The organism is Streptomyces sp. NPDC048643 (genome assembly GCF_040650615.1).
GTDB lineage: Bacteria > Actinomycetota > Actinomycetes > Streptomycetales > Streptomycetaceae > Streptomyces.
Genome location: NZ_JBEZHO010000035.1, coordinates 1 through 56,658, shown reverse-complemented (window position 1 = coordinate 56,658; position 56,658 = coordinate 1). Strand labels below are relative to the sequence as shown.

Annotated in this window: 50 protein-coding genes (1 of these 50 only partly in view); 24 read left to right on the top strand and 26 right to left on the bottom strand. The window is 72.5% G+C overall.

Going from position 1 to position 56,658, the window contains the following annotated elements; all coding sequences use genetic code 11:
• A protein-coding gene (locus AB0C62_RS28755) for an ATP-binding cassette domain-containing protein (protein ID WP_362977985.1) crosses the window boundary here: on the bottom strand, window positions 1–715 show its 5' portion. It extends 242 nt beyond the left edge of the window; only the first 715 of its 957 coding nucleotides appear in the window; the start codon lies at window positions 713–715; the stop codon falls past the left edge of the window.
• A gap of 63 nt (window positions 716–778) precedes the next feature.
• Between AB0C62_RS28755 and AB0C62_RS28750 the strand changes: the two genes are divergently transcribed.
• Window positions 779–1,492: a TetR/AcrR family transcriptional regulator gene (locus tag AB0C62_RS28750; RefSeq protein WP_362977983.1), complete on the top strand. Its 714-nt coding sequence runs from the start codon at window positions 779–781 to the stop codon at window positions 1,490–1,492.
• Window positions 1,493–1,553: 61 nt separating this feature from the next.
• Here AB0C62_RS28750 and AB0C62_RS28745 read toward each other — a convergent pair whose 3' ends face one another.
• Genes AB0C62_RS28745 through hmgA form a run of 3 tightly spaced genes read right to left on the bottom strand, consistent with a single transcriptional unit; the run spans window position 1,554 to window position 4,952 of the window.
• The gene (locus tag AB0C62_RS28745; protein ID WP_362977981.1) at window positions 1,554–2,771 is read right to left on the bottom strand and encodes a type ISP restriction/modification enzyme; all 1,218 of its coding nucleotides are present in this window, start codon (window positions 2,769–2,771) and stop codon (window positions 1,554–1,556) included.
• Between the two features lie 41 nt (window positions 2,772–2,812).
• Window positions 2,813–3,562 (bottom strand): GntR family transcriptional regulator, encoded by a 750-nt coding sequence (locus tag AB0C62_RS28740; RefSeq protein WP_362977979.1) that lies wholly within the window; start codon window positions 3,560–3,562, stop codon window positions 2,813–2,815.
• Between the two features lie 49 nt (window positions 3,563–3,611).
• A complete protein-coding gene (hmgA, locus tag AB0C62_RS28735; RefSeq protein WP_362977977.1) occupies window positions 3,612–4,952 on the bottom strand; it encodes a homogentisate 1,2-dioxygenase in 1,341 nt (446 codons plus the stop codon).
• Window positions 4,953–5,176: 224 nt separating this feature from the next.
• Here hmgA and AB0C62_RS28730 point away from each other — a divergent pair, with 224 nt between their 5' ends.
• From AB0C62_RS28730 to AB0C62_RS28695, 8 genes are all read left to right on the top strand, one after another.
• Entirely contained in the window at window positions 5,177–5,782 is a 606-nt protein-coding gene (locus AB0C62_RS28730) for a hypothetical protein (protein ID WP_362977975.1), read from the top strand.
• 68 nt (window positions 5,783–5,850) lie between these two features.
• A complete protein-coding gene (locus AB0C62_RS28725; protein WP_362977973.1) occupies window positions 5,851–6,468 on the top strand; it encodes a TetR/AcrR family transcriptional regulator in 618 nt (205 codons plus the stop codon).
• A gap of 89 nt (window positions 6,469–6,557) precedes the next feature.
• Window positions 6,558–8,822 carry a molybdopterin oxidoreductase family protein gene (locus tag AB0C62_RS28720; RefSeq protein WP_362977971.1) on the top strand — a complete coding sequence of 755 codons (2,265 nt, stop codon included), beginning with the start codon at window positions 6,558–6,560 and terminating at the stop codon, window positions 8,820–8,822.
• A gap of 122 nt (window positions 8,823–8,944) precedes the next feature.
• Window positions 8,945–10,435, top strand: a complete 1,491-nt coding sequence (locus AB0C62_RS28715; protein WP_362977969.1) for a citrate:proton symporter — start codon at window positions 8,945–8,947, stop codon at window positions 10,433–10,435.
• Between the two features lie 58 nt (window positions 10,436–10,493).
• The gene (locus AB0C62_RS28710; protein WP_362977967.1) at window positions 10,494–11,723 is read left to right on the top strand and encodes an MFS transporter; all 1,230 of its coding nucleotides are present in this window, start codon (window positions 10,494–10,496) and stop codon (window positions 11,721–11,723) included.
• A 350-nt stretch (window positions 11,724–12,073) separates the two neighbouring features.
• Window positions 12,074–13,423, top strand: a complete 1,350-nt coding sequence (locus AB0C62_RS28705) for an ABC transporter ATP-binding protein (RefSeq protein WP_362977965.1) — start codon at window positions 12,074–12,076, stop codon at window positions 13,421–13,423.
• A 199-nt stretch (window positions 13,424–13,622) separates the two neighbouring features.
• Window positions 13,623–15,011, top strand: a complete 1,389-nt coding sequence (locus AB0C62_RS28700; RefSeq protein WP_362977963.1) for an aldehyde dehydrogenase family protein — start codon at window positions 13,623–13,625, stop codon at window positions 15,009–15,011.
• Window positions 15,012–15,021: 10 nt separating this feature from the next.
• The gene (locus AB0C62_RS28695) at window positions 15,022–16,104 is read left to right on the top strand and encodes a Zn-dependent alcohol dehydrogenase (protein ID WP_362977961.1); all 1,083 of its coding nucleotides are present in this window, start codon (window positions 15,022–15,024) and stop codon (window positions 16,102–16,104) included.
• 144 nt (window positions 16,105–16,248) lie between these two features.
• Here the strand turns inward: AB0C62_RS28695 and AB0C62_RS28690 are convergent, their stop codons facing one another.
• The 3 genes from AB0C62_RS28690 to AB0C62_RS28680 all read right to left on the bottom strand — a co-directional run bounded on the left by AB0C62_RS28690 (window position 16,249) and on the right by AB0C62_RS28680 (window position 18,856).
• Window positions 16,249–17,256, bottom strand: coding sequence for a DMT family transporter (locus AB0C62_RS28690; RefSeq protein ID WP_362977959.1), 1,008 nt, complete (start codon window positions 17,254–17,256; stop codon window positions 16,249–16,251).
• A 120-nt stretch (window positions 17,257–17,376) separates the two neighbouring features.
• The gene (locus AB0C62_RS28685) at window positions 17,377–18,102 is read right to left on the bottom strand and encodes a winged helix-turn-helix domain-containing protein (protein ID WP_362977957.1); all 726 of its coding nucleotides are present in this window, start codon (window positions 18,100–18,102) and stop codon (window positions 17,377–17,379) included.
• Between the two features lie 112 nt (window positions 18,103–18,214).
• Window positions 18,215–18,856: a TetR/AcrR family transcriptional regulator gene (locus tag AB0C62_RS28680; protein ID WP_362977955.1), complete on the bottom strand. Its 642-nt coding sequence runs from the start codon at window positions 18,854–18,856 to the stop codon at window positions 18,215–18,217.
• A gap of 89 nt (window positions 18,857–18,945) precedes the next feature.
• On the opposite strand from AB0C62_RS28680, the gene AB0C62_RS28675 reads away from it, so the two are divergent.
• The 3 genes from AB0C62_RS28675 to AB0C62_RS28665 all read left to right on the top strand — a co-directional run bounded on the left by AB0C62_RS28675 (window position 18,946) and on the right by AB0C62_RS28665 (window position 21,189).
• On the top strand, window positions 18,946–20,097 hold the full coding sequence (locus AB0C62_RS28675; RefSeq protein WP_362977953.1) for an acyl-CoA dehydrogenase family protein: 1,152 nt from the start codon (window positions 18,946–18,948) through the stop codon (window positions 20,095–20,097).
• Window positions 20,098–20,214: 117 nt separating this feature from the next.
• Complete coding sequence (locus AB0C62_RS28670) at window positions 20,215–20,469, top strand: YiaA/YiaB family inner membrane protein (protein ID WP_164372530.1); 255 nt, start codon at window positions 20,215–20,217, stop codon at window positions 20,467–20,469.
• A gap of 93 nt (window positions 20,470–20,562) precedes the next feature.
• Window positions 20,563–21,189 carry a TetR/AcrR family transcriptional regulator gene (locus AB0C62_RS28665; protein WP_362977951.1) on the top strand — a complete coding sequence of 209 codons (627 nt, stop codon included), beginning with the start codon at window positions 20,563–20,565 and terminating at the stop codon, window positions 21,187–21,189.
• Window positions 21,190–21,318: 129 nt separating this feature from the next.
• Here AB0C62_RS28665 and AB0C62_RS28660 read toward each other — a convergent pair whose 3' ends face one another.
• A complete protein-coding gene (locus AB0C62_RS28660; protein ID WP_362977949.1) occupies window positions 21,319–21,780 on the bottom strand; it encodes a MaoC family dehydratase in 462 nt (153 codons plus the stop codon).
• A 106-nt stretch (window positions 21,781–21,886) separates the two neighbouring features.
• On the opposite strand from AB0C62_RS28660, the gene soxR reads away from it, so the two are divergent.
• Complete coding sequence (gene soxR, locus AB0C62_RS28655; protein ID WP_362977947.1) at window positions 21,887–22,429, top strand: redox-sensitive transcriptional activator SoxR; 543 nt, start codon at window positions 21,887–21,889, stop codon at window positions 22,427–22,429.
• Between the two features lie 28 nt (window positions 22,430–22,457).
• On the opposite strand, the gene AB0C62_RS28650 is transcribed toward soxR, so the two are convergent.
• From AB0C62_RS28650 to AB0C62_RS28640, 3 genes are all read right to left on the bottom strand, one after another.
• The gene (locus AB0C62_RS28650; RefSeq protein ID WP_362977945.1) at window positions 22,458–23,525 is read right to left on the bottom strand and encodes an RNA ligase (ATP); all 1,068 of its coding nucleotides are present in this window, start codon (window positions 23,523–23,525) and stop codon (window positions 22,458–22,460) included.
• A 198-nt stretch (window positions 23,526–23,723) separates the two neighbouring features.
• Window positions 23,724–24,449, bottom strand: coding sequence for a 3-keto-5-aminohexanoate cleavage protein (locus tag AB0C62_RS28645; RefSeq protein ID WP_362977943.1), 726 nt, complete (start codon window positions 24,447–24,449; stop codon window positions 23,724–23,726).
• Window positions 24,450–24,835: 386 nt separating this feature from the next.
• On the bottom strand, window positions 24,836–25,438 hold the full coding sequence (locus tag AB0C62_RS28640) for a hypothetical protein (RefSeq protein ID WP_362977941.1): 603 nt from the start codon (window positions 25,436–25,438) through the stop codon (window positions 24,836–24,838).
• 285 nt (window positions 25,439–25,723) lie between these two features.
• Between AB0C62_RS28640 and AB0C62_RS28635 the strand changes: the two genes are divergently transcribed.
• Entirely contained in the window at window positions 25,724–28,510 is a 2,787-nt protein-coding gene (locus AB0C62_RS28635) for a penicillin acylase family protein (RefSeq protein WP_362977939.1), read from the top strand.
• A 150-nt stretch (window positions 28,511–28,660) separates the two neighbouring features.
• Here AB0C62_RS28635 and AB0C62_RS28630 read toward each other — a convergent pair whose 3' ends face one another.
• Window positions 28,661–29,905 carry a DUF1343 domain-containing protein gene (locus tag AB0C62_RS28630; protein WP_362977937.1) on the bottom strand — a complete coding sequence of 415 codons (1,245 nt, stop codon included), beginning with the start codon at window positions 29,903–29,905 and terminating at the stop codon, window positions 28,661–28,663.
• A gap of 197 nt (window positions 29,906–30,102) precedes the next feature.
• On the opposite strand from AB0C62_RS28630, the gene AB0C62_RS28625 reads away from it, so the two are divergent.
• The 3 genes from AB0C62_RS28625 (at window position 30,103) to AB0C62_RS28615 (ending at window position 33,217) form a co-directional block, all read left to right on the top strand.
• Window positions 30,103–30,867: an SDR family oxidoreductase gene (locus AB0C62_RS28625; RefSeq protein WP_362977935.1), complete on the top strand. Its 765-nt coding sequence runs from the start codon at window positions 30,103–30,105 to the stop codon at window positions 30,865–30,867.
• On the top strand, window positions 30,864–32,525 hold the full coding sequence (locus tag AB0C62_RS28620) for an AMP-binding protein (protein WP_362977933.1): 1,662 nt from the start codon (window positions 30,864–30,866) through the stop codon (window positions 32,523–32,525). The genes AB0C62_RS28625 and AB0C62_RS28620 overlap by 4 nt, the downstream gene beginning before the upstream one ends.
• A gap of 98 nt (window positions 32,526–32,623) precedes the next feature.
• On the top strand, window positions 32,624–33,217 hold the full coding sequence (locus AB0C62_RS28615) for a TetR/AcrR family transcriptional regulator (protein WP_355874398.1): 594 nt from the start codon (window positions 32,624–32,626) through the stop codon (window positions 33,215–33,217).
• Between the two features lie 133 nt (window positions 33,218–33,350).
• On the opposite strand, the gene AB0C62_RS28610 is transcribed toward AB0C62_RS28615, so the two are convergent.
• The 5 genes from AB0C62_RS28610 to AB0C62_RS28590 form a co-directional block, all read right to left on the bottom strand.
• Window positions 33,351–34,565, bottom strand: a complete 1,215-nt coding sequence (locus AB0C62_RS28610) for an acyl-CoA dehydrogenase family protein (RefSeq protein WP_362977931.1) — start codon at window positions 34,563–34,565, stop codon at window positions 33,351–33,353.
• Between the two features lie 6 nt (window positions 34,566–34,571).
• Window positions 34,572–35,594, bottom strand: coding sequence for a phosphotransferase family protein (locus AB0C62_RS28605; protein ID WP_362977929.1), 1,023 nt, complete (start codon window positions 35,592–35,594; stop codon window positions 34,572–34,574).
• Between the two features lie 138 nt (window positions 35,595–35,732).
• A complete protein-coding gene (locus AB0C62_RS28600; protein ID WP_362977927.1) occupies window positions 35,733–36,029 on the bottom strand; it encodes a hypothetical protein in 297 nt (98 codons plus the stop codon).
• Window positions 36,030–36,271: 242 nt separating this feature from the next.
• A complete protein-coding gene (locus AB0C62_RS28595) occupies window positions 36,272–36,601 on the bottom strand; it encodes a DUF202 domain-containing protein (protein WP_362977925.1) in 330 nt (109 codons plus the stop codon).
• Window positions 36,598–36,990 (bottom strand): DUF202 domain-containing protein, encoded by a 393-nt coding sequence (locus AB0C62_RS28590; protein ID WP_081224047.1) that lies wholly within the window; start codon window positions 36,988–36,990, stop codon window positions 36,598–36,600. Before AB0C62_RS28590 ends, AB0C62_RS28595 begins: the two co-directional genes overlap by 4 nt.
• Before the next feature lie 65 nt (window positions 36,991–37,055).
• Here AB0C62_RS28590 and AB0C62_RS28585 point away from each other — a divergent pair, with 65 nt between their 5' ends.
• Complete coding sequence (locus tag AB0C62_RS28585; protein ID WP_362977923.1) at window positions 37,056–37,865, top strand: hypothetical protein; 810 nt, start codon at window positions 37,056–37,058, stop codon at window positions 37,863–37,865.
• On the opposite strand, the gene AB0C62_RS28580 is transcribed toward AB0C62_RS28585, so the two are convergent.
• Entirely contained in the window at window positions 37,840–38,355 is a 516-nt protein-coding gene (locus AB0C62_RS28580; protein ID WP_362977921.1) for an NUDIX domain-containing protein, read from the bottom strand. The genes AB0C62_RS28585 and AB0C62_RS28580 overlap by 26 nt on opposite strands.
• Window positions 38,356–38,436: 81 nt before the next feature.
• Window positions 38,437–39,330, bottom strand: a complete 894-nt coding sequence (locus AB0C62_RS28575) for a DMT family transporter (RefSeq protein ID WP_266854607.1) — start codon at window positions 39,328–39,330, stop codon at window positions 38,437–38,439.
• A 298-nt stretch (window positions 39,331–39,628) separates the two neighbouring features.
• Between AB0C62_RS28575 and AB0C62_RS28570 the strand changes: the two genes are divergently transcribed.
• The 5 genes from AB0C62_RS28570 (at window position 39,629) to AB0C62_RS28550 (ending at window position 45,661) form a co-directional block, all read left to right on the top strand.
• On the top strand, window positions 39,629–41,284 hold the full coding sequence (locus tag AB0C62_RS28570; protein ID WP_362977919.1) for an FAD-binding dehydrogenase: 1,656 nt from the start codon (window positions 39,629–39,631) through the stop codon (window positions 41,282–41,284).
• 300 nt (window positions 41,285–41,584) lie between these two features.
• Complete coding sequence (locus AB0C62_RS28565; protein ID WP_362977917.1) at window positions 41,585–42,535, top strand: hypothetical protein; 951 nt, start codon at window positions 41,585–41,587, stop codon at window positions 42,533–42,535.
• Window positions 42,536–42,576: 41 nt separating this feature from the next.
• A complete protein-coding gene (locus AB0C62_RS28560; protein ID WP_362977915.1) occupies window positions 42,577–44,142 on the top strand; it encodes an APC family permease in 1,566 nt (521 codons plus the stop codon).
• A 123-nt stretch (window positions 44,143–44,265) separates the two neighbouring features.
• Window positions 44,266–45,033, top strand: coding sequence for a molybdopterin-dependent oxidoreductase (locus AB0C62_RS28555; RefSeq protein ID WP_362977913.1), 768 nt, complete (start codon window positions 44,266–44,268; stop codon window positions 45,031–45,033).
• A complete protein-coding gene (locus AB0C62_RS28550; RefSeq protein ID WP_362977911.1) occupies window positions 45,017–45,661 on the top strand; it encodes a cytochrome b/b6 domain-containing protein in 645 nt (214 codons plus the stop codon). Before AB0C62_RS28555 ends, AB0C62_RS28550 begins: the two co-directional genes overlap by 17 nt.
• Before the next feature lie 103 nt (window positions 45,662–45,764).
• Here the strand turns inward: AB0C62_RS28550 and AB0C62_RS28545 are convergent, their stop codons facing one another.
• The 4 genes from AB0C62_RS28545 to AB0C62_RS28530 all read right to left on the bottom strand — a co-directional run bounded on the left by AB0C62_RS28545 (window position 45,765) and on the right by AB0C62_RS28530 (window position 49,715).
• On the bottom strand, window positions 45,765–46,790 hold the full coding sequence (locus AB0C62_RS28545) for an L-idonate 5-dehydrogenase (RefSeq protein ID WP_362978040.1): 1,026 nt from the start codon (window positions 46,788–46,790) through the stop codon (window positions 45,765–45,767).
• Window positions 46,791–46,807: 17 nt separating this feature from the next.
• A complete protein-coding gene (locus tag AB0C62_RS28540; RefSeq protein WP_362977909.1) occupies window positions 46,808–47,566 on the bottom strand; it encodes an SDR family oxidoreductase in 759 nt (252 codons plus the stop codon).
• Window positions 47,567–47,648: 82 nt separating this feature from the next.
• Complete coding sequence (locus AB0C62_RS28535) at window positions 47,649–49,046, bottom strand: gluconate:H+ symporter (protein WP_362977907.1); 1,398 nt, start codon at window positions 49,044–49,046, stop codon at window positions 47,649–47,651.
• Window positions 49,047–49,190: 144 nt separating this feature from the next.
• Window positions 49,191–49,715: a gluconokinase gene (locus tag AB0C62_RS28530; RefSeq protein ID WP_362977905.1), complete on the bottom strand. Its 525-nt coding sequence runs from the start codon at window positions 49,713–49,715 to the stop codon at window positions 49,191–49,193.
• Window positions 49,716–49,845: 130 nt separating this feature from the next.
• Here AB0C62_RS28530 and AB0C62_RS28525 point away from each other — a divergent pair, with 130 nt between their 5' ends.
• Window positions 49,846–50,547 (top strand): FadR/GntR family transcriptional regulator, encoded by a 702-nt coding sequence (locus tag AB0C62_RS28525; RefSeq protein WP_362977903.1) that lies wholly within the window; start codon window positions 49,846–49,848, stop codon window positions 50,545–50,547.
• Between the two features lie 17 nt (window positions 50,548–50,564).
• Here the strand turns inward: AB0C62_RS28525 and AB0C62_RS28520 are convergent, their stop codons facing one another.
• The 3 genes from AB0C62_RS28520 to AB0C62_RS28510 all read right to left on the bottom strand — a co-directional run bounded on the left by AB0C62_RS28520 (window position 50,565) and on the right by AB0C62_RS28510 (window position 56,287).
• On the bottom strand, window positions 50,565–50,939 hold the full coding sequence (locus AB0C62_RS28520; protein WP_362977901.1) for a YchJ family metal-binding protein: 375 nt from the start codon (window positions 50,937–50,939) through the stop codon (window positions 50,565–50,567).
• Between the two features lie 4 nt (window positions 50,940–50,943).
• Window positions 50,944–52,338, bottom strand: a complete 1,395-nt coding sequence (locus AB0C62_RS28515; RefSeq protein WP_362977899.1) for a M1 family metallopeptidase — start codon at window positions 52,336–52,338, stop codon at window positions 50,944–50,946.
• A gap of 73 nt (window positions 52,339–52,411) precedes the next feature.
• Complete coding sequence (locus AB0C62_RS28510) at window positions 52,412–56,287, bottom strand: Pls/PosA family non-ribosomal peptide synthetase (protein ID WP_362977897.1); 3,876 nt, start codon at window positions 56,285–56,287, stop codon at window positions 52,412–52,414.
• Between the last annotated feature and the right edge of the window lie 371 nt (window positions 56,288–56,658).

Sequence of the window (56,658 nt, the reverse complement as noted above, 5' to 3'; positions counted from 1 at the left end):
CCTCGGGGCGGGCGACCACGACCTCCGCGTACGCGCCGATCAGTGCCTTGAGTCCGGCGGGCGAGCCGGTGTGCGCGACCCTGCCCCGGTCCACCAACGCGATGTCGTCGGCCAGTTGGTCGGCCTCCTCCAGATACTGCGTGGTCAGCAGAACCGTCGTGCCCTCCTCTTTGAGGGCGCGCACGGTCTCCCAGACGCGGGTGCGGCTCATCGGGTCGAGCCCGGTGGTGGGTTCGTCGAGGAACAGCACGGCGGGCCGGCGGACCAGGCTCGCGGCGAGGTCGAGTCGCCGCCGCATCCCGCCCGAATAGGTCGCGGCCGCACGGTCGGCGGCCTCCGTGAGTCCGAGACGGTCGAGGAGCTCGGCGGCCCGGGCGCCGGCGTCCCGTATCCGGTGCAACCGGGCGAACAGCCGTAGGTTCTGCCGCCCGGTGAGGTCGCCGTCCACCGACGCGTACTGCCCCGTCACGCCGATGCTCCGGCGGACCGCCGCGGCCTCCCGGACCACGTCGTGCCCGGCGACGCGCGCGGACCCGGAGTCGGGGCGAAGCAGCGTGGCGAGCAGCCGGACGGCCGTGGTCTTGCCCGCGCCGTTCGGTCCGAGCACCCCGCAGACCGTGCCCTGAGGCACCGCCAGGTCCAGCCCGCGCAGGGCGTGGACATCTCCGAACCGCTTGACCAGACCTTCACTAAGTACGCCGTACGTAGTAGCCATGAGGTGACCATAGCGCACTACGTACGGTGTACGTAACTAGGATGGTCACGAGGTGATCGACCAATGGCAGGGCGCAACGCCGTACCCGAAGTGATCTGGGCCCGACCCGAGCGAACGGGCCGGGGTCCGCGGCCCGCGTTCCGTCGGGCCGACGTCGCGGCCGCCGCCGTGCGGATCGCGGACGCCGAGGGGCTGGACGCGGTCTCGATGCGGCATGTGGCGGCCGAGCTGGGCTGCGGCACCATGTCGCTCTACAACTACGTGCCGCGCAAGGAGGATCTCCACGAGCTGATGGTCGACGCCGTCAGCGGCGAGCACGCCATCCAGGAGCCCTCCGGTGACTGGCGCGCCGACATGCTGCGGGTCGCCCACCAGACTCGCGCCCTCATGCACCGTCATCCCTGGCTGCCTCGGCTGATGTCCCCCGTCTACGGATTCAGTCCCAACGCCCTGCGGTATCTGGAGCACTGCCTGGTGTGCCTCGACCCGCTCGACGCGCCGTACGGCACCAAGATGGAGCTGGTCGCGATGCTCAACGGGGTGGTCACGACGTACGTCGGCAACGAGCTGGCCACCGTCGAGCGGACCCGCGCGCTGCCCTGGACCGAAGAGCAGGAGACCGCCGCCCGGATCGCCTATCTGGGCGGCCAGGTGGCGTCCGGCGCCTACCCGCGGATGGCCGCCGCCTTCATGGAGGACGCCGGTCCGATCGACCTGGAGGCGGTGTTCGAGCGGGCGCTGGGCCGGGTGCTTGACGCCTTCGAGCCGAAGGCATGAGGGGGCGATCCGTCGGCGTGCCCGGCGGATCGCCGTGATGCAGAGCCGGGTCGGCATGCCCCTAGAGCAGCGCGAACTGCCCCTCCGGGCCCTCCTCGTGGTGGTCCAGGACGGAGGCGGGGCGGCGGGCCGTGGCCGGGGGCGGCAGGACGCCCGCCGCGTTGAGCTCGGTCCGGGTGATCGGGGAGTGGAGACGCAGCTCCGCCTGCCGGGGGCGCAGGTCGGCGAGCAGGGCGAGCACCGTGACGAGTTCGAGGAGTTCGGACGTCCAGCTCTGCGGCCAGGCGGTGGGGCCGATCGCCTCCAGAGTGCCCGGCTCGGACGCTCCGGTCCTGGCCGTGAACCACTGCTCCAGCACGCGGACCCCGCCCACCTCGAAGTCCCAGGCCTCGGGCGGCACGGGGGAGATCCTGCCCTCGCCGAGAAGCAGGGCCTCCTCGTCGCGGTCGTAGCGCGGGTCGAGGAGGAGCGGCCCTCCGGGGCGGTCCGTGTCGGCGTGGGGGAGGTCGGTGAGGGGAGCGCGGACGTACGGGCGCCGGCCGCCGGGGAGTTTGGGGCGCTCGCCGTCGCGGCACATGAGCCACAGCATCCGCCGGCCCAACTCGACGCCGTGAGTCCACAGTTCGGGATCGGCGGTGAGCGGGACCAGGCAGCCCTCCCGGCCGGGCCGTGCGACCGCGACCGTCCAGGCGAGCACGTCCCGCGGGGCGGGGGAGTGGCCGAGCCGTGTGCCGAGGTGCTCCAACAGGCCTGGTGCCAGGTTCGGTTCGACGCCCCCGGGACGCCGGTACAGAGGGCGCACCCGGCCGCCGCGACCGGTGGCCAGCGGCAGCACGGAGGCGGCAAGCAGGGCCGGTCCGGGCGACTCCGGCACCACCGTCTGCTCGACGGCGAAGACCTGTCCCTCGTCCGCCACCCGCCACAACTCGGGGCGCGCCGCGTCGATCAGCCGGTGGTCCGGGATCAGCCACTGCTCGTCGAAGGGCGCGGTCAGCACCCGGACCGGCTCCGGGCAGGGGCCGACGGCGCGGACCAGTCGGCCCGTCCCGCTCGCCTGGCCCGGCAGCTGGGTCACCGCCGAGTGGGTCGTGCGCGAGCGCGTCGGCCCGAACAGCGCCTCGCGGTCCGGTCCTTGGGCCTTCAGGAGGGCGTCCCACCGCGCCTTCAGGGATGCCGCGTCGGGCGCCGTCGGCCACCCCCGGCCCAGCCTCGGCGGTGCGACGGACCACGGCATGAGGTCCGCGAGCAGCGGAGCGGCGTCGTGCGTCACGCTCGGCATCGTACGACGTGGGCGTCGCGCGGCGCCCTCGTCCCGCATGCTCAGTGGGCGTCGAGGGTGACCGTGAACGAGAAGCGGTCGCCCCGGTAGTGGATGACGGCCACGTCCAGCGCGCGCCCGTCCTGGCCGTAGGTGACGCCGGTGTAGCGCAGGATCGGGCTGAGCAGCGGGACCTGGAGCAGCCGGGCAGTCTCGGGGTCCGCGAGCCGGGCCTCGACGGTGTCGGTGATCCTGCTGATGGCGACGCCGAGCACGTCGCGCAGCACCTTCGTCATCGGCCAGCGGATCAGGTCCTCCCGGTCGATGCGGTCGGCCAGGTCCGTCCTGAGGTAGTTGCGCGCGTGGTTCGTCGGCTCGCCGGTCTCCTCGTCCCCGCGCAGCCGGTGGTACGTCGCCACCTCGTCCACGTCCGGGAAGAACTCGACCAGTTCACCCGGGACGGGCCCCTTCCCCTCGTCCAGCAGCTCGGTCGACATACCCGACTGCTGGGCCACGATCGCGTCCACCGAGCCGAGCAGCCGCACGGGCGCGCCGCGCTGAGCGCTCGGCTCGATGAACGTGCCCCGCCTGCGGTGCCGGGTGATGAGTCCCTCGTCCTCCAGCTCCTTGAGCGCCTGCCGCATGGTCAGCACACTCACCCCGTAGTGGCCCGCCAACTGCTCCTCGGTGGGCAGGCGGAGGGGGTCCTGGGGGGCGCGGCCGAGTATCGAGGCGCGCAGGGACTGCGACACCTGATACCAGAGCGGCAGCTTGCGGTTCAGGACGATCGAGTCCGGAGCGAAGGAGGTCACGAGGGTATCCGTACCGGTCGCGGGCGGGGAAGGCAACGGCCGGTGGACCTCAGTCGCCCGCGCGGAAGTGCCGCTGGAGGCCCTGCCACACGTCGTCGTACCCCCGCTGGAGGTGTTCGGCCCGGGCCGCCTGGGCCGTCGCGGTCACCGGCCAGCGCGTCTCGAACATGAACGCCAGCCCGTCGTCGATCCTCTGCGGCCTCAGCTCGGCCGCGCTCGCCCGCTCGAAGGTCTCCTGGTCGGGGCCGTGCGCCGACATCATGTTGTGCAGCGAACCGCCGCCCGGCACGAAGCCCTCCGCCTTCGCGTCGTACGCGCCCTCGATGAGCCCCATGTACTCGCTCATCACGTTCCGGTGGAAGTACGGCGGCCGGAACGTGTCCTCGCCCACCAGCCAGCGCGGCGCGAACACCACGAAGTCGACGCCCGCGAGGCCCGGCGTGTCGGACGGCGAGGTCAGCACCGTGAAGATCGAGGGGTCCGGGTGGTCGTAGCTGATGGAGCCGATCACGTTGAAACGGCGCAGGTCGTAGACGTACGGCAGGTGGTTGCCGTGCCAGGCGACCACGTCGAGCGGCGAGTGGTCGTACGTCGCCGTCCACAGGTTGCCGCAGAACTTGTTCACCACCTCGACCGGGCCCTCGACGTCCTCGTAGGCGGCGACCGGGGCGAGGAAGTCGCGGGCGTTGGCCAGGCCGTTGGCGCCGATCGGGCCGAGGTCGGGCAGCCGGAACGGCGCCCCGTAGTTCTCGCACACGTAGCCCCGGGCGCCGGCGGCCGGTCCGCCCGCGCCGTCGGCGTCCAGCAGCTCCACCCGGAAGCGCACCCCGCGGGGGATCAGCGCGACGTGGCCAGGCTCCACCTGCAGCAGCCCGAACTCGGTGCGCAGCAGCAGACCGCCCCGCTCGGGGACGATGAGCAGCTCGCCGTCGGCGTCGCTGAACACCCGCTCCATCGAGGAATTGGCGTGATACAGGTGCACCGCGACGCCGGAGCGCTGGGCCGCGTCGCCGTTGCCGCCGAGGGTCCACAGGCCCGCGAGGAAGTCCGTCCCCGCCGGCGGCTCCGGCAGCGGGTTCCAGCGCAGCCGGTTCGGGTCGGGCACCTCCTCGGTGAAGGGCGCCGTACGCAGCGCGCCGTTGCCGGTGCGGGTGAACGCGGGGTGCGCGGCCGACGGACGGATCCGGTACAGCCACGAGCGCCGGTTCGACGTCCTCGGCTCGGTGAACGCGGTGCCGCTGAGCTGCTCCGCGTACAGCCCGAGGGGTGCGCGCTGCGGCGAGTTGCGGCCGTGCGGCAGCGCCCCCGGGACCGCCTCCGAGCTGTGTTCGTTGCCGAATCCGGAGAGGTAGGTCAGCCCCTCGGCCGTCTTCCTCGCGTCCCCGCTCATGATCGCTCCCTCGCGCCTGATTCCTATGCATCACCGTAGGATTCGGTTCGCGCCCGCGCAAGGGGGCGGCCCCGGGCACCGAACGGGATCGGCCACCGGCGCGCCCCCCGGACCGGCCGCACCGCGCACCTTCGCCGGACGTAGTCCCCAGGACCTGCCCGCGGAGCCGAGAACCCGACTTCAGGGGGATCCGGCTGTCGGTGCCTTGTTCTACGCTCCCCGTCATGCGGTGGACGCGTGGACTGCTCGCCGCGCTCGCGGTCTGCGCCCTGTTCGGCGGACCCGCGGGTTGCGGCACCGGTGATGCGCACGGGCGGGAGGACGGAGTGTCTGCCTCCCCCGTGGGCACGTTGCTCGACGAGGCGGACGAGGAGGGACGGCCCTACCGTGACGTGGACGAGAAGGGTGCGCCAGAGGTCGGGATCGAGATCCAGCCGGACTCCGCCGACAGCTGGGACGTGCGCCTGACCCTCCACCACTTCCGCTTCTCGCCGAGAGGCGCGGGCACCGCGCCGGTCGCCGGACGAGGCGTCGTGCGTCTCTACGTCGACGGCCGCACCGTCGCCCGGCTGCGCACCACCGAGTACCACTTGGCCGGCCGGTTGGTGCCGCACGGCACCCACCACGTCACCGCGCGGCTGTACGCGGACGACGGCACCGTGTGGGCCGTCCACGGCGAGCCCGTCGAGAGCACCGCCGACGTCACGGCGTCGACGGCCGGCTCGACACCGGATGTGGCCGGCTCGACGCGGGATCCGGCCGGTCCGGCACCGGACGGGGCCGCGTCCGGTACGGGCTCCTCGTCCCCGCCGGTGAGCCCGTACGCGTGAATGAGTGGCCAGGGCACCGAGGCACGTAGTGAAGAGGGAGGTTCACCGGACCCCGGCGGAAAGGCATCATGAAGACCGTGCCCCATGCGACCTCGCTGCGCAGAGCGCCCGTACAGCGGCGCAGCGCAGAACGACTGACCCGGATCCTCGACGCCTGCGCCGACCTCCTCGACGAGGTGGGCTACGACGACCTGAGCACCCGCGCCGTGGCCCAGCGGGCCGGCGTGCCCATCGGCTCCGTCTACCGTTTCTTCGGCAACAAGCGCGCGATGGCCGACGCCCTCGCCCAGCGCAACCTGGAGCTCTACACCGAGCGCGTCACCCGGCGCCTGGAGGAGTCGGACGGACAGGGATGGCGGGCCGCGATGGACGCCGTACTGGACGAGTACCTGGCCATGAAGCGCACCGCCCCGGGCTTCTCCCTCGTCGACTTCGGCAACCAGATCCCCGTCGGCGCCTCCCACGCCGAGCCCAACACCCGGGTCGCCGACCGCCTGACCGACCTGCTCTCCGGCTTCCTCGGCCGCACCCCGGACGAGAAGCTCCGCCGCTGCTTCCTGGTGGCCGTGGAGAGCGCCGACAGCCTGGTGCACCTGGCGTTCCGGGTCGCGCCCGAGGGCGACGAGGGGATCATCGCGGAGACGCGCGAACTGCTGCGCGCCTACCTGGGCCGCGTTCTCGACTGATCCGGACCGTCCCTCCCCACCGTGCGTACCGGTCGGTATGCTCGGCGGTGTCCGCGTGCCATCGACGTCACCGCCCTCCGGGAGGACCCGTGTCCCGCACCGCCGGCAGTACCCCCGACACCCGTACCGCCGTACGCGTCTGCCCCCTCTGCGAGGCCACCTGCGGGCTCACGCTGACGATCGAGGGCACCCGGGTCACCGGCGCCCGCGGCGACCGCGACGACGTGTTCAGCAAGGGGTTCATCTGCCCGAAGGGCGCCTCCTTCGGAGCGGCCGACGGCGACCCCGACCGGCTGCGCACCCCTCTCGTCCGCGAGGACGGCGAGCTGCGCGAGGCCACCTGGGAGGAGGCCTTCGACGCGGTCGCCGCCGGGCTGCGCCCCGTGATCGAGCGGTACGGGCCGGACGCGGTCGGTGTCGTCCTCGGCAACCCGAACGTGCACACCATGGCCGGCGCCCTCTATCCGCCGGTCCTGCTCGGAGCGCTGCGCACCCGCAGCGTGTTCACCGCCTCCACCGTCGACCAGATGCCCAAGCACGTGTCGAGCGGCCTGCTGTACGGCGACGCCAACGCGATCCCCGTCCCGGACCTGGACCACACCGACCATCTGCTCCTCATCGGCGCCAACCCGCTGGAGTCCAACGGGAGTCTGTGCACCGCCCCCGACTTCCCCGGCCGGCTCCGGGCACTGCGGGCCCGCGGCGGCACGCTCACCGTCATCGACCCGCGCCGGACCCGAACGGCCAAGCTCGCCGACCGCCACGTGGCCATCCGCCCCGGCACCGACGCGATCCTCCTCGCGGCGATGGCGTACGTCCTCTTCGAGGAGAAGCTCGTCGACCTCGGCGCACTCGCCCCGCACGTCCAGGGGGCCGACGAACTCCCGGACGCGCTGCGGGACTTCACCCCCGAAGCGGCGAGCGCTGCCTGCGACGTGGACGCCGGCACCATCCGTGAACTGGCGCGCGAGCTGGCCGCCGCGCCCACCGCCGCCGTCTACGGCCGGATCGGCAGCTGCACCGTCCCGCACGGCACCCTCGCCAGCTGGCTCGTGGACGTGCTCAACATCCTCACCGGCAACCTCGACCGGCCCGGCGGCGCCCTCTTCCCGCTGGCCGCCACCGACCGGGCACCGCGGCCGGCGGGTCCCGGTCACGGCTTCGCGCTCGGCCGCTGGCACAGCCGGGTGAGCCGGCACCCGGAGGCGAAGGGCGAACTCCCGCTGGCCTCCCTCGCGGAGGAGATCGACACCGCGACGCCGGAGGGCAGTCCGGTCCGGGCCGTCATCGCCGTCGCCGCCAACCCCGTCCTGTCCGCGCCCGACGGCCTCCGGCTCGACAAGGCGCTCGGCTCCCTGGACTTCATGGTCAGCGTCGACCCCTACCTGAACGAGACCTCGCGCCACGCCCACGTCGTCCTGCCGCCGCCCCCGCCCTCCCAGGGCGCGCACCACGACTTCGCGTTCAACACCCTCGCGGTCCGCAACCAGGTCCGCTACAACCGGCCCGCCGTCCCGCTGGAGGAGGGCCGCATGGCGGAGACCGAGATCCTCGCCCGGCTCGTCCTCGCCGCCAGTGGGATGCACGGCGCCGACCCGTCCGCCGTCGACACGATGGTCATCGACAGCACCCTCGGCAAGGCGGTCGGCGACGCCGCCTCCCCGGTGCACGGCCGCGACCCGGGCGAACTCGCCGCCGCGCTCACCGGCGAGAACGGCCCGGAACGCCGGCTCGACATGATGCTCCGCCTCGGCCCGTACGGCGACGGCTTCGGCGCCCGCGAGGACGGTCTGACCCTGGACAGGCTGCTCGCGCACCCGCACGGCATCGACCTCGGACCGCTCGCGCCCCGGGTGCCGCAGCGGCTGAAGACGCGCAGCGGAAGGATCGAGCTGCTGCCCGAGCCGATCGCCGCCGACCTGCCGCGCCTGCGCGCGGCGCTCCGCGAACGCCCGGCCGCCGTCGTGCTCGTCGGCCGCCGCCATCTGCGCTCCAACAACAGCTGGATGCACAACGTGCCCGCCCTGACCGGTGGTTCGAACCGCTGCACACTGCACATCCACCCGGACGACGCCGCCCGGCTCGGACTGGCCGACGGCGCCGCCGTACGCGTCAAGGGCGCCGGGGGAGAGGTGACCGCCCCGGCGGAGATCACCGACACGGTACGGCGCGGTGTCGTGAGCCTTCCGCACGGCTGGGGCCACGACCGGCCCGGCACCCGGATGAGCCACGCGGCCCTCGACCCGGGCGTCAACGTCAACCAGCTCCTCGACGGCTCGCTGCTCGACCCGCTGTCCGGCACGGCGGTACTCAACGGCGTCCCCGTCGAACTCGCGGCCTGTGCATCGCTGTGACCTGGAGTTCTGCGCTTATTGCTCGCGTGTCAACATCTTGTTAACGCTTTCGGGCGCGACCTAACGTCGTCGGACCGCCGGCCCTGGTGGGAGTTCAAGGGCGAACGTTAGGTGTCCATTCCATGCTGACCATCCTCGGCTTCGGCATGATCGCGACCTTCCTGGTCCTGATCATGCTGAAGAAGATGTCGCCGATCGCGGCGCTCGTGCTGATCCCGGCACTCTTCTGTGTCCTCGTCGGTAAGGGCGCCCACCTCGGCGACTACGTCCTCGACGGCGTCACCGACCTCGCGCCGACCGCGGCGATGCTGATGTTCGCGATCGTCTACTTCGGCGTGATGATCGACGTCGGCCTCTTCGACCCGATCGTCCGGGGGATCCTCAGGTTCTGCCGGGCGGACCCCCTGCGGATCGTCATCGGCACCGCGCTCCTCGCCGCCATCGTGTCCCTGGACGGCGACGGCTCGACCACCTTCATGATCACCGTCTCGGCGATGTACCCGCTCTACAAGCGGCTGAAGATGAGCCTCGTCGTGCTGACCGGCGTCGCCGCCATGGCCAACGGCGTGATGAACACGCTGCCCTGGGGCGGCCCGACCGCCCGCGCCGCGACCGCGCTCAAGGTCGACGCGAGCGACATCTTCGTCCCGATGATCCCCGCCCTCGCCACCGGACTCCTGGGCGTCCTCGTGCTCGCGTACGTCCTCGGCCGCCGCGAGCGCAAGCGGCTCGGCGTATTGACGCTGGACGAGGTGCTGGAGCCCCGGGAGGGCCACACCGAGACGGTGCTCGTCGGAACGGGTGGCTCGGACACCGTGCCGGACGCGGCGAAGGGCCGCCCCGGAGCGGGCAAGGGAGCCCTACGCGGCGGTGGTTCGGCCCTCGGCCCCGACAAGGCGGGTGCGGGCGAGGGGGATACGGACACGCGGCCCGGCGGGGACGCCGAGCACCGGGACGAGGACGACGACGACTTCCCGGGACTGGACCCCCACCGCGCCACCCTGCGGCCCCGGCTCTACTGGTTCAACGCGCTGCTCACGGTCGTCCTGCTCACCGCCATGATCATGGAGTGGCTGCCGATCCCGGTCCTGTTCCTGCTCGGCGCGGCCCTCGCCCTGACCGTCAACTTCCCCCACATGCCCGACCAGAAGGCCCGCATCGGCGCCCACGCCGAGAACGTCCTCAACGTCTCCGGCATGGTCTTCGCCGCCGCCGTCTTCACCGGAGTCCTCCAGGGCACCGGCATGGTCGACCACATGGCGTCCTGGCTGGTCGACAACATCCCCGACGGCATGGGCCCGCACATGGCCCTCGTCACCGGCGTCCTGAGCATCCCGCTCACGTACTTCATGTCCAACGACGGCTTCTACTTCGGCATCCTCCCGGTGCTCGCCGAGGCCGGCCACGCCCACGGCGTCACCACCCTGGAGATCGCCCGCGCCTCGATCGTCGGACAGCCCCTGCACATGTCGAGCCCGCTCGTGCCCGCCGTGTACGTCCTGGTCGGCATGGCCAAGGTCGAGTTCGGCGACCACACCCGCTTCGTGGTCAAGTGGGCGGCGCTCGTCTCACTGGTGGTGCTCGGCGCCGGAATCCTCTTCGGCACCATCTGACCCACCGCACACGACGGCCTCCCGCGCGTGCTCCCGCGAGGACCGGAAGGACGACACCATGAGGCCCGGCGGGAACCGCGGCTGGCTGCTCCGTCTCGTCATCGCCTTCGCCTTCACCCAGGGCGCGGTGTCGATGGCGCGGCCCGCCGTCTCCTACCGGGCCCTCGCGCTCGGCGCCGACGAGCGGGCGATCGGCGTCATCGCGGGCGCCTTCGCGCTGCTCCCGCTGTTCGCGGCCGTTCCCCTCGGACGCCGTACCGACCACGGGCGGTGCGCACCGCTGCTGTCCGCCGGCGTCGTCCTCATCGTCGCCGGCTGCGCCCTGAGCGGCACCGCGGACGGCCTGACGGCGATGGCCGCCTGGAGCGGCGTGATGGGCCTCGGCCACCTCTGCTTCGTCATCGGCGGGCAGTCGATCGTCGCCCGCCGGTCCGCCCCGCACGAACAGGACCGCGACTTCGGGCACTTCACCATCGGCGTCTCGCTCGGCCAGCTGATCGGACCGGTCGCCGCGGGCGCGCTGATCGGCGGCCACGACCGGTCGGACGGCACCGCCGTCGCCCTGCTCGTCGCGGGCGCGGTGGCCGCCGTCTCCTTCACCGCGCTGTGGCGCGTCGAGCACCGCACGGGGGAAGCGACCCCCGAGGCGCGCGGCGACCGCGTGCCCGTGCACCGCATCCTGCGCGCCCGGGGTGTCCCCGCGGGCATCTTCGTCAGCGCCGCCGTCCTGTCCGCCACCGACATCCTCACCGCCTACCTGCCGGTCGTCGGCGAACACCGGGGCATCGCGCCCTCGGTGATCGGCGTCCTGCTGAGCCTGCGCGCCGCGGCGACCGTCGCATGCCGGCTGGTGATGACCCCCATGCTGCGGCTGCTCGGCCGGACCACGCTGCTCACGGTGACCTGCCTGCTGGGCGGCGTGCTGTGCGCGGGCATCGCGCTGCCCGTACCGGTGTGGGGGCTGGCCCTGCTGCTCGTCGTCCTCGGCTTCTGCCTCGGCGTGGGCCAGCCGCTCTCCATGACCACGGTCGTCCGGGCCGCCCCCGCAGGCGCCCGCTCGACCGCGCTCGCGCTGCGGCTGACCGGCAACCGGCTCGGCCAGGTCGCCGCACCCGCCGCCGCGGGCCTGGTCGCCGGAGCGGCGGGCGTCGCGGCGCCGTTCGTGATGCTGGGCGCGCTGCTGTTCGTGTCGTCGGGCATCGCGCTGCGCGCACCCGCGAGCGCCGAACCGGAACAGGGAGCAGCGCGGCTTCCGAGACGTCCCGCACGCCGGCGCAGCGGGGTCTGAGTGGCCGATACGGAGGTGATCGGCGGCCCCGCGCGGACCTGGCCCGGAGGCCGTCGCGGCAGCGGACGACCCCGCTGCCCCGGACCTGACCAGCGGGCCCGCACCGAACGCGGCCGTTCCCCCGGCGTCGTTCGCGCGTATCCGGTGGTCGCGGCGAGGGTGTCCGGATCCGACCGGTAGACGATCGTCCGTTTCCGCCCGTACCGAACCCGCCCGTCCGATACCGGTAGGTGTCTTCCCTCAGGCATGCGCGGTCCGTTAGCTTCCGTGACTCATACGTCCCGTACGACTCGGGCGGGACGACCGACCGCGGAGCACCAGCGCCTTGCACGCCCCCGGGGGCACCTGTCATGACACGCGCCATCTCCCTGCACCACGTCAGCAAGTCGTACACGCGCGGCGTCCGCGTGGTGGAGCGGCTCTCGCTGGACATCCGGCCCGGCGAGTTCCTCGTCCTGCTCGGCCCCTCGGGCTGCGGCAAGTCGACCGTGCTGCGGATGATCGCCGGCCTGGAAGAGGTCACCGAGGGCGAGATCCGGCTGGACGGGGAGTACGCCAACGAAATCGCCCCGTCCGGGCGCGACATGGCGATGGTGTTCCAGAACTTCGCGCTCTACCCGAGCATGACGAGCCGCGACAACATCGGTTTCCCGCTGCGCATCGAGTCGCCCGGCGAGGACCCCCGGGCCCGGGTGGACGCCACGGCCCGCATGCTCGGCATCCAGGACCTGCTCCACCGCTTCCCCAGCCAGCTCTCCGGCGGCGAGCGGCAGCGGGTCGCGATGGGACGGGCCATCGCACGGCACCCCTCCGCCTTCCTGATGGACGAGCCGCTGTCCAACCTCGACGCCAAGCTCCGCAACCACCTGCGGGCCGAGATCGCCCGGCTCACAAGGGAGTTGGGCGCCACCACCGTGTACGTCACGCACGACCAGGCCGAGGCGATGTCGCTCGGCGACCGGGTCGCCGTGCTGCGCGGCGGGGTCCTCCAGCAGGTCGGCACCCCCCGCACGGTCTACGGACTGCCCGCCAACGTGTTCGTCGCCGCCTTCATCGGCACCCCCCGGATCAACCTGCTGCGCGGGGTGGTCCGCGCCCCGCTCGACGGGGCGATGACGATCAGCCTCGGCAAGCAGTTCCTGCGGCTGCCCGAACCCCTCTCCCTCGACCACCAGTTGCTCCGGGTGCAGCAGGGCCGTGAGGTGATCGTCGGGCTGCGCTCCGAGGCCATCCGGCTCGCCAGAGCGTCCGACGCGCGGGCGGGCGAGGTGGCGATCACCGGCCTGGTCGAGCACGTGGAGTTCCAGGGGCACGAGGTCCTCGTCCACTTCAACACCGGGTCGCGGCCCGCCCTCGTACCCGATCTGGAGTCGCCGCGCCCGGCCCGCGGGGCCCGGAGACGACGCCGCGACGGCACCGTCCTGGACCGGCTGCGGGAGCGCGCGGGTGCCCTGCGGGCCGGACCGGTCGTGGTCCTCGACCCGCCCGGCGAGGGGGACGCGGACCCCGATCTGCCGGGCCCTACCCCGCCCGAGGGACGGCTCCCCGGCGACCTCGTCGTGCGCACCACGCCCGACATCGACCTGCGGTACGGGATGCAGGTCCCGCTCCTCGTCGACCTCGCCCATCTCTTCGTCTTCGACCGGGGCGGCGAGCGGATCTGCCCGGCACCGGCGCGCCTGCCGGATCTGGACGAGTGAGGACGCGACGGCCGGATCCGTACGAGCGAAGAGCCGAGGCACGCTTCCCCCGGACCGGCCGACGCCGTGGACACCGGGGGTCTCGGACGACGCCCTGACCTCCCGGGCCGCCCTTCTCGCAGCGGGTCCCCCTGGCGCCGCAAAACTATCATCGCTAGTTTAGGGCGCGGACGACGCTGCCCCGCCCGGGAGGAACACGATGAAGGCACACGACGGCATGTACATCGACGGGGCGTGGCGCCCCGCCGCCGGACGGGACACGATCGAGGTCGTGAACCCGGTCGACGAGCAGGTGATCGGCCACGTCCCGGCCGGCACGGTCGAGGACGTCGACGCCGCCGTGCGCGCCGCCCGCGCCGCGTTCCCCGGCTGGGCCGCGACGCCGCCGGCCGAGCGGGCCGAGCGTCTGGCCGCCCTGCGGGACGTCCTGGCGGCCCGGAAGGACGAGATCGCCGAGACGGTCACCGCGGAGCTGGGCTCGCCGCTCGCGTTCTCGCAGGCCGTGCACGCGGGCGTCCCCGTCATGGTGGCCGGTTCCTACGCCGACCTGGCGGCCACGTACGCCTTCGAGGAGCAGGTCGGCAACTCGACCGTCTACCAGGAGCCCGTCGGCGTCGTCGGCGCGATCACGCCCTGGAACTACCCGCTGCACCAGATCGTCGCCAAGGTCGCCCCCGCGCTCGCCGCGGGCTGCACGGTGGTGCTGAAGCCCGCCGAGGACACCCCGCTGACCGCCCAGCTCTTCGCCGAGGCGGTCGCCGAGGCGGGCGTCCCGGCCGGCGTCTTCAACCTCGTCACCGGCCTCGGCCCGGTCGCGGGACAGGCCCTCGCCGAGCACCCGGACGTGGACCTGGTCTCCTTCACCGGCTCCACGGCGGTCGGCCGGCGGATCGGCGCCACCGCGGGCGCCGCCGTCAAGCGGGTCGCCCTGGAACTCGGCGGCAAGTCCGCCAACGTCATCCTGCCGAGCGCCGACCTCGCGAAGGCGGTCAACGTCGGTGTCGCCAACGTGATGTCCAACTCCGGCCAGACGTGCAGCGCCTGGACCCGCATGCTGGTGCCCGCCGAGCGCTACGACGAGGCGGTCGAACTGGCGGCGGCCGCCGCCGCGAAGTACGGCGAGCGCATCGGCCCCGTCGTCAACGCCAAGCAGCAGGAGCGGGTGCGGGGATACATCGAGAAGGGCGTCGCCGAGGGCGCGCGGCTCGTCACGGGAGGCCCCGAATCCCCGCGCGACCAGGGCTACTTCGTCAGCCCCACCGTCTTCGCCGACGTGACGCCGCAGATGACGATCGCGCAGGAGGAGATCTTCGGCCCGGTCCTGTCGATCCTCCGCTACGAGGACGAGGAGGACGCGCTGCGCATCGCCAACGGCACGGTGTACGGGCTCGCGGGCGCGGTGTGGGCGGGCGAGGAGGCCGAGGCCGTCGCCTTCGCGCGCCGGCTCGACACCGGCCAGGTCGACATCAACGGCGGCCGCTTCAATCCGCGGGCCCCCTTCGGGGGGTACAAGCAGTCGGGCGTGGGGCGCGAACTCGGCGCCCACGGCCTCTCCGAGTACCTCCAGACCAAGTCCCTCCAGTTCTAGGAGCGTTCACGTGGTTCGCGCCGCAGTTCTTTCCGCCGTGGGTGCCCCGCTGGAGATCGCCGAGATCGAGCTCCCCGACCCCGGACCGGGTCAGGTCCGGGTGAGGCTGGCCGCCGCCGGTGTCTGCCACTCCGACCTCTCCCTCTCCAACGGCACCATGCGGGTGCCGGTGCCCGCCGTCCTCGGCCACGAGGGCGCCGGTACGGTCGTCGCCGTCGGCGAGGGCGTCACCGAGGTCGCGCCCGGTTCCGAGGTCGTCCTCAACTGGGCTCCCTCGTGCGGCCGTTGTCACGCCTGCTCGCTGGGCGAGGTGTGGCTGTGCGCCGACGCGCTCACGGGCGCCGGGAACGTCTACGCCCACCGCGCCTCCGACGGCAGCGACCTGCACCCCGGTCTGAACGTCGCCGCTTTCGCCGAGGAGACCGTGGTGCCGGTCTCCTGTCTGCTGCCGGTGCCCGAGGGCATCCCCCTCGCCGACGCGGCCCTGCTCGGCTGCGCCGTCCTCACCGGATACGGCGCCGTCCACCACTCCGCCCGGGTCCGGCAGGGCGAGACCGTCGCCGTGTTCGGGGTCGGCGGGGTCGGGCTCGTCGCGCTCCAGGCCGCCCGGATCGCCGGGGCCTCGAAGATCGTCGCCGTCGACGTCTCGCCCGAGAAGGAGGCGCTCGCGCGGGCGGCGGGCGCCACCGACTACGTCGTCGCCTCCGAGACCACCGCGCGCGAGATCCGCGCCCTCACCGGCAGGCAGGGCGTCGACGTGGCCGTCGAGTGCGTCGGCCGGGCCGTCACCATCCGCACCGCCTGGGAGTCCACCCGGCGCGGCGGCCGCACCACGGTCGTCGGTATCGGCGGCAAGGACCAGCAGGTCACCTTCAACGCGCTGGAGATCTTCCACTGGGGCAGGACCCTCGCGGGCTGCGTGTACGGCAACTCCGACCCGGCACGTGACCTCCCGGTGCTCGCCGAGCACGTCCGCGCGGGCCGCCTCGACCTCGCGGGCCTGGTCACCGACCGCATCGCCCTGGACGGCATCCCGGCGGCCTTCGACAACATGATCGCCGGCAAGGGCGGTCGGGCCCTGGTGGTCTTCTAGACGGCGCCTCGCCTGGATTCAGCCCGTCCGGCGTCTGAGGACGAGGCCGTCCAGGCCGAAGCGGGGGTCTGGGGGCGGCAGCCCCCAGGTACGGGACGGGAAGGGGCGGAGGGGGCGAAGAACGACCTGTGGTGCGCCGGGGCGTCATGCCTCGTCGGCGTGGCACTCCGCCGACCGCTTCCCGCCGGACGGCGCGGGCCCCGACACCGCGGCCCCTTCCCGCACGGTCGCCGAGGTCGCCGCCGACCGCGGCCGGGACCGGGACACCGCCACGCCCGCCAGGCACAGCACGCCGCCCGCCAGCGTCAGCAGCCCCGGCACCTCGTCCAGCAGCAGCCAGGACATCAGCACCACGAGGGCGGGTACCGCGTACGTCGTCGCGCCCATCCGGCTCGCGCTCGTGCGGGCCAGTGCGTACGCCCAGGTCGTGAAGGCCAGCGCGGTCGGGAAGACGCCCAGGTAGACCATGTTGAGCGTCGCCGAGACGGGAGCGTCGGCCGCGTCGTGGACGAGCTGACCGGCGAACGGCAGACAGACCACGGCCCCGATCAGACAGCCGTACGTCGTCACCTGGAGCGCGCTCGCCCGCCCGAGCGCCGGCTTCTGCGCGACCACCCCGCCCGCGTACGCGGCGGCGGCGAGCAGACACAGCACGACGCCGAGCAGCGAGGAACCCCCGCCGCCCGACATCGACAGGCCCACCGCGACCGCGCCCGCGAACGACACCGCCATGCCCGCCAGCAGCCGGGGCGGCATCGCGTCCCCCAGCAGCCGGGAGCCGAGCAGCGCGATCAGGATCGGGCCGACATTCACCACCAGCGCGGCCGTCCCGGCGTCGACCTGCTGCTCACCCCAGTTCAGGGCCACCATGTAGAAGCCGAACCACAGCACGCCGGACACCGCGATGCCGCGCCAGGCGCCGCGCGGCGGCAGCCCCTCGCGCCGCACCACGCAGACCGCCCCGAGCACCAGCACCCCCGAGAGCAGCCGCCCGAGCGCCAGCGCGCCCGGTGCGTACGCGGCGCCCGCGCTGCGGATCGAGACGAAGGCGGAGGCCCACAGCCCGACGGTGACGACCGCCGCGGCCGCGGCGAGCAGCCCCTCACGGCGGTGGTTCGAGCCGGACGATCCGGCGGGGGAGTCGTTCATCATGCTCCTGAGACTAGGCGGGACGCGGTCGTCGGGCTCGCGGATATCGGACGGGGAGACCGAGGCGGGCGGCGGATGCGAGCGATGGGCCGGACGGAGGGAGTCGCCGGGGATCTCCGCCGCTCAGCGGAGTGCGGTCGCCTCGATGCCGAGGAGTTCGGCGAAGGCGCGTTCGCCGTCCGGGGTCACCTTGACCGCCCGGTCCGAGCCGATACGGACACACCAACGGGCGTCCAGGGCGCGCCGGCACAGCGCCGCGCCCGCGGTGCCCGCGAGGTGCGGCCGGCGTTCCGTCCAGTCGAGGCAGGCGCGGGCCAGCGGCCTTCGCCCGGTGCGTTCCAGGGAGATGCCCACGCCGTCGAACCAACGCAGACCGGCGTCGGTGAGCGCGAACCCCGTGTCCTGGCGCAGCAGTCCGCGTCCGGTCAGCGCGTCGGTGAGGGCGATGCCGAGCCGTCCCGCCAGATGGTCGTAGCACGTGCGGCCGCGCGCCGTCGCCGACCCGGTGCTCGACTCGCGCAGCGTGCGCGGGACTTCGGCGGGGCGCGGCCCGACGTGTGCCGCGAGGTCCTCGACGAGCTGGGCGACCCGGGCGTCGGCCAGCCGCACATAGCGGTGCCGCCCCTGCCGTTCCTCGGTGAGCAGGCCGCCCGCGACCAGCTTGCCGAGGTGTTCGCTCGCGGTCGACGGCGCGACGCCCGCCTGCCGCGCCAGCTCACCGGCGGTCCACGCCCGCCCGTCGAGCAGCGCGAGAAGGAACGCGGCCCGCGTCTCGTCCGCCAGCAGCCGGGCCAGTGCCGCCAGCCCCGGCCCCACCGGATCGTTCGACCTCTTCATGCCGTCCAGCATGCGACATGGACACTTCGGCGGCGGCCGAAAGATCAGGGGGTCACGACGCCGGAGCCGGGGCGCACCGGCCCGACAGGGCCACGAGGGCGCACCGGACCGGCACGCCGACCGGTCAGGCCTCCGGCGTCCGTCGGGCGTACTGCACCGCGAGGCCGTCCAGCAGGGCCCCGAGTCCGGTCTCGAAGGCCCGCTCGTCGATCTTGTCCTGCTGGTCGGCGAGGAGGTGCGCCTGACCGAGGTGCGGGTAGTCGGCGGGGTCGTACGCGCTCTCGTCGTCCACGAAGCCCCCGGCGAACGACCCCAGCGCGGAGCCCATGATGAAGTACCGCATCAGCGCGCCGATCGAGGTGGCCTGCGCGGGCGGCCACCCGGCGTCGACCATCGCGCCGAAGACGGCGTCGGCGAGCCGGAGTCCGGCGGGCCGCCGGCCGGGCCCGCGCGCGAGTACGGGCACGATGTTCGGATGGTCGCGCAGGGCCGTCCGGTAGGAGACGGCCCAGTCGTGCAGCGCCGTCCGCCAGTCCCGCCCGTCCTCGAACATCGACAGGTCGACCTGGGCGCTCACCGAGTCCGCGACCGCCTCCAGGATCTGGTCCTTGGTGGGGAAGTGGTTGTAGAGCGAGGGACCGCTGACCCCCAGCTCCGCGGCGAGCCGGCGCGTCGAGACGGCCGCCAGGCCCTCGGCGTCCACCAGGGCCCGTGCCGTCTCGACGATGCGGTCGGTGCTGAGGAGGGGCTTGCGCGGTCGGGCCATGGCGCACATAGTAGGGCTGCGTCAGGAAACTAGCAGTGCTAATTTAAATGTACGGCTTTCAAGGGCCGCTATCTGTGGGGTGACTCGGCATGAACCTTGGTCTCAGCGAGGAGCAGACCGCCGTCCAGCGGCTCGCCAGGGACTTCGTGCAGCGTGAGATCGCCCCGCACGTCGTCGCGTGGGACCGCGCCGAGGAGGTCGACCGCTCGATCGTGAAGAAACTCGGCGACCTCGGCTTCCTCGGCCTGACCGTCGACGAGGAGTACGGCGGCAGCGGCGGTGACCATCTCGCGTACTGCCTGGTCACCGAGGAGCTGGGGCGCGGCGACTCCTCCGTGCGCGGCATCGTCTCCGTCTCGCTCGGCCTCGTGGCCAAGACGATCGCCACCTGGGGGGACGAGCGGCAGAAGCGGCGGTGGCTGCCGGGACTCACCTCCGGCGAGTACGTCGGCTGCTTCGGTCTCACCGAGCCGGGCACCGGCTCCGACGCGGGACAGCTGTCGACCCGGGCCGTGCGCGACGGCGACGACTACGTCATCAACGGCAGCAAGATGTTCATCACGAACGGCACCTGGGCCGATGTCGTGCTGCTCTTCGCGCGCTCCACCGACGCCCCGGGACACAAGGGCGTCTCCGCCTTCCTGGTGCCGACCGACACCCCCGGTCTGACCCGCCGCACCATCCACGGCAAGCTCGGACTGCGCGGCCAGGCCACCGCCGAACTCGCCTTCGAGGACGTACGGGTGCCCGCGAGCGCCATGCTGGCACCCGAGGGCAAGGGGTTCGCGGTCGCCATGTCGGCGCTGGCCAAGGGGCGCATGTCGGTGGCCGCCGGCTGCGTCGGGATCGCCCAGGCCGCGCTGGACGCGGCGGTGACGTACGCGACCGAGCGGGAGCAGTTCGGCAGGACCATCGCGCACCACCAGCTCGTCCAGGAACTGCTCAGCGACATCGCCGTCGACGTGGACGCGGCGCGACTGCTGACCTGGCGGGTCGCCGACCTCGTCGACCGCGGGCTGCCCTTCGCGACCGAGTCGTCGAAGGCCAAGCTCTTCGCGTCCGAGGCCGCCGTGCGCGCCGCCAACAACGCCCTGCAGGTCTTCGGCGGCTACGGCTACATCGACGAGTACCCGGCGGGCAAACTCCTGCGCGACGCCCGCGTGATGACCCTCTATGAGGGCACCAGCCAGATCCAGAAGCTGGTCATCGGGCGCGCCCTGACCGGAGTCTCCGCCTTCTGACCGCCCCCGGCTCCCGCCGTCGGACGTCCGTCGGCGGGTCGTCGCCGCCCGGGTCTGAGTACGCCTCTGAGTACGACGGCGGATGTGGCCGCGCCCGCGTCCGCCGATCCTTCTCTCATGAGTGAGACACCGGTCAAGCAGCAGAACACCGCCGCCTTCTACGGGCAGGCCGTGGCGTCCTTCTCCGTCGCCATGGCGGCCACCGCCCTCGGCATCTTCAAGCTCCAGGCCGACGCCTGGGTGCGGGCCTTCCTGGCCATCGCCGTCCTCTACCTCGTGACGTCCGCCTTCACCCTCGCCAAGGTGATCCGGGACCGCCAGGACGGCCAGCGCGCCGGCGGCCGGGTGTACGACCCCTTCGAGAAGCTCTGACCCCGCAGGTCCGGGACGGACGCAGGCACTAAGCGCTCGCTCAGGTTCGGGGGTATGGTGTTCACCCTGGCAGTGGAGAAGGGGCGAACAGCGATGAGTACGGCGCAGGAGACGCCCGGCGGCGAGGCGCAGCCGTGGGCCGAGGTCACCCCGGACGCGGCACGGCGGCTGCTCGTCGCCGCCGTGGAGGCCTTCGCCGAGCGCGGGTACCACGCGACGACGACCCGCGACATCGCGGGCCGCGCCGGCATGAGTCCGGCCGCGCTCTACATCCACTACAAGACGAAGGAAGAGCTGCTCCACCGGATCAGCCGGATCGGCCACGACAAGGCGCTCGACATCGTGCGGTCCGCGGCCGAGGGACAGGGCACCGCCGCCGAGCGGCTCTCCGACGCCGTACGGTCCTTCGTGCGCTGGCACGCGGGGCAGCACACGACGGCGCGCGTCGTGCAGTACGAGCTGGACGCCCTCGGGCCCGACGCGCGCGCCGAGATCATCGCGCTGCGCCGCCAGGTGGACGCCGAGGTCCGCGGCATCGTCGAGGACGGCGTCGCCGCGGGCGACTTCGATGTCCCGGACGTCCCCGGCACCACGCTCGCCGTGCTGTCCCTGTGCATCGACGTGGCGCGCTGGTTCAGCGTCGACGGCCCCCGGACACCGGACGAGGTCGGCGCTCTCTACGCCGACCTGGTCCTGCGCATGGTCGGGGCCAAGCGGTAGGACCCGGCGGACGTGCGTCCACCGGGTCCCCGAGTTCGTCCCTCCGGCCCCGGCGACCGGCCGCTTCCCACAGGCCTGAATCCCGCAGGGTGCGGACCGTGCTCCCGGGGCCGGGACGGTCCCGCGGTCTCAGAGGTAGTAGCGCGAGACGGACTCCGCCACGCAGACCGGCTTGTCGCCGCCCTCGCGCTCGACGGTGAACGCCACGGTCACCTGGACGCCACCCGTCACGTCGTCCACCGCGGTGATCGTCGCGGTGGAGCGCAGTCGCGAGCCGACCGGCACGGGAGCGGGGAAACGGACCTTGTTCGTCCCGTAGTTGACGCCCATCTTCACGCCCTCGACCGCGATCAGCTGCGGGCCGAAGAGCGGCAGCAGCGACAGGGTGAGGTAGCCGTGCGCGATCGTGGTGCCGAACGGACCCGACGCGGCCTTCTCCGGGTCGACGTGGATCCACTGGTGGTCGCCGGTCGCCTCCGCGAAGAGGTCGATCCGCTTCTGCTCGATCTCGACCCAGTCGGTGTATCCCAACTGCTCGCCCACGGCGCTGCGCAGCTCGTCGACCGTCGCGAACGTCCTCGGCTCTGCCATGTCCCTGGCCTCCCGCATCTCATAGTCTAAGCGACTGCTTAGCATGCTCGGGAGGGCGGCGCATGTCAACGGACCGGACGTGTGACGCGGTGGGTAGGTTGGAAGGGTGCCCCAGATCCCTGAGAAGATCCACGAGCTGACCGTCGGCCAGCTGTCGGCCCGCAGCGGCGCCGCCGTCTCCGCCCTGCACTTCTACGAGTCGAAGGGCCTGATCAGCAGCCGCCGGACCACGGGAAACCAGCGCCGCTACCACCGTGACGCGCTGCGCCGGGTCGCCTTCGTGCGGGCCGCCCAGCGCGTCGGCATCCCGCTCGCCACCATCCGCGAGGCGCTCGCCGAACTGCCCGAGGAACGCACCCCGACCCGGGAGGACTGGGCCCGCCTCTCCGAGGCCTGGCGCTCCGAACTCGACGAGCGCATCAAGCAGCTCGGCCGGCTGCGCGACCACCTCACCGACTGCATCGGCTGCGGCTGCCTCTCGCTGGAGAACTGCGTGCTCTCCAACCCCGACGACGTCTTCGGCGAGCGCAGGACCGGCTCGCGCCTGATGGTGGAGCGTCCGGGCGGTCAGGAGACGGCGAGCACCCCGGACCGGGCGGGGGGCGGCGGCACCGCGCAGCGGGAGGAGCCGGTGGGGGACTGCCGCTGAACGCGCCCCCCACCGTCGTCCGCCCCGCCTACTCGTACTCCGTCCCGCCCTTGCGGGTCAGGTACGCCGGGCTGACGGCCTTCGCCACCGCCCGGCCGCCCGTCACCGGGCTGTACCGCTCGGTGGCCGGGCGGATCACGACCCCCTCGCGCAGGTGCAGGTCCCGGCCGGACACCGTCTCCCGGCCGGAGGCGATCTCCAGGACGCGCCCGATGTCGTACGGGCCCTCGTACAGCCTTGGTACGAGGGGGAGTTCGCCGGTCAGCAGCTCCGCCGCGTCCAGCCAGCGGACCGCGCCGTCGATCTCCGCCGACACGTCGAACACGGCGTAACCGATGGCCTCGCGGCGCCCGTCGGCGCCGTACGTCAGGTCCTGGACGCCCGCCCCGTACACCTCGCCGAAGATGCCGACCCGGCGCGCGCCGAGTCGTTCGGCGAGCCGGGCGGCGGCCTCCGGGACGCCGTGACCGCGTACGGCGCGCCAGTACAGGTTGCGCGGATCCTCCTTCAGGGCGAGGGACTTGGCGCCGAAGCCCTTCGAGGAGACGTGCACGCGTTCCTCGTCCGCGAGATAGGTGAGCAGGCAGGCCGAGCCGTGCAGCTTCTCCGTCAGGACGACCGGCTCGCCCTCGGTGAAGATGTCCGGGTACCGCTGGATGTTCTCGATGTCGACCCAGGGCAGCAGACCGGGCGCCGACTCGACGTCGCCGTCCATGGTGGGCGGGATCGGAGGCACCCACTTCACGATGCCGAGCGCCTCCGCGAAGTCCGTGCCCTCCCTGGCGGCGTGCGCCAGGTCCACGTCCGCCAGAGCCTGCGGGCGGCACACGATGCCCTGGGACACTTCGCCCCGCAGCCGGACCGCCCTGACCCGGTCCGCGGCGGAGCCCGCGAGCCGCCCGGTCAGCCCCAGTTCCTCGATCAGGCCCGCGGGCAGTACGGACTGCTCCGGGATGTAGACGGCGTGCTCGCCGGTGCGGAACGCGCCCTTGGCGACGACGGCCCGGTACAGGCCCACCTGGGCCAGTTCGAGCGCGTCGGCGTTCGGGTGTTCGTGGACGGTCAGCACTTCGGCGGTGACGCGCAGCGTCGACATCGGGGCTCCTCGGATCGCTCAGCCGGGTCTCATCGCCCCCAACTGTCCGCGGGGGAAAGGGCTGGAACCACCGAATTCACGGCTGCTACGGTCGTCGGCCGCCCACCTCGCCGAGGACCCCTCCGTCTCCCGGGATCTCCGTCACGGGGCCGAGCGCGGGGGCGAGAGGCGGGCCCTTGGCCGCGACCGCGACCGGCACTACGACCGGGCTCCGGCCACCGCGTACTGGCGGAGCCCCTCCGCCACGAGCAGGCCGTTGGACTCCGCCCGCTCCCCGTCCGGGAGTTCGAGGGTGTCCTCCAGGCCGATCCGGGTCGCGAGCCCCAGGCGTCCCGCCAGACGCAGCACCGGCCAGGCACCGCCGTCCTCGCCGTGCAGCAGGACGGGACGCTCGGGCGTGCCGAGCGCCGCGAGCAGTTCACGGGCCGACGCCTCGGCCGTGTGCGGGGAGGTGTCCGTCACCTCGGCCAGCACCCGCAGGACCCGGGGCGCGAGCGGTGACGCGGCGAACCGGGCGGCGCCGTCCGTGCCGGACCAGATCCCCGCCTCCACGCCGATCCCGCGGTCCAGGAGGACGGCGGCGATCTCCTCGGCGCCCGGCTCGTGCCAGTTGACCGACGCGTGGTCGGGCAGCGCCGTCCACGAACGGATCCGCTCCGCCCGGTCCGCCGGATCGGGTTCGGCCCAGGCTCCGGTGGTCACGCCGACGGTGACACCGACCCGGGACCGGATCGCCTCCAGCGTCATCGCCAGCACTCGCGGGGACAACGTGTCCTTCCCGCACGGGGTCTTGGGATGGACATGGATGTCGCGGGCGCCGGCCGCCACCGCCTCGGCGGCGGAGCGGGCCATGGCCTCCGGGTACATCGGCAAGGCGGCACCGTCGGCCGGACCGCGCGCTCCGTTCAGACAGACCTGCAGCATGGGTCCGATGATGCCGGACGGCACGGACCGACGGTGGACAGGGCGGCGGAACAGCGGCGGCACCGGTGACATCCGGACACCGGCGTCACGGGGATACCGGGCGCCTCGTCACCGATGCCGGACACAGCGGCCGGCCGACAGCACGGCCGATGTCCGCGGCGGCGGACCCGGCCGACCGTCGTCACCGGCGATCGGTCACCGAGGTCCGTGGACGACGGCGTTGTTCGGACAGGGGGTTGTTCGGACCGTGCCGACGCCGGTTCTCCCGGCGCCGGGAACCGCGCGCCCGGCCACGGACGGTCCGCGGCCGTCGGCTCACCCGCAGTTCCCGCACCCGCCGTTCAGCCCGGCGGCGTCCCGGCCGCCCGGCCCGGCGGGGGGGGGGCTCACGCCGACACGAGCAGTCGGTCGCGCCGGGCGTCGGCCAGGGCTTCCGGGGTCAGGACGGGCCGGGGCACCACGATGCCGCAGCTCGTGCAGACGGGGCCCGACGAGGGTTCGTGGGCCAGGTCGTACATCCACAGGAGGTGGCCTCCGGCGCACACCGGACAGACGGCGCCCGGCTCGCGCTCCAGCGCGGCGATCAGCCGGCGCAGCACCTCCGCGAGGGATTCATGAGGGTGGACACGGGGGTTGTCGCACCAGGCGACTCCGAACCCGCCCCAGGTCAGCCGGTGCCAGTCGTCGACACTGCCCGGCCTGCGCAGCCCGTCGTGCTTCTCCTTCTTGCGACGCTGCGCGAACTCGACCTCGTAGGCGAGCCAGACGGATCGGGCCTCCTCCAGCTCCTCCAGTGCGGCCACGAGCCGCACCGGATCGGGGGAGCGGTCCTCGGGTCCGAACCCGGCCCGGGAACACAGATGGTCCCAGGTCGCCCGATGCCCGTAAGGGGCGAACCTCTCCAGGCACTTGCGCAGTGAGTACCGCCGCAGTGCCAGATCACACCGCGGATCTCGCACCTGTCTCGCCAGACTCCGGAAACCGGCCATCGTCCTGCACCTCCGTCACACCTGCACCTGTACTCCGGTCACTTCGGCGCCGTCTCGTACGGACGTCGCCGAATAGACGTATCGACACGCGATTCGGCTCCATCCGTTTTTCGATGACTGCCATAAGCCACCCGCCGAGCGCCCTCGGCCTGCCTCCCGTTGCTGTCAGTCGCCTGTGGGCGGCGTCCACGGTCGCGATGAATCCTCAAAACTGAAGCATGTTCATCTTCAAACCCGGGGATACCGGCGGTAACGTCCGGCCCACCCCAGTCGGTAGGAGCTGACATGCCACCGAGCACCCCACGCACCACCCTGGACAGACTGAGAACTCCCCGCAGATTCCCCAAGTTCCTCAAGGCCGCTTCCCTATGCGTGCTCATTGCCGGTCTTTTGTCGCCGCTTTCCCCGGCGGTCGCCGACACCTCGGCGGCCGCGACGAACGACTACTGCGGCGGTCGGTGTTCGGACATCCTGCCGCCGGGCGAGAACGGCAACGCGACCCTGGCGCAGATCCTGCTCAACCAGGCCTTCGGCACCCAGCCCGGCCACGCGGAGGACCAGCTCACCCCGTACGGCAACCTGGCCTCCGGCTACCCCGCACTCACCGACACCAAGATCAACGACTTCTTCAACGACGCGTCCTTCGGTGTCGCCCCGGGCCAGGTCGCCTCGACCACGAAGCCCGGCGGACGCAGTGACGTGACGATCGTGCGGGACAAGAAAACGGGCGTTCCACACATCACGGGCACCACGCGGTACGGCACCGAGTACGGCGCCGGGTTCGCCGCCGCCCAGGACCGGCTGTGGCTCATGGACGTCTTCCGCCATGTCGGACGCGGCCAGCTGACCGGCTTCGCCGGCGGAGCCCCCTCCAACCAGGGCCTGGAGCAGGAGTTCTGGCGCAACGCGCCCTACACCGAGGCCGACCTGCAGGCCCAGATCGACAGCGCGACCAGCAACGCCGGAGCGCGTGGCGTCCAGGCCCTCGCCGACGCGAAGGCCTACCTCGACGGCATCAACGCCTACATCGACGCCTCCGACAGCGGCCGCTACTTCCCCGGTGAGTACGTCCTGACCGGCCACAAGGACGCCATCACCAACGCCGGCACCATCGACCACTTCCAGCTCACCGACCTGGTCGCGCTGGCCTCCGTCATCGGTTCGCTGTTCGGCTCCGGAGGCGGCGGCGAGGTCAACAACGCCCTCTCGCTGCTCGCCGCCCAGTCCAAGTACGGCGTCACCGAGGGCACCACGGTCTGGGAGTCCTTCCGCGAGCGCAACGACCCGGAAGCGGCCCTCACCGTGCACAACGGCGAGAGCTTCCCGTACGGCGGCAAGCCGGACAGCGCGCAGGGCCAGGCCCTGCCCGATCCCGGCTCGGTCACCCAGGAGCAGCTCGTCTACGACCGCACCGGCAGCGCGACGGCCGCGAGCGCGACCGGCGCCTCCGCCACCGCGGCGAAGACCTCGCTCACCTCGGCCAAGCGCGGGATGTCCAACGCCCTGGTGGTCAGCGGCAACCACACCGCGAGCGGCCACCCGATCGCCGTCTTCGGCCCCCAGACCGGCTACTTCGCGCCACAGCTGCTCATGCTCCAGGAGATACAGGGCCCGGGCCTGAGCGCCCGCGGCGCCTCCTTCGCGGGCCTGAGCATGTACGTCGAGCTGGGCCGGGGCCAGGACTACTCCTGGAGCGCGACGACCTCCGGCCAGGACATCATCGACACCTACGCCGTCGAGCTGTGCCAGGACGACTACCACTACCTGTACCACGGCACCTGCACGGCGATGGACAAGGTCGAGCGGACCAACTCCTGGAAGCCGACCGTCGCCGACGGCACCGCGGCCGGCTCGTACCGGATGCAGGCCTACCGGACCAAGTACGGCCCCGTGGAGTACCGCGCGACCGTCGGCGGCAAGAAGGTCGCGTACACCACCCTGCGCTCGTCCTTCCTGCACGAGGCCGACTCGATCATCGGTTTCCAGATGCTCAACGACCCGGACTACGTGAAGAGCCCGGCGACGTTCCAGAGCGCGACCCAGCACATCAACTACACCTTCAACTGGTTCTACGCCGACTCCGCGCACACCGCGTACTACAACAGCGGGGACAACCCGGTGCGGGCCGGCGGGGTCGACGCCGAGTTCCCGGTGTGGGCGCGGGCCGCCTACGACTGGCAGGGCTGGGACCCGGCCACCAACACCGCGACCTACACCCCGGCCTCCCAGCACCCCAACTCCGTGGACCAGGACTACTACATCTCCTGGAACAACAAACAGGCCAAGGACTACACGACGGCCTCCTGGGGTGACGGCTCGGTGCACCGCGGTGACCTGCTGGACGACCGGGTCTCGAAGCTGGTCCAGGCGGGCGGGGTGACCAGGACCGCGCTGGTGAAGGCCATGGCCGACGCGGCCCTCGCCGACCTGCGGGCCGAGGACGTGCTCCCCGATCTGCTGAAGGTCGTCAACAGCTCTCCGGTCACCGACCCCACGGCCGCCGCGGCGGTGGGCAAGCTGAACGCCTGGCTGACGGCGGGCGCGAAACGCACGGAGACCTCGGCCGGCTCGCACACCTACGCCGACGCCGACGCGATCCGCATCCTGGACGCCTGGTGGCCGCTGCTGGTCAAGGCGGAGTTCCAGCCGGGGCTCGGCAACGACCTCTACACCGCCTTCGGCAACAACCTGCCCATCGACGAGGCCCCGTCCGCCGGGCACGGGCCGACCGGCTCGCACGCCGGAAGCTCCTTCCAGTACGGCTGGTGGAGCTATGTCGACAAGGACATCCGGGCGGTGCTGGGGGAGTCCGTGCAGGGCGGTCTGTCGCAGAAGTACTGCGGCGGCGGCAGCCTCAGCGCCTGCCGGGACGCCCTGGTCGACACGCTGAAGGAGGCGGCGGGCAAGACCGCGGCCGTCGTCTACCCCGGCGACGACCAGTGTTCGGCCGGCGACCAGTGGTGCGCCGACTCGATCGTCCAGCGGGCGCTCGGCGGCATCAAGCACGGCAGGATCACCTGGCAGAACCGGCCGACCTACCAGCAGGTCGTCGAGTTCACCGGACACCGGTGAGCATCGGGCCGGGCCGGTAGGCCCGGCGGTACCGGACCGGGGGCGGACCACGGACGTGGTCCGCCCCCGGCTCCACGCAGGTCGAAAGGCCTGATCCGTAAGGCGGTTGATCAGCCGCCCGGCCGTCGGATCACCGGTGAGACCCTCGGCTCACCGGTACAGCAGGTACTCCCGGCGCGTCCCGCGGAACGCGGCGAGTTCCTCCTGCCAGGCGGCCACCACCTCGTCCGTGGTCGCGCCCGCGTCGATCATCGTGCGCACCTGGGTGGAACCCGTCAGCTTGTCGATCCAGTTGTCGGAACGCCACGCGAAACCGCTCCACACCTTCCGAGCGGTCACCAGGAGCGCGATCCCCGTGCGGACCGGGTCGAACGCCGCCCGGTCGTGCACATGGATCTGGACGCCCCCGACGGTCTTCCCCTCGAACTTGGAGAAGGTCGGCGCGAAGTACGCCTCTCTGAAGTACACGCCGGGCAGCCCCAGTTCGTTCGCCGCCGCGGCCCAGCGCCCGTCGACGCCCTCCGCGCCCAGCAGCTCGAAGGGCCGGGTCGTGCCGCGCCCCTCCGACAGGTTCGTCCCCTCGAAGAGACACGTCCCGGAGTACACCAGGGCGGTGTCGGCCGTCGGCATGTTCGGGCTCGGCGGCACCCAGGGCAGCGCCGAGGCGTCGTAGAAGTCGCTCCGCCGCCAGCCCGACATCAGCACGGTGTCCAGCTCGACGGGCTTCTCGAGGAACTCCCCGTTGAACAGCCGGGCCAGCTCCGCCACCGTCATCCCGTGCGCCTGCGCGATCGGCTGCCGGCCGACGAAGGTCGCGAACTCCTTGTGCAGGACCGGCCCGAGGGCCGCCCGGCCGGTGACCGGGTTCGGCCGGTCGAGCACCACGAACCGCTTCCCGGCGAGCCGGGCCGCCTCCATGCAGTCGTACAGCGTCCAGATGTACGTGTAGAAGCGCGCCCCCGCGTCCTGGATGTCGAACACGACGGTGTCCACGCCGGAGGCCGTGAAGACGTCGGCGAGGGGCTGCCCGCTCTTCAAGTACGTGTCGTAGACGGGCAGTCCGGTCGCCGGGTCGTCGTAGCGGCCCTCGGATCCGCCGGCCTGCGCGGTGCCCCGGAACCCGTGCTCCGGACCGAAGACGGCGGTCAGGTCCACCCGGTCGTCGCCGTGCATGACGTCCACGATGTGCCGGACGTCCCGGGTGACCCCGGTCGGGTTGGTGACCACCCCGACGCGGCCGCCGCGCAGCGAGGCGTACCCGGAGGCGGCGAGCCGCTCGAAACCGGTGCGGAGCCGGTGGCCGGAGTCGGCGGCCGGCACCGCCGCCGCGGGCAGCGGGGTCAGGGCCGCGGCGGCGGTGCCGGCCGCGAGCAGTGACCGTCGGGACATGCGCATGGTGTGACCTCCGTGATCGCGGAAGGTTGGCACGTGCACGCTAAGGGCTCACGGCGGAAGTTCGTAGACCGCCGTTCCGTTTCTCCTGTCGCGGCTCGTCACACGGGCGTCGGCACGCGCCGGAGCCCCTTCCCTAGTCACATACCGACTGGTTAGTCTGACGTGGCAGCAGAGCCGTGTCGCGTCGAAGGAGACCGATGGTGGGAGCCGTGCAGAGTGCGGGAGTGGTCGTCACCGGAGCGGGAGGTGGCATCGGAGCCGCGCTGGCCCGACGCTTCGCCGCCGAGGGGGCGCGCGTCGTCGTCAACGACCTCGACGCCGCGAAGGCGAAGGCCGTCGCGGACGAGATCGGCGGGATCGCGGTCCCCGGGGACGCGTCCCTGATCATCGAGGAGGCCCGCGACGCCCTCGACGGCACCGTGGACGTCTACTGCGCGAACGCCGGGGTCGGCTCGGGCGGTTCCGAAGCGGCCGGCGAGGCGGTCTGGGCCCTCGCCTGGGACGTCAACGTCATGGCCCATGTGCGCGCCGCCCACGCCCTCCTGCCGGACTGGCTGGAGCGCGGCAGCGGCCGGTTCGTCTCCACGGTCTCCGCCGCGGGCCTCCTCACCATGATCGGCGCCGCGCCGTACAGCGTCACCAAGCACGGCGCGTACGCCTTCGCCGAGTGGCTCTCCCTCACCTACCGCCACCGCGGGGTGAACGTGCACGCGATCTGCCCGCAGGGCGTGCGCACCGACATGCTCGCCGCCACCGGCAGCGCGGGCGACCTGGTGCTCCGGCCGACCGCCATCGAGCCCGAGGACGTCGCCGACGCCCTCATGAAGGGGATCGAGGAGAACCGCTTCCTGATCCTGCCGCACCCCGAGGTCGCCGGGTACTACCAGGCACGCGCCGCGGACCCCGACCGCTGGATGACGAACATGAACCACCTCCAGCAGAAGTGGGAGACCACCGAGTGACCAGCTATGCCGACCGGCCCTGGGTGGCCCTGCTCAACGACGCCCAGCGCGCCCCGGTGCACCCCGCCGACACCCTGGTGCACGCCCTCCGGGACGCCGTCGCGCACACCCCGGACCGCACCGCCCTCGCCTACTTCGACGGGCGGCTGAGCTACCGCGAGGTCGACGAGCTGAGCGACTCCGTCGCCGGGCACCTCTCCGGGCGCGGCCTCGGGCGGGGCGACCGGGTGGCCGTCCTGCTCCAGAACTCCCCGCAGTTCGTCCTCGCCCTGCTCGGCGCCTGGAAGGCGGGCGCGACGGTCGTACCGGTCAACCCGATGTACAAGTCGGGGGAGGTCCGGCACGTCCTGCACGACGCCGAGGTCACCGCCCTGGTCTGCTCCGACCGCGCGTGGGACACCTACCTGCGCGAGACGGCCGCCGACTCGCCCGTGCGGATCGTCCTGACCGCCTGCGAACTGGACCTCCAGACCCGGGGCGACACCCGCGTGCTGTCCTTCGAACGGCTGCCCCTCGACGCGGGCGCCGACGACCTCGTGGCCGTCGCCAGGCAGGGGCACCCCGCCCCGGAGGACCGTGACCTCGGCCCGTCCGACATCGCCCTCATCAGCTACACCTCGGGCACCAGCGGCACCCCCAAGGGGGCCACCAACACGCACGGCAACATCATGTACAACGCCGAGCGGCAGCGGACCGGGCTCGCCCTGCCCGAGGCGCCGGTGTACTTCGCGATGGCGCCGCTGTTCCACATCACCGGCATGGTCTGCCAGCTCGCCGCGTGTCTCAACAGCGAGGGCACGCTCGTCCTCGCCTACCGCTTCGAGGCGGGTGTCGTCCTCGACGCCTTCGCGGAGCACCGGCCGCTCTACACCGTGGGACCCTCCACCGCCTTCATGGCGCTGGCCGCCCACCCGTCGGCCACACCGGACCACTTCTCCTCGTTCGTGAACATCTCCTCCGGCGGTGCCCCGCTGCCGCCCGCCCTCGTCGAGAAGTTCCGCGCCGGCTTCGGCCCGTACATCCGCAACGGCTACGGACTCACCGAGTGCACCGCGCCCTGCGCCTCCGTGCCGCCCGACCTGGAGGCGCCCGTCGACCCCGTCTCGGGAACGCTGGCCGTCGGCGTGCCGGGCCCCGACTCGGTCGTCCGCATCGTCGACGACCTGGGCCAGGACGTCCCCTTCGGGGAACAGGGCGAGATCCTCGTGCGCGGGCCGCAGGTCGTGCCCGGCTACTGGCGGCGCCCCGACGCCACCGCCGAGACGTTCCCGGACGGCGAACTCCGCACCGGAGACATCGGCTTCATGGACACGGACGGCTGGCTCTACGTCGTCGACCGCAAGAAGGACATGATCAACGCGTCCGGGTTCAAGGTCTGGCCGCGCGAGGTCGAGGACGTCCTCTACACCCACCCCTCGGTCCGTGAGGCGGCCGTCGTCGGGATACCCGACGGCTACCGCGGCGAGACCGTCAAGGCCTACATCAGCCTGCGGCCGGGCGCCTCCGAGGACCCCGACGCGCTCGCCGCCTGGTGCAAGGAGAGACTGGCCGCCTACAAGTATCCGCGGCAGGTGGTGATCCTGCCCGAACTGCCGAAGACGGCGAGTGGGAAGATCCTGCGGCGGGAACTGCGTTCCCGCACGGAGGACTCCCCGTAGGTCCCCGGGCGCGACGCTTCCCGGGGACGCGGAGGTTCCCGGGAACACCCCGAGGACGACAGCGATCGACGTGAACGCACGGAAGGCAGGTGGCGGCAGTGCCCAGGACGACGGACGGTGACGGTACGCCCGTCCCGCAGCGGCTGCTGGCCGCCGCCACCCGGCTCTTCGCCGAGCAGGGCTACGACAGGACCTCCGTGCAGGAGATCGTCGAGGCGGCGGGCGTCACCAAGGGGGCGCTGTACCACTACTTCGGCTCCAAGGACGACCTGCTGCACGAGGTCTACGCGCGCGTGCTGCGCCTCCAGCAGGAGCGGCTGGACGCCTTCGCGGACTCGGACGCGCCCGTGGAGGAGCGGCTGCGGGGCGCGGCGGCCGACGTGGTCGTCACCACCATCGACAACCTCGACGACGCCTCGATCTTCTTCCGCTCCATGCACCACCTCGGCCCGGAGAAGCTCAAGCAGGTGCGCTCCGAGCGGCGGCGCTACCACGAGCGCTTCCGCGCGCTGATCGAGGAGGGCCAGAAGAAGGGCGTCTTCTCCACGGCCACCCCGGCCGACCTCGTCGTCGACTACCACTTCGGCTCGGTCCACCACCTGTCGACGTGGTACCGCCCGGACGGCCCCCTCGCCCGCCAGGAGGTGGCCGACCACCTGGCGGACCTGCTCCTGCGCGCGCTGCGTCCGTAACGAGGCGCTGTCGCCGGACGGGCCGAGAAACAGCCCGTCGGGCGATTGAGGAGCGGGGGGTCCGGGGGCAGCGCCCCCGGGAACGGGTCGGGAAGGGGCGGAGGGTGCGAAAAGAATCCCCCGCCCCGCCGCGTCACCCGTACTTCTTGATCTCCCGGTACGCCAGCGAACGCTGGTGGACCTCGTCCGGCCCGTCGGCGAGCTTCAGCGTCCGCGCACTCGCCCAGAGCTCGGCCAACGGGAAGTCCTGACTCACCCCACCCGCCCCGTGCAGCTGAACAGCCTTGTCGAGGATGTCGACGACCGTGCGCGGAGTGGCGATCTTGATGGCCTGGATCTCCGTGTGGGCCCCCTTGTTGCCGACGGTGTCCATCATCCAGGCGGTCTTCAGGACCAGCAGACGCAGCTGCTCGACGGCGACCCGCGCGTCGGCGATCCAGTTCTGCACCACGCCCTGCTGGGCCAGCGGCTTGCCGAACGCCGTACGGGACACCGCCCGCCTGCACATCAGCTCGATGGCCCGCTCGGCCATGCCGATCAGCCGCATGCAGTGGTGGATGCGGCCCGGACCGAGCCGCGCCTGCGCGATGGCGAATCCGCCGCCCTCCTCGCCCACCAGGTTGCTCACCGGGACCCGCACGTGGTCGAAGACGACCTCCGCGTGCCCGCCGTGCGAGTGGTCCTCGTAGCCGTACACCTGCATGGCACGCCGGACCTCCAGGCCCGGCGTGTCCCGCGGGACCAGGACCATCGACTGCTGGCGGCGGATGTCCGAGCCGCCCGGGTCCGTCTTGCCCATCACGATGAAGATCCGGCAGTCGGGGTTCATCGCCCCGGAGATGTACCACTTGCGGCCGGTGATGACGTACTCGTCGCCGTCCCGCTCGATCAGCGTGGTGATGTTCGTGGCGTCGGAGGACGCGACCTCGGGCTCGGTCATCGCGAACGCGGAGCGGATCTCGCCGGCCAGCAGCGGCTCCAGCCACTGCTTCCGCTGCTGCTCGTCGCCGAACTGGGTGAGCACCTCCATGTTGCCGGTGTCCGGCGCGGCGCAGTTCAGCGCGGTGGGCGCCAGGTGCGGGCTGCGGCCGGTGATCTCGGCGAGCGGCGCGTACTGGAGGTTGGTGAGCCCGGCACCGTACGCGGAGTCCGGCAGGAAGAGGTTCCACAGGCCCTGCCTGCGAGCCTCGGCCTTCAACTCACCGACCACGGCGGGGGTGTCCCACGGCGAGGCCAGCAGCGCGCGCTGCTCCTCGGCGACGGCCTCCGCCGGATAGACGTGCTCGTCCATGAAGGCGAGCAGCTTCTGGCGCAGCTCTTCGGTGCGCGCGTCGAATCCGAAGTCCATGGCGGATCAGCCTTCCTGAAGGGTGGTCAGGCCGTGCTCGATGAAGACGGGCGTCAGCTCGCCGATGCGGTCGAAGCCCGCGCCGACGGTCTGGCCCTTCGTGTAGCGGTAGTGGATGCCCTCGAGGATCACCGCGAGCTTGAACCAGGCGAACGCCGTGTACCAGGAGACCGCGGACACGTCGCGCCCCGAGCGCGCGGCGTACCGCTCGACGATCTCGGCGGCCTCCGGGTGCCCGGCGGCCGAAGCCGTGGTGCTGATGGGGGAGTTCGGAAGTTCCAGGCGCGTGCTGTACATGACGAGCAGGCCCAGGTCGGTGAGCGGATCGCCGAGAGTGGACATCTCCCAGTCCAGGATCGCCCGGATCCGGTCGTCGGGGCCGATCAGCACGTTGTCGAGCCGGTAGTCGCCGTGCACGACCGTGGCAGCGGGCGAGTCCGGCAGTTCGCGCCCGAGGGCCGCGTGCAGTTCGTCGATACCCGGCAGGTCGCGGTTGCGGGACGCGTCCAACTGCTTCCCCCAGCGCCGCAGTTGTCGGTCGAGGAAGCCTTCGGGTCGGCCGAAGTCCGCGAGCCCGACCTCGGCCGGGTCCACCGCGTGCAGTTCCACCAGGGTGTCCACCAGCCCGAGCACCGCGTCGCGCGTGCGCTCCGGGCCGAGCGGGGCGAGCTGGTCGGCGGTGCGGAAGGGCGTGCCCTCCACGAACTCCATGACGTAGAACGGCGCGCCGAGCACGGAGTCGTCCTCGCAGAGCAGAACGGGGTCCGGGACCGGCACGGCCGTCGGGTGCAGTGCGCTGATCACCCGGTGCTCGCGCTTCATGTCGTGCGCGGTCGCCAGCACATGGCCGAGCGGGGGTCGCCGTACGACCCACCGCGAGGCGCCGTCGGAGACCGCGTAGGTGAGGTTGGACCGTCCGCCCTCGATCAGCCGGCCGGTCAGCGGGCCGTTCACCAGCCCGGGCCGCTCGCGGTCGAGCAGGTCACGCAACCGGTCGAGATCGAGACCTGGCGGGTGGTCCGGACTCATCTTTGCTCCTCAGCGCACGGAAACAGGTGGTGACCATGATGCCGACCAGTCGGTATGTCGTCCACCCGCTGTGCGAAACGTGATCGGCGTCTCCCCGGGGAGTCCGGAGCCGGGGGAGACGCCGTCGCGGCGCAGAGGTCAGTGGTCGTCCCAGTGGCCCTCGTGCTCGGCGTGCCGGTGGCCCTCGTGCAGGTAGTCGACGTGGTCGCCGTGCGGGACCGCCGGGTGTCCGCAGCCCTCGCCGTGCTGGTGGGAGTGGGCCTCGTGCGCCACGTGGCCGCTCTGCTCGCACTCGTCCCAGTGACCCGCGTGCTCGCGGTGCAGGTGCCCGTCGTGCGCGTAGTCGACGTGGTCCCCGTGCCGCAGCTGGGCGTGACCGCAGTCCGGGCCGTGGGCGTGCTGGTGGGTGGGGTGTTCCTGATGAAGCGTGGTCATCGTGCTCACCTTCGGCCGGCGTGGAGTGGGTGGTCCGTCCGCCTCCTGAGCGGGGCGGAACGACACCCCAGGCTATCGCCGCGAAGGGGTGCATATTGGATCATTGATGCTCATTTCGGAGCCTGTGGCGTCCGAGGGCCCGGGAGCGTCCGCGCCGCATCGCGTGCGCCCAACGGGTCCCGAGACCGCGTACGCCCCGAGCTCCCGCAGGTGCGGAACCGGCCCGGTCCGGACGGCAGGCCCTAGAACACCAAGGCGACCGCGCACACCGCCAGGACGAGGGTGCACGCCGCGGTGGCCGCCGCGTGCCGGGGGGCGAGGACGGCGGGGCCGGCGGGGCCCGCGAGGGCCAGCGTCCGGATGCGGTGGTGGGCGAGCGCGAGGAAGCACAGCCACAGCGCGCAGGCGACCGCGCACGCCACGATCCCCGCCGCCGAGTCCCTGTCCTGAAGCGCGGCTTTCGCGGCGAGCACGGCGACGACGGTGCCGGAGAGGGTCGTACGCCGCCAGGCCAGCCGGGTGCGTTCCGGCTGGAGACCGGGGTCCCGCTCCTCGCGCGCCGGCGGGGTCATCCGGCCCAGCCGGCGAGCACCACGACGATCATCGCGACCGCGACGACCGCCACGGCGATGCTCAGCACCGCCGGGAACCCCGACACCGGCAGATCCTCGCCGCGCCGCATCGCCCGCTCGCAGCGCACCCAGTGGTTGACGGCCCGCAGGGAGCAGAGCACCCCCGCCGCCAGCAGCGCCAGAGCGAGGCCCGCACGCCAGGCCCAGCGCAGGTCCGGCAGGAACTGGTCCACCGCGAAGCCCCCGCCGATCAGCGCGAGCGCGGTGCGCAGCCAGGCCAGAAAGGTCCGCTCGTTGGCCAGGGAGAACCGGTAGTCCGGTGTCCCGCCCTCCTCCCGGATCTGCCGGGGCGCGAACCACAGCCGGACATTGCGTACGAGTTCGATCACGCCCAGGACCCTACCGGGAGCCCGCCACGCCCCGGTGTCGGTGCCGCCCGCTACCGTCCGGGGCCATGGACGATTCCCCGCCCCCCGGCTGCGCCCCGCCCGGGTTCACCGTCGCCCCGGCCGAGCACCTGCTGCGCCTCCCCGGGTTCTGGCCCGCCTACTACGGGCCCACCTGGGATGACTTCGCGGACGAGCCGGAGCTGTTCGGGGCGGACGGCGCGGACGTCGACGCGGCCGCGGACGCGCTGTACGGGACGGTGGACCCCTGGCCGGCGTACCGGCTCCCCCTGGCGGGCGGCCACGTCCTGTGGATCGTGCACAGCAACCATCCGGACGACTCCGGCACGGACTACCTGATCACCCATCCCGCGTGGTCCCGCCCCGGCCACCTGGCCTCGATCGAGGGGCACTTCAGCGGGCCCGGGCTGTCCTGGCCCGAACTGCTGGCGGTCGCCGGCTCCGCCCCGCCCGGCGCCGAGGGCGTGCTCGACGCGGGCACGCGGCTGCTGCTGTTGCTCCCGGCGTTCGGCGACGCGGACGTGCCGCCCGAGGAGGCGGTGGAGCGGATCGCCGACGCGCTCACCGCGGCCGGAATGGCCGCCGACGCGGCGTCGGCCGCCGCCGGCCGCTTCCTGGACCACCCCTTCTGGGACGGACCCACCTGGACGACGCAGGGCGGGAGCCCGCTCGGCGGCACCACCGCGGAGCCGAGCCCGCTCCCGCTGTGCGACGGACCGCACAGCCCCCGCACCGTCCGGCTCGCCCAGGGCATCACCGCGGACCAGGAGCGTGCCCTGGCCGCCGCGCTCACCGGTCGGCACCACGCGGTGCGCCCGGACGGGCGGATCCTCAGCCCATCGCCCGGTAGTCCTTGAGCCGCTCGTGGGCCGCGAGGCCGTCGGGCACCCAGGTCCAGTCCGCCAGCCTCGCCTCCACCTCCTCGTCGGTGAGGAAGTCGTGCCAGGCGACCTCCTCCACCTGCGGCTCCACCGGAAGGTCGCAGAGGACCTCGTAGACGGCGGACCACCACGCCCGGCCGGCCCCGTCGTCGTACAGGAACCGGAAGAGGGGGGTCGGACGGGGGAGCCCGGAGACGCCGAGTTCCTCCTCGGCCTCGCGCAGCGCGGCGTCGTCGTAGGACTCGCCGGCGCCGACGACCCCGCCGACGAACATGTCGTAGAAGGAGGGGAACACCAGCTTGGTCGGGGTACGCCGGTGGACGAAGACCCGGCCCTCGGCGTCCCGGGCCTGGATGAACACGCACCGATGGCGCAGTCCGCGCTCGTACGCCTCCCCGCGCGAGGACTGCCCGATGACCTGGTCGTTCTCGTCCACGATGTCGAGGATCTCGTCAGCGGCACTCATGCGACCCATCCAAGCAGCCGCTGAGGGCCGACGGAGGGTGCCGCGGTGGGGGAGGGGCGCCCGTGTCCCCGGCGGGCGGCGTCAGTGCGGCTGGAGGTCCCGCGAGTGCTCCGGCTCGGCGGTGCCCGAGGGCATCGCCGGGTGCATCCCGAGCAGGATGATCCCCGCCACGACCCCGGCGAGCCCCGCGGCCTGCCAGGCGAGGGCGCCCACGTCGGTACGGAGCTGGTCGCCGAGAAAACCCACCCCGCAGGCGATGCCGGCCAGCGGCTGGGCCGCGGTGAGCGCGGGCAGCGACATCCGCAGCGGAGCGGTCTCGAAGGCGCTCTGGACCAGGATCAGCCCCGTGACGCCGAGGACGAGCACCGTGTACGGCTGCCAGCCGGTGAGCAGCTCGGACCAGCCGCCGTCGCCGAACCGCTGGCCGCTCACCCGGGTGAGCGCGTCCTGCAGGCCGTACAGCAGGCCGGCGGCGGTGGCGAGCAGCACCGGTCCCGCGCTGAGCCGGGAGCGTTTCGCGTAGGCGGTGAGCAGCAGGGCGAGCCCGACCACGATCCCGATGATCAGCCAGTGCCGCAGCGGATCGTCGATCGCCTCGCCGCCCTGCGGCTGCCCGGCGACGATGAACGCCGAGACCCCGCCCGCGAGCAGGATGAGCCCGGCCCAGCCCTGTCGGCCCAGCGGCTGCTTGGTCTGGTGGCGGGAGAGCGCCAGCGCGAAGAGGAGGTTCGTGGCGAGGAGCGGCTCCACCAGGGAGACCTCGCCCTTGCCCAGCGCGATCGCGCCGAGCACCATGCCGCACACCATGAGCCCGATGCCGCCCAGCCAGCGCGGGACCCGGACGAGGTCCAGCAGGATGCGGGGGGAGAGGAAGTCGCTCAGCGGGGCGTGCGAGGCGGCGTTCTGCTGGAGCACGAAGCCGAAGCCCAGACAGCAGGCCGCGCTCACCGCGAGGACCAGAACGAGAACCGACACGCTGGGTACCTCGATACATCGGGGTCGGGGGGCCACGGTGCGTTTCCCGCCGACTTTAGTGCCATGGGCCGGGGCCTGCTCCGGGAGTCCCGAGAACCAGGCGGTTGACTCGGTCACCTTTCTTGCCGAAGGATCTGACCGATCAGTAACAACGGCTGGTCGCCCGTCGTGGCCGACCACCACATCTCCAATGTCTCATCAACCAGCGACGCTGCCGATCGGTTCGTGACAAACGTCATCAAGTCGTCCCCGGGCGCCGATCCGATCCGACCAGTCGGAATGCCGAGAGGACGGGCCCATGGCCTACGACGCAGATGTGATCGTCATCGGAGCGGGCCTTGCGGGGCTCGCGGCGACCGCGGAGCTCGTCGACGCGGGCCGCAAGGTGATCCTCCTCGACCAGGAGCCCGAGCAGTCGATCGGCGGCCAGGCGCACTGGTCGTTCGGCGGGCTCTTCTTCGTCGACTCGCCCGAGCAGCGCCGCCTGCGGATCAAGGACAGCCACGCCCTCGCCCTCCAGGACTGGATGGGCACGGCCGGCTTCGACCGTCCGGAGGACCACTGGCCGCGGCGCTGGGCCGAGGCGTACGTCGACTTCGCGGCCGGCGAGAAGCGGTCCTGGCTGCACGGCCAGGGCGTGCGCTTCTTCCCGGTGGTCGGCTGGGCCGAACGCGGCGGCTACGACGCCACCGGGCACGGCAACTCCGTCCCGCGCTTCCACATCACCTGGGGGACCGGACCCGGCCTCGTCGCGCCCTTCGAACGCCGGGTGCGCGAGGGTGTCGCCCGCGGCCTCGTCGAGCTGCGGTTCCGCCACCGGGTCACCGGCCTGTCCCGTAGCGCCGGCTCCGTCGACACCGTCACCGGCGAGGTCCTGGAGCCGTCCGGCGTCGAGCGCGGCCAGGCCAGCAGCCGCGACGTCACCGGCGCCTTCGAGCTCCGGGCCCAGGCCGTGATCGTCACCTCCGGGGGCATCGGCGGCAACCACGACCTCGTCCGCGCCAACTGGCCGGAGCGCCTCGGCACCCCGCCCGAGCGGATGATCTCCGGTGTGCCCGCACACGTCGACGGCGCGATGCTCGGGATCGCCGAGGAGGCGGGCGCCCGCCTCATCAACCGCGACCGCATGTGGCACTACACCGAGGGCATCCAGAACTGGAACCCCATCTGGGACAAGCACGGCATCCGCATCCTGCCGGGACCGTCCTCCCTCTGGCTCGACGCGCGCGGGAACCGGCTGCCGGTCCCGCTCTTCCCCGGCTTCGACACGCTCGGCACCCTCGAACACATCATGCGCACCGGCCACGACTACACCTGGTTCGTGCTCGACCAGAAGATCATCGGCAAGGAGTTCGCGCTCTCCGGCTCGGAGCAGAACCCCGACCTGACCGGCAAGTCGATCCGCGACGTCATCGGGCGTGCCCGCGCCGAAGTGCCCGCCCCGGTGAAGGCGTTCATGGACCACGGCGCCGACTTCGTCGTGGAGAAGGACCTCGCAGCCCTGGTGCGCGGGATGAACGCGCTCACCAAGGAGCCGCTGATCGACGAGGCCGCATTGCGCCGCGAGATCGTGGCGCGCGACCGGGAGATCGCGAACCCGTTCACCAAGGACCTCCAGGTCATGTCCATCCGCGGGGCCCGCAAGTACCTGGGGGACAAGCTGATCCGCACCGCGAGCCCGCACCGCATCCTCGACCCCAAGGCGGGTCCGCTGATCGCCGTCCGCCTCAACATCCTCACCCGCAAGACCCTCGGCGGCCTGGAGACCGACCTGTCCTCGCGCGTGCTGACCGAGGGTGGCGACGTGCTGGAGGGCGTGTACGCGGCCGGTGAGGCCGCCGGGTTCGGCGGCGGTGGTGTGCACGGATACCGGTCCCTGGAGGGCACGTTCCTCGGTGGCTGCCTCTTCTCCGGCCGGACGGCGGGACGCGCGGCGGCCGAGGCGCTCCGCTGAGCGCGGGCCCGCGCGGTGGGCCGAGGGAAAGACCGGGGGACGGGTCGAGCGGAAGCCCGCGCGGTGAGCCGAGTGTGCGGACTTCCCCAGGGGCCCGACGTCGACGGAGGTCGGACATCGAGGGACGTCCGACCTCCCGAGGACGCTTCGGGACGATGGGGGCGGTGAGGGTCAACTTCACCGCACGCCCCGCCAGTTGACACGTGTAGCGACTTGGCCGGCTCTTGACTTGAACTCTGGCTGAGGGTTTGCTGTCCGTGATCACTCTCTGACGAACCGCGCCTGTGAGGTTGAGCAGCGGTGTCACCACCCCCGCCACCCCTGGGCCGCGGCCGCAAGCGTGCGGCCCAGTCGTTCGACGCCGCCCTCGACGACGCCGAACTCGTCGCCGCCCGCGCCTCGTTGAGCCAGGGCCGGTGGACCGCCGTCCGCGCCCTGCTCGCCGGGACCGGCGAGGACTGGGACCGCCGCGGACACCGCCTCACCGTTCTCGCACAGGAGTCCGCCACCCTCGCCTGGGCCCGTGACTGGCAGCTCGCCGAACCGGAGTCCCCCGACGCGGCCGTCCTGCTCGGCTGCGCCACCGTCGAGCGTGCCCTGAACGGCAAGGAACGCCCCGAGCGCGCCCGCGACGCCTGCCGGGCGGCGGCGGTGCTCGCCCCCGCCGACCCCACGCCCTGGCTCGGCCTGCTCCTTCTGGAGCGCTCGCTCGGCGCCGAGGAGGACGTCGTCCGGCTCTTCGACGAGGTGCGCCACCGGCACGCCGACCACCACCACGCGCACCACCTGATGGTCGCCCGGCTCGCCGAACGCCGTGCCACCGCGGGCCAGGACCCGCTGCACGAGGTGTACGACTTCGCCAACTGGGCCGCCGAGCAGGCCCCGGCCGACTCGCCGCTCGCGATCCTCCCGGTCGTCGCGCACGCCGAGCGCTTCCGGGTGCTCGCCGCCGCCGGGACCGAACCCGCCGATCCGGTCGCCTCCGGGCACTGGGTCGGACGCCGGGCCCGGCAGGTGATGAAGGCCGCCTTCGACTGGTGGCTGGAGTGGGAGCGCGACGACCACCCGCGGCGTCTCGTCGACCTCAACTTCCTTGCCCACGCCAAGGTCTGCGAGGGCCGGGGCGCGGAGGCCGCCGCCCTGTTCCACCGCATCGGCGAGCACCCCACCCCGGCTCCGTGGTCCTACCCGGACCGCGATCCGTACACAGCCTTCCGTACCGCGCGCGACAGCGCGCTCGGCACGGTCTGAACGCCCCCCGACGACCAGACATCCGAAAGGACGACCCCGCGATGACGACGGGCAGTTCGAGCACATCGAGTACGTCGAGCACGGGAAGACCGGCCGCCGACGAGGCCGGCATCAGCACCTTCAAGGGACAGGACCGCGCCCTGCGCGCAGGCCGCCTCGGCACGGGGGGTCTGCTGCTGTCCGTCCTCGCGGCGACCGCCCCCCTCATGGTGGTCGCGGGTGTCATGCCCACCACATTCGCGGTGATGGGCATCGTCGGACAGCCGCTGCTCTTCGTCATCCTCGGTGTCGTCCTGGTGCTCTTCAGCGTCGGGTACGCCGAGATGAGCCGGCACGTCCACAACGCGGGCGCCTTCTACGCGTACATCTCCCGCGGACTCGGCGGCACTCCCGGCGCCGCCGCGGCGGCGGTCGCCCTGGTCGCCTACAGCGCGCTCCAGGTCGGCATCTACGGGCTCTTCGGCTTCGAGGTCTCCGGCCTGTTCGCCACCTACCTCGACACCGAACTCGTCTGGTGGATACCGGCGCTGGCCGCCGTGCTCGTCGTCGGCGCGCTGGCCTGGCTGAAGATCGACGTCAACGCCTGGGTGCTCGGCGTGCTGCTGGTCATCGAGGTGGCGCTCGTCGTCGTCTTCGACATCGCGGCCGTCGCGGATCCCGCCAAGCAGGGTCTGTCGCTGCACGCGTTCAACCCGGACACCCTCACCGGAGCGGGCGTCGGCACCGCGCTGTGCTTCTGCATCGCGGCCTTCACCGGCTTCGAACAGGCGCCGGTCTACGCGGAGGAGACGAGCCGCCCGCACATCCTGGTCCCGCGCGTCATGTTCCTCGCGATCGGCTTCGTCGCCGTCTTCTTCGCCATCAGCTCCTGGGCGCTGACGGTGGCCACCGGACCCTCCGCGATCGTCGGGACCTCCCAGAAGCAGAGCGCCGGACTGCTGTTCTTCCTCACCGAGTCACGGCTCGGCACCACGTTCACCGACGTCCTGCACGTGCTCTTCGTGACGGGCATGTTCGCCGCGCTGCTCAGCTTCCACAACGTCGTCTCGCGGTACGCCTTCGCCATGGGCCGCGAGGGACTGCTGCCCGCCGCCTTCGGCCGGACCACGGAGTCCAGCGGGGCCCCCGGCACCGGCTCGCTCCTGCACACCGTGGTCTCCCTGGTCGTGGTCGGCGGCTTCGCGCTGGCCGACGACAAGCCGACCGGCGACCCGACCGCCCCCGTGCTGCACCTCTTCACCTGGGGCGGCAACGTCGGGGCGCTCGGTGTCATCCTCCTGATGGCGGCCGCCTCGCTGTCGGTGATCGTGTTCTTCGTCCGCCGCGGCGCCGCCCGCGCCCAGGCCTGGCGCCTGGCCACCTCCGCCGTCGCCGGCGTCGCCCTGCTCGTCATCGTGGTCTACACCGTCAAGGACTTCGACGTCCTCGTCGGCGCCGGTCCGGGATCCACCCTCAGCTGGCTGCTGCCCGCCGTCATCGGGGCGGCCGCGGTCGTCGGACTGGTCCAGGGGCTCGTGCTGCGTTCCCGCAAGCCCGAGGCACACGCCCGGATCGGCCTCGGCAACGAGGCGTTCCAGTTGGACAAGGCGGCCGAGTCCACCTCCTGAGGCGGCCCGCGCGTCCTGTTCGGAGCCCCGGGCTTCGAACAGGACGTGAGAAGAGATGACGGAACGCTGACGAGCACCCGCCACCGCTGGCTTTTTGGGGGTCGCGGGTGCTCGAATCAATGAGTGAACACTGAACGGCCCGGCGAACCGGACCCCGAGCGGCCCGAAGAGCCCGCCCGTCCCGAGGAGCGCGGCAAGCCCATCGGCCGACGCGTTCTGCTCGGCACCCTCGGACTCGGCGCCCTCGGCGTGCTGACCGCGCCGACCCTCCAGCGCACCATGGAGTCCTTCCTCGCCGGCGCGTCCGAGAAGGACCCCACGGGCCTGACGGGCCTGCTGCCCAACGGCGGCGGCTTCCGCTACTACTCGGTTACCTCCTCCGTCCCGCACAAGAACGAGACGAACTACCGGCTCACCGTCGACGGCCTGGTCGACCACCCCGCCTCCTACACGCTCGCCGACCTGCGCGCCCTGCCGCAGACCCGGCTGGTCCACGACGTCCAATGCGTCACCGGCTGGCGGGTCCCCGGCACCCCGTTCGAGGGCGTCCGCCTGTCCGACCTGCTCGACGCCGCGGGCGTCCGCTCGACGGCCGGCGCGGTCCGCTTCACCTGTTTCGACGGGGCGTACTCGGAGAGCCTGACGCTCCGCCAGGCCCGCCGCGCGGACGTCCTGGTGGCCCTGCGCATGCAGGACAAGCCCCTCGGCCACAACCACGGCGGCCCCGCCCGCCTCTACGTCGCGCCGATGTACTTCTACAAATCCGCCAAGTGGCTCTCCGGCATCACCGTCACCGAGGACGTCCGTCCCGGGTACTGGGAGGACCGGGGGTACGACGTCGACGCCTGGGTCGGCCGTTCGAACGGACGCGACGATGAACCCACGAGCTGACGGCGCCCCGGACGTGTCCGCCGCCTCCGCCCCGTCCCGCCAGGTCCACCGCTTCACCCGGGCCGAGCACTGGGTGCACCGCGTCACGGCCCTGCTCATGGGCGTGTGCGTGGTCACCGCGGCCTGCCTCTACGTTCCCGAGTTCGCCGAACTCGTGGGCCGCCGCGAACTCGTCGTCCGCGTCCACGAATGGGCCGGCCTGATGCTCCCGGTCCCGGTCGTCGCGGGCCTCGCCTCCCGCGCGTTCCGCCGCGACCTCGGTCACCTCAACCGCTTCGGCCCGCACGACCGCGTGTGGCTGCGGGCGGCGCTGCGCCGCGACAAGCACCGGGACTCCCGCCCGGCGGCCAAGTTCAACGCGGGGCAGAAGGTCTACGCCGCCTGGATCGCCGGCGCCACGCTGGTCATGGTGGGCACCGGGCTGCTGATGTGGTTCACCCACCTCACCCCGCTGATGTGGCGTACCTCGGCGACCTTCGTGCACGACTGGCTGGCCCTGACGATCGGCATCGTCCTCGCCGGCCACATCGGCATGGCGCTGGGCGACCCGGAGGCCCGACGCGGCCTGCGCACGGGCTCGGTGAGCCGCGAGTGGGCCGAGCGGGAACATCCGCTGTGGCGTCCGTGAGCGGTACGGACACATCTCCTGCGGCGGCCATGAGTCGGCCCGCACGACGACCGAGCCGCTGAGGGGCGGGGCCCGACCCACGCGTCCCTGCCCGTCGGGCTTCTCAGCCGCCGAAGTCCAGCAGCACCTTGCACGACCTGCCGCGGTCGGCGGCGAGCGCGAACGCCGCCTCGGCCTCCTCCACCGGTACCACCGCGCTGACGAGGTCGTCGAACACCGAACCGGCGGCGAGGACGGCCGGGGCCTCGTCGAACTCCGTGTCGAAGCGGAACGCACCCCGCAGCTCGATCTCCCGGCTCACCACCAGGTTCCCCGCGAACGGGCCGCTCCCCGGTGGCAGCATGCCGAGCTGCACGACGACTCCGCCGCGCCGCACCAGCCGCAGACAGCTGTCGAGGCCCGCCGCCACACCGGACGCCTCCACGGCGACATCGACCTCCGCCGGCCACCCGGCACCGCCGGGGGCGTCGGCCCGTACGACCGCGTCGGCGCCCGCCGCGACGGCGTACTCCAGCGCGCGCGGCACCACGTCCGTGACCGTGACCCGCGCCGCGCCCGCGGCCTTCGCCGCCGCGACCACGAGACAGCCGATCGGCCCGGCGCCCGTCACCAGCACATGCCGGTCCCGCACGCCTCCGGCCCGGCGCACCGCGTGCAGCGCCACGGACAACGGCTCGGCGAGCGCGGCCCGCCGCAGACCGAGCCCCTCGGGAAGGACCCGGAGCTGCGCCGCCGGGACGACGACGCGAGCGGCGAACCCGCCCTGGACGTGCGGGGTGCGTGCCGCGCTGCCCAGATAGCGGGTGTCGCGGCACACGTTCGCCCGGCCGTCCGCACACTCGGGGCAGCGTCCGCACGGGGTGGCCGGGTGCACGGCGACGGCAGCACCGGGCAACGGGCCCGAGGCGCCGTCACCGTAGGAGAGGACCGTGCCGACGATCTCGTGGCCCGGCACCATCGGCTCGCGCAGCCGGAAGTCACCGACTCCGCCGTGTCGCCAGTAGTGCAGGTCGGAGCCGCACACCCCGCCGTACCGGACGGCGACGAGAGCCTGCCCGGGGCCGGGTTCGGGGACCGGCAGCTCCGCCACGCGCAGATCACCGCGTCCGTGGATGACACAGGCCCGCATCGCACCCTCCCGGAAGGTCACAGCACGCTCGTCATGCCGCCGTCGACGTACAGCACCTGCCCGCCGACGAAGTCCGCCGCGGGGGAGGCGAGGAAGAGCAGTGCGCCGACCAGGTCGTCGGTGCGGCCCCAGCGTCCGGCCGGGGTGCGCCGCCGTACCCAGGCGCTGAACTCCTCGTCCTCCACCAGGGGTCGGGTCAGTTCGGTCTCGATGTAACCGGGGCCCAGCCCGTTGACCTGCACGCCCAGCGGGCCCCAGTCGGCGCACATGCCCTTGGTCAGCATCTTCAGCGCGCCCTTGGTCGCCGCGTACGGGGCGATGCCCGGGCGGGCCACCTCGCTCTGGAGCGAGCAGATGTTGACGATCTTCCCGTGGCCGCGTTCCGTCATCCGGCGGGCCGCCTCACGGCCGACCAGGAACGCGCTCGTCAGGTTGGTGTCCAGGACGCGGTGCCAGTCGGTGTCCGTGAACTCCAGCAGCGGGGCGCGCAGTTGCATGCCCGCGTTGTTGACGAGGATGTCCAGCGGACCCACCCGCTCCTCGACGTCGGCGATCCCGGCGGCCACCGAGGGGCCGTCCGTGACGTCGAACACCGCGGTGCGGACGTGACCGGGGAGCCCGGCGGCGGCCTCGGTGAGCCGGCCGGCGTCCCGTCCGTTGAGGACGACGGTGCAGCCGGCCTCCGCCAGTCCCCGGGCCAGCGCGAGCCCGATGCCGCGACTGGAGCCGGTGACGAGCGCCGTACGGCCGGCGATGTCGAAGAGCGGGTGACTCATCTGCGTACTCCTGGATCGTGCGGCACGTTCCACCGGGCCGGGGGCGGGGTCCGGGCCTGCCGGGCCCCGCCCCCGGCAGGCTCTAGATGACGAGGGACAGCAGCAGCACCAGGCCGCCCGCCACCACCGAGATGATGGTCTCCATGACGGACCAGGTCTTGATGGTCTGGCCGACGTCCAGGCCGAAGTACTCCTTCACCAGCCAGAAGCCCGCGTCGTTCACGTGGCTGAAGAAGAGCGAGCCCGAGCCGATCGCGAGGACGAGCAGCGCGGTGTGCGTGCTCGACATGTCGGCCGCCAGGGGTGCCACCAGACCGGCCGCCGAGATGGTGGCCACGGTCGCCGAGCCCGTCGCGAGCCGGATGATCACGGCGATCAGCCAGGCGAGCAGCAGCGCGGGGATCGACCAGTCCTTGGAGATGTCCAGGATCATCTGGCCCACGCCGGAGTCGATCAGGGTCTGCTTGAAGCCGCCGCCCGCGCCCACGATCAGCAGGACACCGGCGATGGGGGCGAGGGACTTCTCGACGGTCGTCGAGATGCGGTCCCGGGTGAAGCCGGCCGCGCGGCCGAGGGTGAACATGCCGACGATCACGGCGGCGAGCAGGGCGATGAGCGGGGCTCCGGCGACATCGAAGACGCGCTGCGTCATGTTCTTGGGATCGTCGACGACGATGTCCACCAGCGCCTTGGCCAGCATCAGCACGACGGGCAGCAGCATGGTGGCGAGCGTGGCGCCGAAGCTGGGACGCTTGTCCAGGTCCTCGGAGGCGCGCTGCGGGATCATGCGGTCGGGCGCCTGGACGTCCACCCAGCGGGCGGCGTAGCGCGAGAACACCGGACCGGCGATGATCACCGTCGGGATGGCGACCAGCACACCGAGGGCGAGGGTGATGCCGAGGTTCGCCTTGACCGCGTCGATCGCGACCAGCGGACCGGGGTGCGGCGGAATGAGACCGTGCATCACCGACAGGCCCGCGAGGGCCGGGATGCCGATCCGCATCAACGAGTAGTTGCCGCGCCGAGCGACCATCAGCACCACCGGGATCAGCAGCACGATGCCGACCTCGAAGAACAGCGGCAGGCCGATCACCGAGGCGATCAGCACCATCGCCCAGGGCATGGCGCGACCGCCCGCCTTCGCCAGGATGGTGTCGACGATCTGGTCGGCGCCGCCCGAGTCGGCGAGCAGCCGGCCGAGTATCGCGCCGAGGGCGATCAGCACACCCACGCCGGCCACGGTCGACCCGAGTCCGCCCGAGAAGCTGACGATGACCTTGTCGAGCGGGGCTCCGGCGAACGCGCCGAGGGCCAGCGAGCCGATGGTCAGGGCCAGGAAGGCGTGCAGCTTGAACTTGGTGATGAGCAGGACGATGACGGCGATGCCCGCCAGCACGGCTATGCCCAGTTGAGCGTGGCCCGCCGAGGTGATCGGTTCGACGGTGTCCGCTGCCAGCATCTCGACACTGAGTCTGGTCACGGTGATTCCCTTGCTTGTGGAAGGTCGCGGGGGAAGGTGGTGCGGGGTGGCCGCTTCCGGAAGGAGGCAGCGCTGAACCCGGCGCCGACACCTCGGCCGCGAGGTGACGCGGCGAAGAGGAGGCGCCCGAGGTGAGGGGTGCGGTTACTGCGGCGGCGCGAGGTGCGCGAGCGCGGCCACGGCCCGCTCGGTGATCTCGGTGGGGTCGCCGGAGACGTCCACCTCGACTCCCGCCTCGTCCGCCGCCAGCGGCTGGAGCGTGGCGAACTGGGAGTCCAGGAGCGCGGTGGGCATGAAGTGGCCCTTGCGGTGCGCCATCCGGTCCTCGATGAGCTCGCGGTCACCGGTGAGATGCACGAAGGCGACCCCGGGGGCGGCAGCACGCAGCCGGTCCCGGTAGCCGCGCTTGAGCGCCGAGCAGCTGACCACGCCGCCGAGGCCGGCCCGGTCGTGCGCCCAGCGGCCGATGGCGTCCAGCCAGGGCGCGCGGTCGTCGTCGGTCAGCGGTGTCCCGGCCGACATCTTGGCGATGTTGGCCTGCGGGTGGAAGTCGTCGCCCTCGGCGTACGGAACACCGAGCCGGGCCGCGAGCAGCGGTCCGATGGTGGTCTTGCCGGTACCGGCGACGCCCATGACCACAAGGACATGAGGGGTGTGACTGGGCTGCATCGGGCTCTCGCTGTCTTCGTCGACATCTGATGTCGACGCCACTGAAACGCATTAGGTACGACGAATTCAAGAGTCTGTGACGTATAAGTCTGACTTTTTGATTGTGGCGTCCGCCTCGTACGCTGACTTCATGACCACACGGGGCCGGGGGCTGCACGGACATGTACTGGAATCCCTCGGGCCGGCCATCACGGCGGGCGACTACCCGCCGGGAAGCGTCCTACGCACCGACGAACTCGCCCAGCGCTTCGAGGTGTCCCGCTCCGTGATGCGCGAGGCGGTCCGGGTCCTCGAATCCATGTACCTGGTCGAGTCCCGCCGCCGCGTGGGCGTGACGGTCCGCCCCAAGTCCGAGTGGAACGTCTTCGACCCCCAGGTCATCCGCTGGAGACTGGCCGGCGCCGACCGCCCCCACCAGCTGCGTTCCCTCACGGTGCTGCGCTCCGCCGTCGAACCGGTCGCCGCCGGACTCGCCGCCCGGTACGCCACCGCCGCCCAGTGCGCGGAGCTCACCGAGTGCGCGCTCGGCATGGTCGCCACCTCACGCGGACACCAGTTGGAGGGCTACCTCGTCCACGACGTCGCCTTCCACCGCGTGATCCTCATCGCGTCCGGCAACGAGATGTTCGCCCGCCTCGGGGACGTCGTCGCGGAGGTCCTGTCCGGCCGGACCCACCACGAGGTCATGTTCGCGGACCCCGACCCCGCCGCCGTCACCCTGCACGTCAAGGTCGCCGAGGCCGTCCGCGAGGGCGATGCCGGTCTCGCCGAACAGCTCACGCGGGAGATCACGGTCGGCGCACTCCAGGAACTCGACATCCTGGCGCCCTGACCGGCAGGCCCCGACGGTCAGTCGAGGAACTCCCCGTCCACGTACACCCAGGCGCCGTCCGCCCGCTCGAACCGGCTGCGCTCGTGCAGCGAACCGCCCCGGTAGGAGGCGCGGAAGGTCACGGTCCCGGTCGTGTGGAACGCCGAGCCCTGCTCCGCGCCGAGGATCTCCAGGCCCGTCCACCGCATCCCGAGGTCGAACTCCACCCGGGCGGGACGCGTCCGCGGATGCCAGGTCCGCAGCAGATACGCCTCGTCCTCCTGGACGAAGGCGCAGTACCGCGACCGCATGAGGGCCTCGGCACTCGGCGCCGCGGACTCACCGCGATGGAAGCGCCCGCAGCAGCGCGCGTACGGCTCGGCGAGCCCGCAGGGGCAGGAACGGCTGGTCATCGCGTCATTCTCCCCGGACCCGGGCCGAGTCGGCGTTCGTGGGCGGATAGCTGGGCCGGGCCGGCATCTGCGCGGCGGGGGAGGCCAGCGGCGGGAGCGCTGTCTCGTACAGCCAGGCCGTGAAGAGGTCGTCCAGCGCCTCGGCCGCGTAGCGCGCGACGTGCGTGGTGAACACGGACGTGGTGACCACACCGCTCCGGTGCAGAGCGGACCAGCCGCGCAGCATGCGGAAGAACGCCTCGTCGCCCAGCGCGCAGCGGATCGCGTGCACCGTGAGCCCGCCGCGCTCGTAGAGCCGGTCGTCGAACATGAGCTTGCGGCCCGGGTCGGACAGCAGCAGATCCTGCGGCAGCGCCGACAGCTTCCGATGCGCGGCCGACGCCAGCCGGTGGGCCGTGCGCCCGCCGGAACGCTCGGACCACAGCCACTCCGCGTACTTCGCGAGCCCCTCGTTCAGCCAGATGTGCCGCCAGTCGGCGATCGACACGCTGTTGCCGAACCACTGGTGCGCCAGCTCGTGCGCGATCAGCCGCTCCGAACCGCGCGCCCCGTCCACGTGGTTGGCGCCGAACAGCGACAGCCCCTGTGCCTCGACCGGGACGTCGAGGTCCTCCTCGGTCACCACCACCGCGTACTCACCGAACGGATACGGCCCGAAGAGGTCCTCGAACAGCTCCATCATCGCGGGCTGCCGCGCGAAGTCCCGGGAGAACTCCGGGAGCAGCCGCGCGGGCAGATGCCCGGACTGGGGTACGCCGACCAGGCCCGGATCGCCGAGCAGCACCGTCTGGTACTTGCCGATCGAGAGGCCGACCAGATAGCTGGAGGTCGGCGCCGCCTGCTCGTACACCCAGGTCGTCGTGGACGCCTTCGTCGTGCGCGTCAGCAGCCGTCCGCCCGCCACCACCGCGTACGCGGACGGCGTGGTGATCGAGATCTGGTACGCGGCCTTGTCGGCCGGCCGGTCGTTGCACGGGTACCAGGACGGCGAACCGACCGGCTGGCTCGCCACCAGCGCCCCGTCCTCCAGCTCCTCCCAGCCGATTCCGCCCCACGGGCTGTTCACCGGCTTGGGATTGCCCGACCACTGCACCTCGACGGTGAACGCGGCACCGGCCCGGATCGGCTTCGGCGGACGGACCCGCAACCGGCCGCCGCGGTGCGTGTAGTGCGGCGCCTTGCCGTCGACCCGGATGCGGCCGATCCGGAAGTCCGCCAGGTTCAGCTGGAACTCGGTGAGCGCCGAGCGGCCCGCTATCGCGTTGAGCCGCGCGGTCCCGGAGAGCCGGTTCGGGGCGGGGCGGTAGTCCAGCGCGAGTTCGTAGCGGTGCACCCGGTAACGGGGGTCGCCGTTGGCCGGGAAGTAGGGGTCCGGTCCCGCTGTCTGCTGAACGCTCACTGCTGCGACTGCTCCCTGCCCTGTGCTCGGCGTACCGCTGTACCGCCCTTCGTTGCCGACCGGCCGACGACTGCTACGAACGCCAGGCCTCGATCGGGTTGCCCAGCCAGCGGGTGTCGTCGGGAACGGACTCCGCCGCCATCACGAGCGACGCGGGACCCAGGGTCGAGCGGGCCCCGACGGTGCTGCCGGGCAGGACGATTCCGCCCGGGCCCAGGGTGGCGCCCTCACGGAGGACCACAGTATCCGTCCGCAAGATCCGGTCGTGGAAGAGGTGGGTCTGCAGGACACAGCCCCGGTTCACCGTGGTCGCGTCCTCCAGTGTCACCAGGTCCGTCTCGGGAAGCCAGTAGCTCTCCACCCACGTTCCGCGCCCGATCCGCGCGCCGAGACCGCGCAGCCACGCCGTCATCAGCGGGGTACCCGGCACCGAACCCGCAAGCCACGGCACGGCGACGACCTCCACGAAGGTGTCGGCCAGCTCGTTGCGCCACACGAAACCGCTCCACAGCGGGTGCTCACCGGCACGGTGCCGGCCCACCAGCAGCCACTTCGCCACGACCGACACCAGGCCCCCGAGCACCCCGGCGGCCAGCAGCACCGCCCCCGGGAACACCCACGCCCAGGGACCCAGCGCGCACAGCGCGGCGACCGTCAGGACCGCCAGCGCGGCCGAGCAGAACACCGGCACGATCCGGCACGCCTCCACCAGACCGCGCGCCCACAGCAGCCGGGCCGGCGGCTCGTAGGTACGGCTCTGGTCGCCGCCCTGCGCCGAGCGCGGCAGCTTCACCGGCGGCAGGCCCAGGTACGAGCTGCCCTTCTTCGCCTTCTTCGGCGTCGCCGACAGCACACCGACCAGACCCCCGTCCGGCACGCTGCGGCCCGGCGCCGTCATCCCGGAGTTGCCGAGGAACGCCCGGCGGCCGATCTCCGCCCGCCCGATCCGCATCCAGCCACCCCCGAGCTCGTAGGGCGCGGTCAGCGTGTCGTCGGCGAGGAAGGCACCCTCGCCGACCGTCGTCAGACTCGGCAGCGCGAGCACCGTCGAGATCTCGGCGCCCCGCCCGATCCTCATCCCGAGCAGCCGCAGCCACACCGGCGTGATCAGCCCGGCGTACAGCGGGAACAGCGTCTCCCGCGAGCGGTCCATCAGCTGCGTGACCGTCCACGCCTGCCAGCCGATCCGGCTGTGCGTCGGATGCGTGCCCTCCCGCAGTCCGAGACTCAGCAGCCGCACGAAGACCAGGAGCAGCAGCGCGTACGCCAGGCCGAAGGCCAGCGTCGCCGGCACCAGCGCGATCGCCGCACCGCGCAGCGCCGCACCGAACCCGGCGTCCGCCGTCACGAAGCCCCGCGCCACGAGCAGCGCCGCGACGGCCGCCAGCACCGGAAGCGCCGTCAGCGCGAAGCCGGTCACGCCGTACATCACACGCCAGTACGTGCCGCGCCGCGGCCGGTCCTTCGGCCACGCCCGCTTCGCCTTGCCCAGCTTGCCCGCCGGGGCGCCCGCCCAGCGCTGCCCGGTCGGGATCTGCCCCGTGACCGCCGAGCCGGGCGCCACCTCGGCGCGCTTGCCGACCCGGGCCCCCGGGAACAGGATGCTGCGCGTCCCGACGACGGCACCGGCGCCCACCTTCACCGCACCGATCTCCAGCCGGTCACCGTCCAGCCAGTAACCCGACAGGTCCACCTCGGACTCCACGGCGGCACCCCGGCCCAGCTTGAGCATGCCGGTCACCGGCGGCAGCGAGTGCAGGTCCACGTCCTGGCCGACCCGGGCGCCCAGCGCACGGGCGTACCGCTCCAGCCAGGAACCCGTCAGCGAGGTCGCGCCGCTGAACTCGGCGAGGCGCTCCGCCGTCCAGAGCCGCAGATGGACACCGCCACCGCGCGGGTACCGGCCGGCCTTCAGCCCGTGCAGCAGCAGCCGCGCCCCGCCCGCCGCGATCGCGAGCCGTCCCGGCGGGCTGAACAGCACGAGGGCACCCGCGCCCACCAGCCACCACGACGTGCTCGGCGCCCACGGATACGGGCCGAACCAGTGCAGTACGTTCCCGAGCCCGGCCAGCGCCACGGTCCAGCGCAGCCCGAGCAGCGTGAACAGCGGCATCAGCACGAGGAGCTGGATCACCTTGGCGCGCATCGGCACCGGCGCGACGGTCCGCCCGCTGCCGTCGTCCTGGACGGACTTCTCCAGGTGCCGGGCCAGCTTGCGCAGGACGGGCTGCTGGTAGATGTCGAGCACCGCGGCGCTCGGGTAGCGGGCGCGCAGCCGGGTGGTGAGCTGGGCGGCCGCCAGACTGTTGCCGCCGATCGAGAAGAAGTCGTCGGCCGAACCGCCGACGGGGATGCCGAGCACCTCGCTCCACTGCTCGGCCAGCCATGCCTCGGTGCCGTAGAGCTGCTCCTTGGCGCCACCGGACTCCAGCCCCTCCAGCGGCCAGGGCAGCGCGTTCCGGTCGACCTTGCCGGACGTACGGGTGGGCAGGTCCTCGACCGGGGCGAGCAGCGGCACCAGCGCGGCGGGCAGCTCGGCCCGCAGCTTCTCGACCGCGGTCGCGTGGTCCCAGCCGTCCTGCGTGACGACATAGCCCACGAGGAGCTGGTTGCCGCCGCGGGCGGTCCGTACGGCGGCGGCGGCGCCCGCGACACCGGGCAGTGCCTGGAGGGCCGCGTCCACCTCGCCGAGTTCGATCCGGCGTCCGCCGAGCTTGATCTGTTCGTCCGCGCGCCCGAGGAAGACCAGCCCCTCCGGTTCGGCCCGGACCAGGTCGCCGCTGCGGTACGCCCGCTCCCAGCCCAGGGCGGCGAGCGGCGCGTACTTCTCCGCGTCCTTCTCGGCGTCGAGGTACCGGGCCAGCCCGACCCCGCCGATCACCAGCTGACCGCTCGCGCCCATCGGCACCAGCTCGCCGGCCTCGTCGACGACGGCCAGCTCCCAGCCGTTCAGGGGCAGCCCGATCCGGATGGGCTCCTCGCCGGTCAGCAGCGAGGCACAGGCCACGACGGTCGCCTCGGTCGGCCCGTAGGTGTTCCACACCTCGCGGCCCTCGGTCACCAGACGCTGGGTCAGTTCGGGCGGGCAGGCCTCACCGCCGAAGATCAGCAGCCGGACCTCGTTGAGGGCCTCCGGCTCCCACAGCGCGGCGAGGGTCGGCACGGTGGAGACCACGGTGATCTCCTGCTCGACCAGCCAGGTCCCCAGATCGGCGCCGCTTCGCACCTGGGAGCGGGGCACGGGCACCAGGCAGGCGCCGTACCGCCAGGCGAGCCACATCTCCTCGCAGGAGGCGTCGAAGGCGACGGACAGGCCCGCCATGACCCGGTCGCCGGGCCCGATCGGCTCCTCGGTGAGGAAGAGGCCGGCCTCGGCGTCGACGAACGCGGCGGCGCTGCGGTGGCTCACGGCCACGCCCTTGGGCCTGCCGGTGGAGCCGGAGGTGAAGATGATCCACGCGTCGTGCTCGACGCCGGGGCGCCCGGCGGGCACCTCGGAGCGGCTTCCGGCCGTCAGCTCGTGTCCCGCTCCGACGACCGCGCGCACCCCCGCCTCGCCGAAGACCAGCTCGGCCCGTTCGTCCGGGTCCTCCGCGTCCACCGGGACGTAGGCGGCACCGGCCGCGAGGACGCCGAGGATCGCGACATACAGCTCGTTGGTGCCGGACGGGACCCGCACACCGACCCGGTCGCCGAGCCCGACTCCCCCCTGCGCGAGCCGCCACCGCATCGCATCGACCTCGGCCGCCAGCTCACGGTAGGTGAGCGCGCGCCGCCCGTCGTCGAGAGCGGGCTCGTCGGGGAACGCCCGAACGGAGGCGTCGAGGATGTCGACGAGCGTGCGCGGCCAGGCGGCCGGGGCGGCGGAGAAGCGCGCCTGGTCGCCGAACTCCGCACGCACCTCGTCGTCGGACAACGCGACTGCGGGGCCTTGCTGGAGGGCTGCCATCGGGTCCTCACGTGTTGTTCCCGGGAGCGTCCGGGGCGCTGGTGGGCCCGCAGGTACGCCTGGGGATATTCCGGTCCAGCTCCGAGCAAGCCTGGAATTTTAGTACGACGCTAGCCCCGGGCCTGGTCATCAGCCATGCGAGGCCCTCTCCCGGGTCACCGGAACCTCTGATTCCGGTGACCTGACGTGGAGGTATGTCAGCGTGACGAGATCTGCCCCACATCTGTCCGTGACGCGGCGGACACACCGAGCGAAGCTCCCGACCGAGCGTCGCGACACCTTCCTCTGGAAGGAGATCCTGGAGGAGCGCGGCTACCAGGTCGACGTCAAGCAGTTCGACGCCGGCCCGCTCTACACCTCGCTCGCCCAGG

Bases quoted from the DNA above. Each gene is read 5' to 3' on its own strand.
- AB0C62_RS28540 (WP_362977909.1), bottom strand. From the start codon at position 47,566: ATGAGTCACCCGCTCTTCGACATCGCCGGCCGTACGGCGCTCGTCACC.
- AB0C62_RS28750 (WP_362977983.1), top strand. From the start codon at position 779: ATGGCAGGGCGCAACGCCGTACCCGAAGTGATCTGGGCCCGACCCGAG.
- AB0C62_RS28585 (WP_362977923.1), top strand. From the start codon at position 37,056: ATGGACGATTCCCCGCCCCCCGGCTGCGCCCCGCCCGGGTTCACCGTC.
- AB0C62_RS28520 (WP_362977901.1), bottom strand. From the start codon at position 50,939: ATGACCAGCCGTTCCTGCCCCTGCGGGCTCGCCGAGCCGTACGCGCGC.
- AB0C62_RS28530 (WP_362977905.1), bottom strand. From the start codon at position 49,715: ATGCAGCCCAGTCACACCCCTCATGTCCTTGTGGTCATGGGCGTCGCC.
- AB0C62_RS28600 (WP_362977927.1), bottom strand. From the start codon at position 36,029: ATGACCACGCTTCATCAGGAACACCCCACCCACCAGCACGCCCACGGC.
- AB0C62_RS28715 (WP_362977969.1), top strand. From the start codon at position 8,945: ATGCTGACCATCCTCGGCTTCGGCATGATCGCGACCTTCCTGGTCCTG.
- AB0C62_RS28665 (WP_362977951.1), top strand. From the start codon at position 20,563: ATGAGTACGGCGCAGGAGACGCCCGGCGGCGAGGCGCAGCCGTGGGCC.
- AB0C62_RS28545 (WP_362978040.1), bottom strand. From the start codon at position 46,790: ATGCGGGCCTGTGTCATCCACGGACGCGGTGATCTGCGCGTGGCGGAG.
- AB0C62_RS28635 (WP_362977939.1), top strand. From the start codon at position 25,724: ATGCCACCGAGCACCCCACGCACCACCCTGGACAGACTGAGAACTCCC.
- AB0C62_RS28675 (WP_362977953.1), top strand. From the start codon at position 18,946: ATGAACCTTGGTCTCAGCGAGGAGCAGACCGCCGTCCAGCGGCTCGCC.
- AB0C62_RS28510 (WP_362977897.1), bottom strand. From the start codon at position 56,287: ATGGCAGCCCTCCAGCAAGGCCCCGCAGTCGCGTTGTCCGACGACGAG.
- AB0C62_RS28525 (WP_362977903.1), top strand. From the start codon at position 49,846: ATGACCACACGGGGCCGGGGGCTGCACGGACATGTACTGGAATCCCTC.
- AB0C62_RS28605 (WP_362977929.1), bottom strand. From the start codon at position 35,594: ATGAGTCCGGACCACCCGCCAGGTCTCGATCTCGACCGGTTGCGTGAC.
- AB0C62_RS28680 (WP_362977955.1), bottom strand. From the start codon at position 18,856: ATGGCCCGACCGCGCAAGCCCCTCCTCAGCACCGACCGCATCGTCGAG.
- AB0C62_RS28660 (WP_362977949.1), bottom strand. From the start codon at position 21,780: ATGGCAGAGCCGAGGACGTTCGCGACGGTCGACGAGCTGCGCAGCGCC.
- AB0C62_RS28640 (WP_362977941.1), bottom strand. From the start codon at position 25,438: ATGGCCGGTTTCCGGAGTCTGGCGAGACAGGTGCGAGATCCGCGGTGT.
- AB0C62_RS28570 (WP_362977919.1), top strand. From the start codon at position 39,629: ATGGCCTACGACGCAGATGTGATCGTCATCGGAGCGGGCCTTGCGGGG.
- AB0C62_RS28685 (WP_362977957.1), bottom strand. From the start codon at position 18,102: ATGCTGGACGGCATGAAGAGGTCGAACGATCCGGTGGGGCCGGGGCTG.
- AB0C62_RS28725 (WP_362977973.1), top strand. From the start codon at position 5,851: ATGAAGACCGTGCCCCATGCGACCTCGCTGCGCAGAGCGCCCGTACAG.
- AB0C62_RS28705 (WP_362977965.1), top strand. From the start codon at position 12,074: ATGACACGCGCCATCTCCCTGCACCACGTCAGCAAGTCGTACACGCGC.
- AB0C62_RS28745 (WP_362977981.1), bottom strand. From the start codon at position 2,771: ATGCCGAGCGTGACGCACGACGCCGCTCCGCTGCTCGCGGACCTCATG.
- AB0C62_RS28650 (WP_362977945.1), bottom strand. From the start codon at position 23,525: ATGTCGACGCTGCGCGTCACCGCCGAAGTGCTGACCGTCCACGAACAC.
- AB0C62_RS28610 (WP_362977931.1), bottom strand. From the start codon at position 34,565: ATGGACTTCGGATTCGACGCGCGCACCGAAGAGCTGCGCCAGAAGCTG.
- AB0C62_RS28730 (WP_362977975.1), top strand. From the start codon at position 5,177: ATGCGGTGGACGCGTGGACTGCTCGCCGCGCTCGCGGTCTGCGCCCTG.
- AB0C62_RS28560 (WP_362977915.1), top strand. From the start codon at position 42,577: ATGACGACGGGCAGTTCGAGCACATCGAGTACGTCGAGCACGGGAAGA.
- AB0C62_RS28690 (WP_362977959.1), bottom strand. From the start codon at position 17,256: ATGATGAACGACTCCCCCGCCGGATCGTCCGGCTCGAACCACCGCCGT.
- AB0C62_RS28625 (WP_362977935.1), top strand. From the start codon at position 30,103: ATGGTGGGAGCCGTGCAGAGTGCGGGAGTGGTCGTCACCGGAGCGGGA.
- AB0C62_RS28630 (WP_362977937.1), bottom strand. From the start codon at position 29,905: ATGCGCATGTCCCGACGGTCACTGCTCGCGGCCGGCACCGCCGCCGCG.
- AB0C62_RS28580 (WP_362977921.1), bottom strand. From the start codon at position 38,355: ATGAGTGCCGCTGACGAGATCCTCGACATCGTGGACGAGAACGACCAG.
- AB0C62_RS28595 (WP_362977925.1), bottom strand. From the start codon at position 36,601: ATGACCCCGCCGGCGCGCGAGGAGCGGGACCCCGGTCTCCAGCCGGAA.
- AB0C62_RS28700 (WP_362977963.1), top strand. From the start codon at position 13,623: ATGAAGGCACACGACGGCATGTACATCGACGGGGCGTGGCGCCCCGCC.
- AB0C62_RS28645 (WP_362977943.1), bottom strand. From the start codon at position 24,449: ATGCTGCAGGTCTGTCTGAACGGAGCGCGCGGTCCGGCCGACGGTGCC.
- AB0C62_RS28670 (WP_164372530.1), top strand. From the start codon at position 20,215: ATGAGTGAGACACCGGTCAAGCAGCAGAACACCGCCGCCTTCTACGGG.
- hmgA (WP_362977977.1), bottom strand. From the start codon at position 4,952: ATGAGCGGGGACGCGAGGAAGACGGCCGAGGGGCTGACCTACCTCTCC.
- AB0C62_RS28550 (WP_362977911.1), top strand. From the start codon at position 45,017: ATGAACCCACGAGCTGACGGCGCCCCGGACGTGTCCGCCGCCTCCGCC.
- AB0C62_RS28710 (WP_362977967.1), top strand. From the start codon at position 10,494: ATGAGGCCCGGCGGGAACCGCGGCTGGCTGCTCCGTCTCGTCATCGCC.